This is a genomic window from Methylobacterium sp. C33D (genome assembly GCF_053345825.1).
Window position 1 is genome coordinate 219402 of record NZ_JBKFAV010000001.1, and the last position, 56400, is coordinate 275801.

At 71.4% G+C, this 56400-nt stretch carries 49 protein-coding genes (1 of these 49 cut by a window edge); 24 read left to right on the forward strand and 25 right to left on the reverse strand.

Features of this window, described 5'->3' with window-relative positions; genetic code table 11:
* Nucleotides 1-163 precede the first annotated feature (163 nt).
* The gene (locus ACLBXO_RS01125) at nt 164-367 is read left to right on the forward strand and encodes a DUF3311 domain-containing protein (protein WP_056528530.1); all 204 of its coding nucleotides are present in this window, start codon (nt 164-166) and stop codon (nt 365-367) included.
* Complete coding sequence (locus tag ACLBXO_RS01130) at nt 364-1824, forward strand: sodium:solute symporter family protein (protein ID WP_447684216.1); 1461 nt, start codon at nt 364-366, stop codon at nt 1822-1824. The genes ACLBXO_RS01125 and ACLBXO_RS01130 overlap by 4 nt, the downstream gene beginning before the upstream one ends.
* 6 nt (nt 1825-1830) lie before the next feature.
* Here ACLBXO_RS01130 and ACLBXO_RS01135 read toward each other — a convergent pair whose 3' ends face one another.
* From ACLBXO_RS01135 to ACLBXO_RS01150, 4 genes are read right to left on the reverse strand one after another with little or no spacing between them, the layout of a single operon-like run.
* Entirely contained in the window at nt 1831-2604 is a 774-nt protein-coding gene (locus tag ACLBXO_RS01135) for an ABC transporter permease (RefSeq protein WP_447684217.1), read from the reverse strand.
* Nucleotides 2601-3572 (reverse strand): ABC transporter permease, encoded by a 972-nt coding sequence (locus ACLBXO_RS01140; protein ID WP_447684218.1) that lies wholly within the window; start codon nt 3570-3572, stop codon nt 2601-2603. Before ACLBXO_RS01140 ends, ACLBXO_RS01135 begins: the two co-directional genes overlap by 4 nt.
* Complete coding sequence (locus ACLBXO_RS01145; RefSeq protein WP_447684219.1) at nt 3569-4627, reverse strand: ABC transporter ATP-binding protein; 1059 nt, start codon at nt 4625-4627, stop codon at nt 3569-3571. Before ACLBXO_RS01145 ends, ACLBXO_RS01140 begins: the two co-directional genes overlap by 4 nt.
* 4 nt (nt 4628-4631) lie before the next feature.
* Nucleotides 4632-5318: a Crp/Fnr family transcriptional regulator gene (locus ACLBXO_RS01150; RefSeq protein WP_331290648.1), complete on the reverse strand. Its 687-nt coding sequence runs from the start codon at nt 5316-5318 to the stop codon at nt 4632-4634.
* 244 nt (nt 5319-5562) lie between these two features.
* On the opposite strand from ACLBXO_RS01150, the gene ACLBXO_RS01155 reads away from it, so the two are divergent.
* Nucleotides 5563-6465, forward strand: a complete 903-nt coding sequence (locus ACLBXO_RS01155) for a UDP-3-O-acyl N-acetylglycosamine deacetylase (protein ID WP_447684220.1) — start codon at nt 5563-5565, stop codon at nt 6463-6465.
* 52 nt (nt 6466-6517) lie between these two features.
* Here ACLBXO_RS01155 and ACLBXO_RS01160 read toward each other — a convergent pair whose 3' ends face one another.
* Nucleotides 6518-7582, reverse strand: coding sequence for an HD-GYP domain-containing protein (locus ACLBXO_RS01160; RefSeq protein ID WP_331317890.1), 1065 nt, complete (start codon nt 7580-7582; stop codon nt 6518-6520).
* Between the two features lie 268 nt (nt 7583-7850).
* Here ACLBXO_RS01160 and ACLBXO_RS01165 point away from each other — a divergent pair, with 268 nt between their 5' ends.
* The gene (locus ACLBXO_RS01165) at nt 7851-9716 is read left to right on the forward strand and encodes an ABC-F family ATP-binding cassette domain-containing protein (protein ID WP_447684221.1); all 1866 of its coding nucleotides are present in this window, start codon (nt 7851-7853) and stop codon (nt 9714-9716) included.
* Nucleotides 9717-9733: 17 nt separating this feature from the next.
* On the opposite strand, the gene ACLBXO_RS01170 is transcribed toward ACLBXO_RS01165, so the two are convergent.
* A complete protein-coding gene (locus tag ACLBXO_RS01170) occupies nt 9734-11038 on the reverse strand; it encodes an aspartate aminotransferase family protein (RefSeq protein WP_331317887.1) in 1305 nt (434 codons plus the stop codon).
* 92 nt (nt 11039-11130) lie between these two features.
* On the opposite strand from ACLBXO_RS01170, the gene ACLBXO_RS01175 reads away from it, so the two are divergent.
* Nucleotides 11131-11985, forward strand: coding sequence for a LysR substrate-binding domain-containing protein (locus ACLBXO_RS01175; RefSeq protein ID WP_447684222.1), 855 nt, complete (start codon nt 11131-11133; stop codon nt 11983-11985).
* A gap of 65 nt (nt 11986-12050) precedes the next feature.
* On the opposite strand, the gene ACLBXO_RS01180 is transcribed toward ACLBXO_RS01175, so the two are convergent.
* The gene (locus ACLBXO_RS01180) at nt 12051-12716 is read right to left on the reverse strand and encodes a hypothetical protein (protein ID WP_447684223.1); all 666 of its coding nucleotides are present in this window, start codon (nt 12714-12716) and stop codon (nt 12051-12053) included.
* A 714-nt stretch (nt 12717-13430) separates the two neighbouring features.
* On the opposite strand from ACLBXO_RS01180, the gene ACLBXO_RS01185 reads away from it, so the two are divergent.
* Nucleotides 13431-14495, forward strand: coding sequence for a WcbI family polysaccharide biosynthesis putative acetyltransferase (locus ACLBXO_RS01185; protein ID WP_331317884.1), 1065 nt, complete (start codon nt 13431-13433; stop codon nt 14493-14495).
* An 80-nt stretch (nt 14496-14575) separates the two neighbouring features.
* A complete protein-coding gene (locus tag ACLBXO_RS01190) occupies nt 14576-15604 on the forward strand; it encodes an alpha/beta fold hydrolase (protein WP_447684224.1) in 1029 nt (342 codons plus the stop codon).
* Here ACLBXO_RS01190 and ACLBXO_RS01195 read toward each other — a convergent pair.
* A complete protein-coding gene (locus tag ACLBXO_RS01195) occupies nt 15573-16307 on the reverse strand; it encodes a dihydrofolate reductase family protein (RefSeq protein ID WP_447684225.1) in 735 nt (244 codons plus the stop codon). The two genes, ACLBXO_RS01190 and ACLBXO_RS01195, sit on opposite strands and share 32 nt — an antisense overlap.
* 175 nt (nt 16308-16482) lie before the next feature.
* Here ACLBXO_RS01195 and ACLBXO_RS01200 point away from each other — a divergent pair, with 175 nt between their 5' ends.
* Genes ACLBXO_RS01200 through ACLBXO_RS01215 form a run of 4 tightly spaced genes read left to right on the forward strand, consistent with a single transcriptional unit; the run spans nt 16483 to nt 20529 of the window.
* Nucleotides 16483-16920 carry a GlcG/HbpS family heme-binding protein gene (locus tag ACLBXO_RS01200; protein WP_331317881.1) on the forward strand — a complete coding sequence of 146 codons (438 nt, stop codon included), beginning with the start codon at nt 16483-16485 and terminating at the stop codon, nt 16918-16920.
* Between the two features lie 2 nt (nt 16921-16922).
* Nucleotides 16923-18509, forward strand: coding sequence for a peptide ABC transporter substrate-binding protein (locus tag ACLBXO_RS01205; protein ID WP_331317880.1), 1587 nt, complete (start codon nt 16923-16925; stop codon nt 18507-18509).
* The gene (locus ACLBXO_RS01210) at nt 18506-19429 is read left to right on the forward strand and encodes an ABC transporter permease (RefSeq protein ID WP_447684226.1); all 924 of its coding nucleotides are present in this window, start codon (nt 18506-18508) and stop codon (nt 19427-19429) included. Before ACLBXO_RS01205 ends, ACLBXO_RS01210 begins: the two co-directional genes overlap by 4 nt.
* On the forward strand, nt 19426-20529 hold the full coding sequence (locus tag ACLBXO_RS01215) for an ABC transporter permease (protein WP_447684227.1): 1104 nt from the start codon (nt 19426-19428) through the stop codon (nt 20527-20529). The genes ACLBXO_RS01210 and ACLBXO_RS01215 overlap by 4 nt, the downstream gene beginning before the upstream one ends.
* 26 nt (nt 20530-20555) lie before the next feature.
* On the opposite strand, the gene ACLBXO_RS01220 is transcribed toward ACLBXO_RS01215, so the two are convergent.
* The 6 genes from ACLBXO_RS01220 to ACLBXO_RS01245 form a co-directional block, all read right to left on the reverse strand.
* The gene (locus ACLBXO_RS01220) at nt 20556-21512 is read right to left on the reverse strand and encodes a D-2-hydroxyacid dehydrogenase family protein (RefSeq protein WP_331317878.1); all 957 of its coding nucleotides are present in this window, start codon (nt 21510-21512) and stop codon (nt 20556-20558) included.
* A gap of 69 nt (nt 21513-21581) precedes the next feature.
* Nucleotides 21582-23210, reverse strand: a complete 1629-nt coding sequence (locus ACLBXO_RS01225) for a dihydroxyacetone kinase subunit DhaK (protein ID WP_447684228.1) — start codon at nt 23208-23210, stop codon at nt 21582-21584.
* Nucleotides 23211-23409: 199 nt separating this feature from the next.
* Nucleotides 23410-24255, reverse strand: a complete 846-nt coding sequence (locus tag ACLBXO_RS01230) for a carbohydrate ABC transporter permease (RefSeq protein WP_234082978.1) — start codon at nt 24253-24255, stop codon at nt 23410-23412.
* Between the two features lie 89 nt (nt 24256-24344).
* Entirely contained in the window at nt 24345-25301 is a 957-nt protein-coding gene (locus ACLBXO_RS01235) for a carbohydrate ABC transporter permease (RefSeq protein WP_447684229.1), read from the reverse strand.
* A gap of 23 nt (nt 25302-25324) precedes the next feature.
* Nucleotides 25325-26635: an ABC transporter substrate-binding protein gene (locus ACLBXO_RS01240; RefSeq protein ID WP_447684230.1), complete on the reverse strand. Its 1311-nt coding sequence runs from the start codon at nt 26633-26635 to the stop codon at nt 25325-25327.
* 73 nt (nt 26636-26708) lie between these two features.
* The gene (locus tag ACLBXO_RS01245) at nt 26709-27770 is read right to left on the reverse strand and encodes an ABC transporter ATP-binding protein (RefSeq protein ID WP_447684231.1); all 1062 of its coding nucleotides are present in this window, start codon (nt 27768-27770) and stop codon (nt 26709-26711) included.
* Nucleotides 27771-28048: 278 nt separating this feature from the next.
* Between ACLBXO_RS01245 and ACLBXO_RS01250 the strand changes: the two genes are divergently transcribed.
* The 3 genes from ACLBXO_RS01250 to ACLBXO_RS01260 are packed head-to-tail and all read left to right on the forward strand — an operon-like array spanning nt 28049 to nt 30939.
* Entirely contained in the window at nt 28049-29242 is a 1194-nt protein-coding gene (locus tag ACLBXO_RS01250) for a fumarylacetoacetate hydrolase family protein (RefSeq protein ID WP_331317868.1), read from the forward strand.
* A 37-nt stretch (nt 29243-29279) separates the two neighbouring features.
* Nucleotides 29280-30647 carry an FAD-binding oxidoreductase gene (locus ACLBXO_RS01255; RefSeq protein WP_447684232.1) on the forward strand — a complete coding sequence of 456 codons (1368 nt, stop codon included), beginning with the start codon at nt 29280-29282 and terminating at the stop codon, nt 30645-30647.
* A 10-nt stretch (nt 30648-30657) separates the two neighbouring features.
* Nucleotides 30658-30939 carry a DUF167 family protein gene (locus ACLBXO_RS01260; RefSeq protein WP_447684233.1) on the forward strand — a complete coding sequence of 94 codons (282 nt, stop codon included), beginning with the start codon at nt 30658-30660 and terminating at the stop codon, nt 30937-30939.
* 175 nt (nt 30940-31114) lie between these two features.
* Here the strand turns inward: ACLBXO_RS01260 and ACLBXO_RS01265 are convergent, their stop codons facing one another.
* From ACLBXO_RS01265 to ACLBXO_RS01285, 5 genes are read right to left on the reverse strand one after another with little or no spacing between them, the layout of a single operon-like run.
* Entirely contained in the window at nt 31115-32044 is a 930-nt protein-coding gene (locus ACLBXO_RS01265; protein ID WP_447684234.1) for a 3-keto-5-aminohexanoate cleavage protein, read from the reverse strand.
* 2 nt (nt 32045-32046) lie between these two features.
* The gene (locus ACLBXO_RS01270; protein WP_447684235.1) at nt 32047-32970 is read right to left on the reverse strand and encodes a 3-hydroxyacyl-CoA dehydrogenase; all 924 of its coding nucleotides are present in this window, start codon (nt 32968-32970) and stop codon (nt 32047-32049) included.
* A complete protein-coding gene (locus ACLBXO_RS01275) occupies nt 32967-35525 on the reverse strand; it encodes a branched-chain amino acid ABC transporter ATP-binding protein/permease (protein ID WP_447684236.1) in 2559 nt (852 codons plus the stop codon). The genes ACLBXO_RS01270 and ACLBXO_RS01275 overlap by 4 nt, the downstream gene beginning before the upstream one ends.
* A 14-nt stretch (nt 35526-35539) precedes the next feature.
* Nucleotides 35540-36415: a branched-chain amino acid ABC transporter permease gene (locus ACLBXO_RS01280; RefSeq protein WP_012319853.1), complete on the reverse strand. Its 876-nt coding sequence runs from the start codon at nt 36413-36415 to the stop codon at nt 35540-35542.
* Between the two features lie 7 nt (nt 36416-36422).
* Nucleotides 36423-37682, reverse strand: a complete 1260-nt coding sequence (locus ACLBXO_RS01285) for an ABC transporter substrate-binding protein (protein ID WP_012319854.1) — start codon at nt 37680-37682, stop codon at nt 36423-36425.
* A 119-nt stretch (nt 37683-37801) separates the two neighbouring features.
* Here ACLBXO_RS01285 and ACLBXO_RS01290 point away from each other — a divergent pair, with 119 nt between their 5' ends.
* The 5 genes from ACLBXO_RS01290 (at nt 37802) to ACLBXO_RS01310 (ending at nt 45173) form a co-directional block, all read left to right on the forward strand.
* The gene (locus ACLBXO_RS01290) at nt 37802-38515 is read left to right on the forward strand and encodes a GntR family transcriptional regulator (protein WP_447684237.1); all 714 of its coding nucleotides are present in this window, start codon (nt 37802-37804) and stop codon (nt 38513-38515) included.
* A gap of 2 nt (nt 38516-38517) precedes the next feature.
* Complete coding sequence (locus ACLBXO_RS01295) at nt 38518-39285, forward strand: SDR family oxidoreductase (protein WP_331317862.1); 768 nt, start codon at nt 38518-38520, stop codon at nt 39283-39285.
* A gap of 156 nt (nt 39286-39441) precedes the next feature.
* Nucleotides 39442-41247, forward strand: a complete 1806-nt coding sequence (locus ACLBXO_RS01300) for an IlvD/Edd family dehydratase (RefSeq protein WP_447684238.1) — start codon at nt 39442-39444, stop codon at nt 41245-41247.
* Nucleotides 41248-41484: 237 nt separating this feature from the next.
* Complete coding sequence (locus tag ACLBXO_RS01305; protein ID WP_447684239.1) at nt 41485-44472, forward strand: FAD-binding and (Fe-S)-binding domain-containing protein; 2988 nt, start codon at nt 41485-41487, stop codon at nt 44470-44472.
* 20 nt (nt 44473-44492) lie between these two features.
* Complete coding sequence (locus tag ACLBXO_RS01310) at nt 44493-45173, forward strand: GntR family transcriptional regulator (RefSeq protein WP_447684240.1); 681 nt, start codon at nt 44493-44495, stop codon at nt 45171-45173.
* Between the two features lie 31 nt (nt 45174-45204).
* Here the strand turns inward: ACLBXO_RS01310 and ACLBXO_RS01315 are convergent, their stop codons facing one another.
* Both ACLBXO_RS01315 and ACLBXO_RS01320 read right to left on the reverse strand, forming a co-directional pair.
* Nucleotides 45205-46134: a class I SAM-dependent methyltransferase gene (locus tag ACLBXO_RS01315; protein WP_447684241.1), complete on the reverse strand. Its 930-nt coding sequence runs from the start codon at nt 46132-46134 to the stop codon at nt 45205-45207.
* Between the two features lie 175 nt (nt 46135-46309).
* Nucleotides 46310-46963, reverse strand: coding sequence for a GntR family transcriptional regulator (locus ACLBXO_RS01320; RefSeq protein ID WP_331317853.1), 654 nt, complete (start codon nt 46961-46963; stop codon nt 46310-46312).
* A gap of 193 nt (nt 46964-47156) precedes the next feature.
* Here ACLBXO_RS01320 and dctP point away from each other — a divergent pair, with 193 nt between their 5' ends.
* The 4 genes from dctP (at nt 47157) to ACLBXO_RS01340 (ending at nt 50846) form a co-directional block, all read left to right on the forward strand.
* Nucleotides 47157-48179: a TRAP transporter substrate-binding protein DctP gene (dctP, locus tag ACLBXO_RS01325; protein ID WP_331317851.1), complete on the forward strand. Its 1023-nt coding sequence runs from the start codon at nt 47157-47159 to the stop codon at nt 48177-48179.
* Nucleotides 48176-48868, forward strand: a complete 693-nt coding sequence (locus tag ACLBXO_RS01330) for a TRAP transporter small permease (RefSeq protein WP_331317849.1) — start codon at nt 48176-48178, stop codon at nt 48866-48868. The genes dctP and ACLBXO_RS01330 overlap by 4 nt, the downstream gene beginning before the upstream one ends.
* Nucleotides 48865-50217: a TRAP transporter large permease gene (locus ACLBXO_RS01335; protein ID WP_447684242.1), complete on the forward strand. Its 1353-nt coding sequence runs from the start codon at nt 48865-48867 to the stop codon at nt 50215-50217. Before ACLBXO_RS01330 ends, ACLBXO_RS01335 begins: the two co-directional genes overlap by 4 nt.
* 161 nt (nt 50218-50378) lie before the next feature.
* A complete protein-coding gene (locus tag ACLBXO_RS01340; protein WP_447684243.1) occupies nt 50379-50846 on the forward strand; it encodes a YbaK/EbsC family protein in 468 nt (155 codons plus the stop codon).
* 118 nt (nt 50847-50964) lie between these two features.
* Here the strand turns inward: ACLBXO_RS01340 and ACLBXO_RS01345 are convergent, their stop codons facing one another.
* The 4 genes from ACLBXO_RS01345 to ACLBXO_RS01360 all read right to left on the reverse strand — a co-directional run bounded on the left by ACLBXO_RS01345 (nt 50965) and on the right by ACLBXO_RS01360 (nt 55795).
* Complete coding sequence (locus tag ACLBXO_RS01345) at nt 50965-51777, reverse strand: enoyl-CoA hydratase/isomerase family protein (protein ID WP_331317843.1); 813 nt, start codon at nt 51775-51777, stop codon at nt 50965-50967.
* A gap of 24 nt (nt 51778-51801) precedes the next feature.
* Nucleotides 51802-53022 (reverse strand): CaiB/BaiF CoA transferase family protein, encoded by a 1221-nt coding sequence (locus ACLBXO_RS01350; protein WP_331317841.1) that lies wholly within the window; start codon nt 53020-53022, stop codon nt 51802-51804.
* A 6-nt stretch (nt 53023-53028) separates the two neighbouring features.
* Nucleotides 53029-54321, reverse strand: a complete 1293-nt coding sequence (locus ACLBXO_RS01355; RefSeq protein ID WP_331317839.1) for an MFS transporter — start codon at nt 54319-54321, stop codon at nt 53029-53031.
* 223 nt (nt 54322-54544) lie between these two features.
* The gene (locus ACLBXO_RS01360; protein WP_331317837.1) at nt 54545-55795 is read right to left on the reverse strand and encodes a nitrate/nitrite transporter; all 1251 of its coding nucleotides are present in this window, start codon (nt 55793-55795) and stop codon (nt 54545-54547) included.
* A 498-nt stretch (nt 55796-56293) separates the two neighbouring features.
* Here ACLBXO_RS01360 and ACLBXO_RS01365 point away from each other — a divergent pair, with 498 nt between their 5' ends.
* On the forward strand, nt 56294-56400 hold the beginning of the coding sequence (locus tag ACLBXO_RS01365) for a L,D-transpeptidase (protein WP_447684244.1). 847 nt of this gene lie beyond the right edge of the window; only the first 107 of its 954 coding nucleotides appear in the window; it begins with the start codon at nt 56294-56296; its stop codon lies beyond the right edge, outside the window.

A 56400-nucleotide genomic window follows, 5' to 3' on the forward strand; every position in this document is an offset into this window, starting at 1 on the left:
CGCGACGCCTCACGAGGATATGCGTGCCCGAAGCGCGGCCGCGTGCGCGAGCGCACAGCACGCAGACGTGATCGGGACGCGCGCTGTTGGGCGCTCGCGGCGTTGACAGCGCTCGGTGACTGATCCACCCCGCGATATCGGGGCCTTCTGAACGGTATCGCGCATGCGAAATCTGCGGTGGCTGGCCGCCCTGCCCTTCCTCGGGATCCTGGTCGGCCCGTTCTTCCTGAACCGGGTCGAGCCCTTCGTGTTCGGCTTGCCGCTGCTCCTGGCCTGGCTGGTGTTCTGCGTGATCGGAACCTCGGCCGTGATGGGGGTGATCTACCTGACCGACCCTCAGAACCGCGCGCCGGAGGATCCCCGATGAGCGTCGCGCTCGTCATCGTGGCCGCCGGCTTCGCGCTGGCGATCGGCCTCGGACTCTACGCGCGGGTCGGCCGCGAGATGGGGCTGGAGCAGTGGACCGTGGGCGGCCGCGGCTTCGGCACCGCCCTGGTCTTCCTGCTTATGGCCGGGGAGATCTACACGACCTTCACGTTCCTCGGCGGCTCCGGCATCGCCTACGGGAAGGGCGGCCCGGCCTACTACATCCTCTGCTACCTGACGCTCGCCTACGTCACCTCGTACTGGCTGCTGCCGCCGGTCTGGCGCTACGCGAAGCAGCACAACCTCTACACGCAGCCCGACTTCTTCGCGCGCAAGTACGGCAGCCGCGCGCTCGGCATGCTGGTGGCGCTCGTGGGGATCGTAGCCCTCGTTCCCTACCTCGTGCTGCAGTTCAAGGGCCTCGGGATCATCGTCTCCACGGCGTCCTACGGCGCGATCTCGTCGACCGCGGCGGTCTGGATCGGCGCGGCCGCGCTCACCGCCTACGTGGTGGTGTCGGGCGTGCACGGCTCCGCCTGGACGGCGGTGATCAAGGACACCAGCATCCTGTTCGTGGTGGTGTTCCTCGGGATCTACCTGCCGGTGCACTACTACGGCGGCTACGAGGGCCTGTTCGCGGCGATCGAGGCGGCCAAGCCCGGGTTCCTGGCCCTGCCCGACCGCGGCCAGAGCCCGGTGTGGTTCACCACCACGGTCCTGCTGACCGCGCTCGGCGGCTACATGTGGCCCCACACCTTCGCGTCGCTCTACACGGCGCGCGAGCCGGGCGCCTTCCGCCGCAACGCCGTGATCCTGCCGATCTACCAGCTGATCAACCTGTTCGTGTTCGTGATCGGCTTCACCGCCGTGATGCAGGTGCCGGGCCTGGCGGGGCCCGACGTCGACCTCTCGCTGTTCAAGCTCTCCCTCGCGACCTTCCCGCCGTGGGTGATCGGGCTGATCGGCGCCACGGGGGTGCTGACCGCCCTCGTTCCGGGCTCCATGATCCTGATCGCCGGCGCCACGCTGGTCGCGAACAACCTCGTCCGACCGCTGCGCCCCGGCATGGATGACGCCGCCACCGCGCGGCTCTGCAAGATCCTCGTGCCGGTGCTCGCGCTGGTCTGCGTCGGTTTCACTCTTTCGGGCGGCGACACGATCGTGCAGCTCCTGCTCATGGGCTACAACTTCGTGACGCAGCTCTTCCCCTGCTTCATCACCAGCCTGATGCGCCGCAATCCCCTCGACCGCCGCGCCGCGATCGCCGGCATCGTCGCGGGCGTGGCCACCGTGGCGGTGACGGTCCTGTCCGGGTTCAGCTTGGCGAAGCTGCCGGTCCTGGGACCGCTCCAGGACGTGAATGTCGGCATCGTGGCGCTGGTGGTGAACGTCATCGTGACGGTCGTCGCGGCCCAGGTGCTGAGGGGCGGCGCGACCGCCGCGCAGGCCGCGGAGTGACGCGGCTCAGCGCTGCCCGCGTCGACCGGTGAGCCAGGATGCCAGCAGCACCGCGACGCTCACCAGCACGACGAGGAGCGTCGAGGCCGCGTTGATCTCCGGATTCACGCCCAGCCGGACTTGGCTGTAGAGCCGCATCGGCAGGGTGGTCGAGCCCGGGCCGGAGACGAAGCTCGCGATCACCAAGTCGTCGAGCGACAGGGTGAAGGCGAGGAGCGCGCCGGCCGCCAGGGCGGGCGCCAGCAGCGGCAGCGTCACGGTCACGAGCACGCGGCCCGGCGCCGCGCCGAGATCGGCCGCGGCCTCCTCGAGAGACCGGTCGAGGCCGCGCAGGCGCGCGCCGACCACCACCGCCACGAAGCCGGTGCAGAAGGTCGTGTGGGCGATGACGATCGTCGCGAGGCCGCGGTCCAGCCCGATCCCGATGAACATGAGCAGGAGCGACAGGCCGATCATCACCTCCGGCATCACGATCGGCCCGAAGACGAGACCGGTGAACAGGGCGCGCCCGCGGAACCGGCCGTGCCGCTCCAGAGCGAGGGCCGCCAGCGTGCCGAGGATCGTGGCGAGCAGGCTCGCGAGGAAAGCGACCTTGAGGGAAACCCAGGCGGCCGACAGGAGCGGCGCGTCGGCGAGCAGGGCGCCGTACCAGCGGGTCGAGAACCCGCCCCAGACCGTCACCATCGGCGAGGCGTTGAACGAGTAGGCGATCAGCACCAGGATCGGCCCGTACAGGAAGCCCAGGCCGGCCGCCATGGCGGTGCGGGTCACCCAGCTCACGGCGCCTCACCCTCGCCCGCGCGCAGGCTGTCCCGGAACAGCACCACCGGTCCGATGACGATGAGGAGGATCAGCACGGCGACTGCCGAGGCCAGCGGCCAGTCGCGGTTCGAGAAGAACTCGCTCCAGAGCACCCGGCCGAGCATGAGCGTCTCCGACCCGCCGAGCAGGTCCGGGATGACGAACTCGCCGACCATCGGGATGAAGCAGAGTCCCGCGCCGGCCGCGATCCCCGGCAGGCTGAGCGGCACGGTCACGGTCCAGAACACCCGGCTCGGCGCGGCGCCGAGATCGGCCGCGGCCTCGCGCAGGGCCGGATCGAGGCGGTTCATCACCGCGTAGAGCGGCAGCACCATGAAGGGCAGGTAGGCGTAGACGAGGCCGACGATCACCGCCGCGTCAGTGTTGAGGATCATCAGCGGGGCGTCGATCAGGCCGAGGCGGCGCAGAGCGAGATTCAGCAGCCCTTCGGGCTTCAGGATCGCGATCCAGGCGTAGACCCGGATGAGGAAGCTCGTCCAGAACGGCACGATCACCAGCGCCACGAGCAGCGGCTGCCAGCGCGCCGGCGCCCGCGCCAGGGCGTAGGCGAGCGGCGTCCCGAGGCCGACGAGGATCAGGCTGGCGACGCCGGCGTAGGTCAGGGAGCCGAGGGCGGCGTCGCGGTAGAGCGGATCGGCGGCGAGCGTCAGGTAATTGTCGAAGTTCAGGGCCTCGAGGAAGGCCGACCAGCCGTCGATCCCGCCGCGCCAGTCGAGCAGCGGCAGGTAGGGCGGGATCGCCGTCGCCGGCTCCGACAGGCTGATCTTGAGGGTGATGGCGAAGGGCAGCAGGAAGAACGCCGCCAGCCACAGGAAGGGCGGCAGGCGCAGCAGCCGGCCGAACAGCCGCCCGCGCGCCCGGACACGCGTGGGACCGGCCCCCGCTGGCCCCGCCGCACGGTCGGACTCCGGCACGCCGGTCCTCATGCCGGCAGGATCACGGCGGCGTCGGCCGGGAAGCCGGCGCGGGTGTCCGCGCCCGGCGACGCCCCCGCCTCCGCGGGCTGCCCGCTCGCCCGGAGCGTCGCGCCGTCGGGCAGGCGCAGCGTCCGGCGCACCCGGTCACCCAGGAACACGCTGTCGGAGACGACCACCGGGAGTCCCTCCGCGCCCAGCACCACGTCCGCGGGCCGCACCGCGACCACGACTGCGGCGCCCTCCGCGAGCGCGGGCTCGGCGACGCCCCGCACGGTGCCGTACGCGGTCTCGACCGTGCGGACCGCGTCGGGGCCCGCGGGCCCGAGCCGGCCGGGGATGAGGTTCACGTCGCCGAGCAGGCCGGCTACGAAGCGGCTCGCCGGGCGCCGGTAGAGATCGGCCGGCGGCCCGACCTGGATCAGGCGGCCCGCCTCCATGACGCCGATCCGGTCGGCGAGCATCATCGCCTCCTCGGGATCGTGCGTGACGACGACGAAGGCGGTGCCGAGGCGGCGCTGGACCGCGCGCAGCTCGCCCTGCGTCTCCTCGCGCAGGCCGCGGTCGAGCGCCCCGAGCGGCTCGTCGAGCAGCAGCAGCTTCGGCTCCCGGGCGAGCGCACGGGCCAAGGCGACCCGCTGCCGCTGCCCGCCCGAGAGCGTCTCGGGGCGACGGTCGCCGAAACCGTCCAGGCGGACGAGCTTGAGCAGCTCCGACACGCGTTTCGCCAGGGCCGCGCGGCCCGAACCCTTCAGGCCGTAGCCGATATTGCCCGCCACGCTCATGTGCGGGAACAGGGCGTAGGATTGGAACATCATGTTGACCGGCCGCCGATGGGGCGGCAGCGCGGTGAGATCCTGCTCGCCCAGCAGGATCCGCCCCGCGGTCGGGCTCTCGAAACCCGCGATCATCCGCAGGAGGGTACTCTTGCCGCAGCCGGACGGGCCGAGCAGGCAGAAGAACTCCCCCGCTTCGAGGTCGAGGGACACGGCGTCCACGGCCCGATGCGGGCCGAAGCGCTTGCTCAGCTCCTCGAGCCGCAGGCGCGGCGCCGGCCGGTCGGTCAACGGATCAGGAATCCTCGCGCAGCGCCTCGGCCACGCGCGCTTCCAGGAGGTCGGGCCGGCGCAGGACCAGGGCGCCGCGGGTGCGGTCGACCAGTCCCTCGGCCGCCATCGCGGTGAATTCCCGGGTCACCTGCTCGCGGCGGCAGCCGATCCGCGCGGCGAGGACGTGGTGGTAGGGAGGGGGCGAGACCACCCGCTCGCCCGTCGTCCCGGTGCGGGGCACGGAGAGGCGCAGCAGCTCGGCGTAGAGCCGGTGCTTGAGGTCGAGCAGGGCGTGCTCCATGAGCCGCGTGTTCAGCTCGCGCACGCGCTTGGCCAGGAGCCGGAACAGCCGGTCGGCGATCGCCTCGGAGGCGAACACGATCTGCCGGAAGACCGGCGCCGGCACGACGCAGACCTCGCCGCGCGTCAGCGCCGTGACGTTGGCCGAGCGGCCGATCCCGTCGATGGCGGCGAGTTCGCCGAAGAACGCCCCGCCCCGCATCTCACCCAGGATGACTTCCTTGCCGGACTGGGTCCGGTTCAGGATGCGGACCTCGCCGGAGGCGATGAAGTACACGTCGGTCGAGATGTCGTCGAAGTCGACGAGGACCTCGTTCTCGTCGAAGCGGCGCCAGTGGCAGCGGGGCTCGTAGGGGCTGAGCTCGATGCCGGGATCCTTGAAGAAGGGTATTGTCCCCAACCGCGCCATCGATCGTGTTCCCTCAACTCCGGCCTCCGTCCCTGCCCTGACGGGGGCCGGCCAGCAGATCTGGGGACGGGAGCAGCCCGCACAGTGAAGCCGCGCCCCGCCGGGGCGGTGCTGGATCGATCGGGCAGCGCAATCGTGACGGTCGCGGGCGGGGCGGTCAAGCCGCGCGCCAATGAACAGGAGTTTATTAGCGTGGATCAGGTATGAGGGCTAAATTCCTGGCCCGCCGAGGCGGGCGGTACCGATGCATCAAGACGTTCCCTTCCCGCGCTCCCCAACCTCCACCGGACCCCGCCAGCAGGCGACGCTCGCGCACTCCTTCGAGCGGTCGGGCCGCAGCCTCCATTCCGGTCGTCACGCCACGGTCCGCGTCAGCCCGGCCCCGGCCGGCCACGGCGTCGTCTTCCGCCGCCACCTGCGGGACGGCCGGGCCGTCGACGTCCCCGCTCACTGGCACTACCGGGAATCGCAGCCGCTCTCCTCGGCGCTGCGGCGGGACGGCGTCCTGGTGCGCACGATCGAGCACCTCATGGCCTCGCTCAGCGCGCTGCGGATCGACAACGTGCTGGCCGAGATCGACGCCGACGAGCTGCCGATCTTCGACGGGAGCGCGACCCCCTGGTGCGAGGCGATCCGGGCCGCGGGTCGGCGCGAGCAGGGCTTGCCCTGCCGGGTGATCCGCCTGCTGCGCACCGTGGCGGTCGAGAACGGGCGGCGGCGCCTGCAGATCGAACCGGGTCCGGGCCTGCACATCACCGGCCACGTCGCGCTGGCGCATTTCGGGTCGATCGACTGGTCGGGCCCGATCACGCCGGACTCCTTCCAGCGGGAGATCGCGCCGGCGCGCAGCTTCGGGCGATACGTGCGGGCCATGGCGGGCCGCGCCTACGGCTACGTCATGCGGAACGACTTCCTGCAGGGCGTCTCGCCCCGGTCGGCCGCGCTGCTCGTGCGCGGGCGCGTGCTGGGCGGGATGCGGGTCGCCGGCGAGCCGGTCCGTCATCGCATCCTCGACCTTGTCGGAGACCTCGCGCTGGCGGGCCATCCGGTCGAGGGCCGGATCACGGCCTTCCACACGGGCCATGAGCTCAACCACGCCCTTGTCGCCGCGCTGATGCGGGACAGCACAGCCTGGCAACTCGTCTGACTTGCCGGCCGCCGACCGGGTGCGCTCGCAGGGAGGGCTCTCGGCCGGGCGCTCAGGCGGAAGCGCGGTGGGGTGTCTCGCAGGCGACCGCGACCGCGCCGAAGGCGCGGACCAGGTCCGCGTCCAGCTTCGTCATCATCGACTCGAGGATCGCGTAGGCCTCGCGCGGGGACTTCGGCGCCTTGTAGGGGCGCGCCTCGATCAGCGCGGCGAAGATATCGCAGATGGTGATCAGCCGGACGAGGTCCGGGATCTGCTCCCCGCGCAGGCCGTCCGGATAGCCCGAGCCGTCGAGATACTCGTGGTGCGAGCGCACCACCGACAGTGTCAGCGCGTCGTAGTCGCCCGTGAGGAGCATCTCGTGTCCGAGCGCCGGGTGGCGATCCATCTCCGCGCGCTCCGCCGGTGTCAGCGGCGCGGGCTTGTTCAGGATCGCCAGGGGGATCTTGGCTTTCCCGATGTCGTGGAGCAGCGCGCCTTTGACGAGGTACCGGGAATCGGCCTCGTTGAGCCCCAGGACGCGGGCGAACTCGGCCGCGATGCCGGCCACGCTGAGGCAGTGACGGTGCGTGACGTCGTCGAAGCTCGCCACGACCCTGAGCCAGTCGCGCACCTTGGCCTCGCGGATCGCTTGGTTGACCAAGTCGGCACCGTTCTCGACCATCGCGGCCGCAGGGACACGATCGGCGCGGAACAAGCTGACGAAGGCCGCGCGGGCATCGTTCACGTTCCGACGCCAGTCCCCGGTCCGCTGCGGAGCCTTGGCGGAGCTGGTCAGCGTCGCGACCGCGTTCAGCAACATCGCGCTGGCCGCGGCCGCCGGCATCGCGCGGGTCGCGCCGAGGGCGGTGGCCTGGATCTCGCCGCGACCGAGATTGCCGTGGATCAATGCCAGGAACGGGATGCCGGGGCCGCGCGCGGTGGACAAGGCTTGCCGCAGGCGGCGCACGGATTCGGAGGTCAGCGCACTGACATCGCTGATGATCAGCGCGGCCCCCCGCGGCGGCAGGGCGTCGCCGTAGAGGTCGTGCAGCACGACGGACGTGACGCCGCCGAGATTGCGCGCGAGCCGCTCGCCGCGCTCGACGTCGTCGGTCAGGATCAGGGTCTCGCCCAAGATTCCCCCCTGTGGCTCGCCCCGTGCCCGGGTGCTTCATCGGCTCGCGTGTTGACGCTTCAGGACCGACGAACGAGCTATCATCGCCTATATGCACAGCACTCGCCGCAGCTTTGACGGCATTCCGTTAAAATTCCGATTGCCGAAGCTGTTGATCACAGTTTCAAATAGAGGTTGAAATTGAGAGGGCGGCTTGCCGCCGAGACGGCGCGCCGTCCGCGCGGCGGGGGCGCTTGCCTCGCGGCGCCCGGACCGCCAGAACGCCGGCATGCTGCGCGTCAACGACCTCACCTATCGCATCGGCGACCGTCTGATCCTCGATTCCGCGAGCTTCACGATCCCGGAGGGCGCCCGCGTCGGGCTCGTCGGGCGCAACGGGGCCGGCAAGACCACCCTGTTCAAGGCCATTCTCGGCGACCTCCCGGTCGACGCAAAGGCGGTGGCGCTACCCAGAGGCATGCGGATCGGCGCCGTCGCCCAGGAGGCACCGGCCGGGCCGGAGACGCTGCACGCGGTCGTTCTGGCCGCCGACACGGAGCGCGCCCGCCTGATGGCGGAGGCCGAGCACGCGGACGGGCTGCGCCGGGCCGAGATCGAGACGCGGCTCGTGGATATCGGCGCCCACTCGGCGCCGGCCCGGGCCGCCGCGATCCTGCACGGGCTGGGCTTCGACGCGGCGGCCCAGGCACGGCCCTGCGCGGACTTCTCCGGCGGCTGGCGGATGCGCGTGGCGCTCGCCGCAGTCCTGTTCTCGGAGCCGGACCTGCTGCTCCTCGACGAGCCGACCAACTACCTCGACATCGAGGGCACGCTCTGGCTGTACGACTACCTGGAGCGCTACCCGCGCACCGCGATCATCATCAGCCACGACCGTGACCTGCTCGACACGAGCGTCGACCACATCCTGCACCTCGACCGCGGCAAGCTGACGATCTACCGCGGCGGCTACACCAGCTTCGCCAAGCAGCTCTCGGAGAAGCGCGTCCTCCAGGCCAAGGCGAAGGCCAAGCAGGATGCCGAGCGCGCGCACCTGCAGAGCTTCATCGACCGCTTCAAGGCCAAGGCCACCAAGGCGCGGCAGGCCCAGTCGCGGATGAAGCGGCTCGCCAAGATGGAGCCGATCGCGGCGCTGCTCGAGGACGACGTGCCGGTGATCCATCTGCCGAGCCCGGAGAAGCCGCTGTCGCCGCCGATCGTCGCCCTGGAGCGGGTGAAGGCCGGCTACGGGGACCGGATCGTCCTGACCGGCCTCGACCTCAGCCTCGCGCCGGACGACCGGGTCGCGCTGCTGGGCGCCAACGGCAACGGCAAGTCGACCTTCTGCAAGCTGATCGGCGGCCGGCTCGGCCCGGTCGCCGGCGAGGTGAAGCGCTCGTCCAAGATGGAGGTCGCCTACTTCGCCCAGCACCAGCTCGACGAGCTGCGCCCCGCCGAGAGCGCCTACGCGCATGTCCGGACCCTGATGCCGGACGTGCCGGAGGCGAAAGTGCGCAGCGCGACGGCGCGGCTCGGTTTCGGCGCCAACAAGGCCGACACGCCGGTCGAGAAGCTGTCGGGCGGCGAGAAGGCGCGGCTGCTCATGGGGCTCGCGGCCTTCCACGGCCCGCACCTCCTGATCCTCGACGAGCCGACCAACCACCTCGACATCGAGAGCCGGCAGGCTCTCGTGGAGGCGATCAACGACTACGAGGGCGCCGTCATCCTCGTCTCGCACGACCGATTCCTGGTCGAGGCCTGTGCCGACCGGCTCTGGCTGGTCGCGGACGGCACGGTGAAGACCTTCGACGGCGACATGGACGATTACCGGCGCTTCGTCCTGTCGGGGCCCGAGCGGGAGTCCGAGCGCGAGTCCGAGCCGTCCGGCGGCCAGAAGGCCGAGGCGCGCCGCGCCGGCGTCGAGCGCCGCGCGGCCCTCGCGCCCCTGCGCAAGCGGCTGGAGTCGATCGAGGCCCGGATGGCCAAGCTGACCGCGGCGATCCAGAAGATCGACGCGGCCCTGGAGGACGGGTCCGCGTTCCGGGAGAACGCCGCCAAGGCCGGCGAGATCGCCAGGATGCGGTCGGACGCCGCGACCGCGCTCGCCGCCGCCGAGGAGGAGTGGCTGTCGGTCAGCGCGGAGATCGAGGCGGCCTGACGGGGCCGCCCGTCGCCTCACACCGAGGCTTCGATCGCCCGTTCCAGGATGTCGACACCGAGGTCGATCTCCGCGTCGGTGGCGGTCAGCGGCGGGGCGATGCGGAACACGCCGCCCATGCCGGGCAGCTGCACGATGTTCATGCTCAGCCCGAGCGCGAGGCAGCGCCGCGTGATCGCGTCGCCGAGTTCCGGCGCGGGCACTTTCGTGTCCCGGTCGGCCACGATCTCCATGCCCTGCAGAAGGCCGCGCCCGCGCACGTCGCCGATGCAGGCGAAGCGCTGCTGCAGCGCCCGCAGCCGCGCCGCCAGCCGCGCGCCGGCCGTCTGGGCCCGGTCGACCAGGCCGTCGCGCCGGACGATCTCCAGCACCTTGAGTCCGACCGCGGCGGGAAGCGGGTCGGAGACGTGCGTCGTGTAGAACAGGAAGCCGCGCGCGTGGCAGAGATCCTCGATCTCCGGCGTGGTCAGGACCGCCGCGAGGGGCAGGCCGGCGCCCAGGGTCTTCGACAGGGTCAGGATGTCGGGCACCACGCCGTCGCGCTCGCAGGCGAACATCAGGCCGGTGCGGCCGATGCCGGTCTGGGCCTCGTCGAGGATCAGCAGCATGCCCCGCTCGGTGCACTTGCGCTTGAGCGCCGCGAGATAGCCGGGCGGGAGTTCGAGGATGCCCCCGGAGCTGAGGATCGGCTCGGCCAGGAAGGCCGCGAGGTTGCCGGTCGACTGCCGGTCCACCAGGGCGAAGGCGTAGTCGAGCTCGGTCTGCCAGTCGGCGGCCCCGTCGCGCGCGAAGGTCGGGCGGTAGGCGTTCGGTGCGGGGATCGCGAAGGACCCGACGGGGGCCGGGCCATAACCCTTGCGGCCGGCGCTGTAGGTCGCCGAGGCGGCGCCCGCCGTCATGCCGTGCCACGACTGCGCGAAGCTCACGATCTCCCAGCCGCCGGTGGCGAGCTTGGCCATGCGCAGGGCCGCCTCGTTGGCCTCGGCGCCGGTGGTCAGGAGAAGCGCCCGCTCCAGGCCGCCGGGGGCGAGGCCGGCCAGCGCCGTGGCGAGGTCGACGACCGGCCGGCTCAGCATGCCGCTGAACAGGTGATCCAGGCGGCCGACATGGTCCGAGACGACCGCGGCGATCTCGGGATGACCGTGTCCCAGGATCGCGCTCATCTGTCCGGAGGTGAAGTCGAGGATCTCCCGGCCGTCCGCGTCGTAGACGAAGCTGCCCTGCGCGCGCTCGATGATGACCGGCGCGAAGGCGCCGCCGTAGCGCACGAGGTGCCGGCGGGCGCGCGTCCAGAAATCGGGGTCGTCGTTCCGCGTCGTCATCGAGCCGGGTCCCGTGTCAGGCGCCACCATGCTAGGACCGCCGGCGACACCAGAGAAGCTTATAGTTCTCAAGCGAGGGTTCAGCGATCCTGATGGCCCGGAGCCTCGACATCGACCTCCTGCGCAGCTTCGCCACGGTGGCGGAGACGGGCGCGCTGAGCCGGGCCGCGGAGCGTGTCGGGCGCAGCCAGGCCGCCCTCAGCATGCAGATGAAGCGGCTGGAGGAGCTGGTCGCGCAGCCGCTGCTGCGGCGGACCGGCCGCGGTGCGGTGCTCACCGTCCAGGGCGAGCGCCTCCTCGTCCACGCGCGCCGGATCCTGGCCTCGCACGACGATGCGGTGGCGGAGCTGTGCGGCGGGCGCCTCGACGGCACCCTGCGGTTCGGCTGCCCGGACGATTACGCGCAGGCCTTCCTCCCCGCCCTGCTGCGCGGCTTCGCGCGCCTCCACCCCGACGCGGCGATCGAGGTGGTCTGCGCCGCGACGCCCCGTCTGGAGGATCGGCTCGCCCGCGGCGGGCTCGATCTGGCCCTCGTCTCCGTCGCGCTGGACGGCGGGCGGGAGATCCTCCGGCGCGAGGACCTCGTCTGGGTCGCGCCGCGCGGCGGCGGCGCGCCCTGGCCCGACCCGCTGCCGCTCGCGCTCGGCGACCCCGACACCCTGGACCACCGCGCGGCCCGGACCGCCCTCGACGCGGCCGGGCGCGCCTACAGGATCGCCTACGCGAGCGGCAGCCTGTCCGGCCTGCTCGCGGTGGCGCGCTCCGCCCAGGCGGTCGCGGTCCTGACCCGCGCCGCGGTCCCGCCCGACCTGCGCATCCTGACCCGCGGCAGCGGCCTGCCCGCGCTCGCGCGGATCGGCCTGACGATCCGCCTGGACGCGGCGCACGCCGCGCCGCTGACCCGCGCCTTCGCCGCCCACCTGCGCGCGGTGCTGCCGACGCTCTGATCGGGCCGTGGCGCGTGTCACCGTCCCGTCCGGGGCGGGCTGCCCGCAACCGGGCTCGCGCGGCCCTAGGCTTCCTCGGACGGCTTCCGCCAGACGACGACGATCTCGTCGTTGTCGACGTTGATCCAGTTGATGTGCGCGCTCGGATGGGCCTGTCGGATCGTCTCGAAATGCGCGCTGTTGCAGAGCAGGAAGACGTCGCTGCCCGTGTCGTCCATGTCGGCCTCGGCCTCGTGCAGGACGGAGCGCAGACTCGGACCCGGCCCTTGCACGGCCCGGTACTTCCGGCCTGCCAGCTCCGGGAAGGCGACGCTCCAGGCCGCCGTCACCCGCGGGGAATCGTAGTCCACGACCGTGTCGGTCCCGACGTGGCGGGTCGGGCTGTGGTCTAACCGGGCATCCTCGCTCCAGTTGCGATGGGCGGCGGCGATCGTCTTCGTCGTCTCCGGCGACACGACCGGCGTCGTCGCCGTGGCCGTCGCCATCGCCGCGGCGGCGGCTCGCGTGCCCCGCCGGTCGGTCGCGTCGAGCGCGGCCTCGATCACCCGGATCCGATTCTCGACCAGGGCGAAGACCGCCCCGGCCGCCTCCGGCGTGAGCGTGTAGATCGACCGCGGATCCGGCGCCGAGGCGGATTTCACCGCCTGTGTCGGCGCGAGCGCGGCCGCGTCGGCGGCGTGCGTCTTCGGCGAGGCCGCCGCGATCGCCGCCATGGGAGGGACGTAATCCATCGCACAGTCTCCAGCTTTCGACCCGATGCGGAACCCGACCCTCATCCCGCCCAGCATCTTCGCCCGTGCATCGATCGGTCTTCGACAGTGCTGCGGGGCGTGGGTCGTCGGCCGTCGCGGAGAAGCGGAACCGCGGGCGTCCCACCGACGCGCCGTTCGGTCCTTGCGGACCGAGTCAGGCCGTGCGGAGTGATCGATCCGGAGCCCGCCGCGCCTGTCCGGGCAGCCGGTTACGCGGAGTGGAGGCGAGGGAGGCGGACCACCTCGGTCATCGGGGGCCCGCCGGTCCTCATGACCGCGAACGCCCCATCCGCGAGCTTCATGCCTCGTTGAATCCGATGTGCATCCAACGACTTGACTCTGTCAACGGTGCGCAAGTTGAATCGCTGTATCGTTCCGATCTTTCCGCGCGGCCGTCACCGCGGAATGCGGACGTTGAGTCGTGACGATCTATGCGTTGCTTTACTGGATTCTGCGCGCGATCGGACTGTGTTTCGCGTCATCGCGGCCGTCGGATCGCGCGCCTCGAGCGCCGGTGTTTTACGAAAGCGATCGATGCCGGAGCCTCGGCTGCGCCGCGCGGCGCTCGCGACCCGCGAGGCGTTCGCTTCCTCGGACGCGGCCGTCGTGGCGGCTGAAACGGCGGTTCGGCTCTGCGGGATCCGCATGGGTGCGGTGTTTGCCCGCGGCCCGTGGACATGCGAGAGAGGCCGGATGTTGACCGTCGATAGCCTCTGGCGCGCGCGGCACCGGCTCGCGCAATTCGGGAAGAAGCGGACCGGCTCGCCGCGAATCCTCGTGATCGGCGTCTGCCAAGCCGGATCCATCGCCAAGACGATGCGCTACCTGCTCCCGCACGCGCAGGTAGATTTCGTCTCGGCGTTCACCGCGTCCCGCCGGTTCCCGCGGCTCGCCGACCTGATGGCGCACGCGGACGGGTACGATCACGTCTTCACCAGCATCTACCTGCCCAAATTCAAGGGCGGCGGCACGATCGACACGCTGCGGACCCATCCGAAGGTCCGGCTGATCCCCACCATCGTGTTCAGCGCCTACCATCCCGACCTCGTCCATGTCGGCGTTCAGGATCACGTCACGCTCAACGGCCTGATCTCGGGACCGATGGGGCACTCGCACTCGGCGATCACGCTGTTCGCCTACCTGTCGGGCTTCTCCCAGGCGCAGGCGCTGCGGCTGTTCTCCGAGCCGGTCTTCGAGCGCCTCGGATACTTCAACCTCTGGGACGAGTCGGTCGCGTACCTGCGCGGGCTCGGCGTCCAGGCCGGGTACGATCTCGACACGCACCTCACGCGCTGGGCGCGTCGGGGCTGCTTCATGCACTCGATCAACCACACCAAGCTCTACGTCGTGGCCGACCTCGCCCGCGGCCTGCTGACCCGGGCCGGTGTGCCCTTCGAGGAATGCGACCTCGACGCGTTCCTCCCGGACGATCTCGGCGGTCAGGGCAGCTGGCCGGTCTATCCGGAGATCGCCCAGCACTACGGCGTGCCCGGCAGCGCCCTGTTCTTCAAGGCGGAGACGCGACGGTCCGGCCCGGCGCGCACGATGAGCCGGCCGGAATTCGTCGCCGCCTCCTACGCGAATTACGACCGGCGCGAGCGGAAGCTCCTGATCTCGCAGCGCGTCCAGGGCTGGCTCAACGATCCGCCGACGGTAGATTTCCTGCGCGAGGCCGCGGGCCGCGGCGACGCGCCGGTGCGGCCCGCGAGTCGGGCCCCGGCGGTGAATGCCGGCAGCCTCGCCGGCCACGCCTCGTAGCGTCCGTCCGGGCACTTCCCAGCCGTCCCGGCGTTGTCGCGCACGGCCCGCCGCCGCGGGATGGACGTCGAGGTGTCCCGATGAGTTCCGTGTCCCGCCATCGCGCCGGTCGCACCGCGACCGCGGCGGCCCTCACGCTCGTCGGCTCGGCCTCGGCCCTGGTCGGTTGGAGCGCGCTCGCGGTGGACCGGCGCATGGCCCTGCCGCCGGCTCTGCCGGGCCGGCACGAGCGGATCCGGTCCCGGCGCGCCGGCGCGCTCTCGCTCTACGGGGCCGCCGAGGCCGAGGGCGTACCGCTCCTGCTGATCCACTCGATCAACGCGGCGGCCAACGCCTACGAGGTCCGGCCGCTGTACCTGCGCTACCGCGGGTCCCGGCCGGTCTACGCCCTGGACCTGCCGGGCTTCGGTTTCTCGGAGCGCTCGCGCCGCGCCTACACGCCGCGCCTGATGGTGGAGGCGATCCACGCGGCCGTCGACGAGATCCGCAGCCGGCACGGCGGCTGGCCGATCGACGCCCTGGCGCTGTCGCTCTCGTGCTCGTTCCTGGCGCGGGCGAGCCTGGAGCGGTCCGACGCGTATCGCAGCCTCGCGCTGATCAGCCCGACCGGGTTCGACGCCCGCCTCTCCGGGGAAGGCCCGCCGGACGGCCACCGCGGCCGCGACTGGCTGCGCCGGGTCCTCGATCGCCCCCCTCTGGGGCGGCCGCTCTTCGACGCCCTGGTGACCCGGCCGAGCATGCGGTTCTTCCTCGAGAAGACCTTCGGCACGTCCGAGATCGACGAGGGCCTCCTCGCCTACGATCACGCCTCGGCCCACCAGCCCGGCGCCGAGCACGCCCCGTTCTGCTTCATCGCGGGCCACCTGTTCCCGACCGACGCGACGCGCCTCTACGAGCGCCTGCGCCTCCCGGTCTGGATGGTGCACGGCGTGCGCGGCGACTTCGTCGACTACCGGCTGGTGCCGCGGGTCGCCGGCCGGCCCAACTGGCGCGTCGAGACCCTGCCGACCGGCGCGTTCCCGCATTTCGAGCAGCCGGAGGCGGTCGCCGCCGGCTACGACGCGTTCCTGACCGGCATCATTCGCCTGCCGGCGGCTCGACCGGCGTGATCCGGTAGCGCAGCCACACGACGCCGTCCGGCAGGCGCTCGCAGGCCGTCAGGTCGAGCTTGCGCCGGCTGCCCATCGTGTCCGCCTCCTCGCCTGCGAAGTCGAACACGGCCGGCGTTCCGCTCAGGCCGTCGACCGCGGGGGCGAGGAGCAGGCTCAGCTCGTCGATGAGGCCGGCCTTCAGCATCGAGCCGTTGATGCGGCCGCCGCCCTCGACGAGCAGCCGCTCGATCCCGAAGAGGGCCCGCAGCTTCGCGGCCGCCAGGGCGAAGTCGACCGCCCGGTCCCCCGCGAACAGGTAGGACTGGCCGCGGGCCCGGAGCGCGCGCAGGTGCTCATCGGGTACGGACTCGGTGAGCACCACCACGACGTGGTCGCCCTCGATCGCGTCGCGCGCGCCCCAGTCCAGGCGTCCGCGCGCGTCGAGGGCCACGGCGTAGCCGGACGCGTCGCGGCGGGCGACGTGGTCCTCCCGCGGGATCGGCACGCCGTCGTCGGCGACCGGCTCGGGCAGCGGGTCGGCGCTGTCGGCGTAGCCCTGCATGGTGACGCGGCCGCACATCCAGGCATCGCCCTTCAGTTCGCCGTGGACGCGCTCGTAATGGCTGTCGGCGTCCAGCGTCGTCCAGCGGCGTACCTTGATCCGGCCGTCGACCGACGCGGTCATGTGACAGATCACGTAGGGGCGTTCGGCCGATGCCATGGACGATCCTCGCTCGGCGCGCCGGCATTTCCCGCGCGGGCCAACGCGGAACTAGGCGGCGCGCCGGCCGGGCCCAGCGGAGCGAACGCCGCAGCGACCGGCGTCGGTGGACCCGGCCGGCCCCGGTCCTTAAGGATGAGGACGCCGCACGGAGCGGCGTCCGTGTTGGAATCCGATGATCGACCTGACCCTCGAGGCCGCCCGCACCGTCGTCGACACTGCCCTGCGCGAGGCGCGGGCGCGCGGCCTCAAGCCCCTGGCCGTCGTCGTCTACGACGCCCGCGGCGCCCTCAAGGCGGTCGCGGTCGAGGACGGCACGTCCCTGCGCCGCGCCGAGATCGCCAGCGGGAAGGCCAACGGCGCCCTGGCGCTCGGCCTCGGCTCCCGGGCGATCCACGCGCGGGCGGAGCAGCAGCCCTACTTCGTCGCCGCCGTCACCCACGTCGCCGGGCCCGACGCCCTCGTGCCGGTGCCGGGCGGCGTGCTGATCCGGTCCGGCGAGGGACGTCTCCTCGGCGCGGTCGGCATCTCCGGCGACACCTCCGACAACGACGAGATCTGCGCGGTGGCCGGGATCGAGGCGGCCGGCCTGAAGCCGGATACCGGCGCCTGACCGTGCGCCCGCGCCGGCGCGACTGGCTGGCCGGCGCGATCGCCCTCGCGGCCGTGCGGCCCGCGCGCGCGGCCGACGCGCTCTACCGCCGCGGCAACGACGCCGATCCCGAGACCCTGGACCCGCACCGCTCGTCCACGGTCGCGGAGGCGCATATCCTGCGCGACCTCTGCGACGGGCTGCTCACCTACGACAACCGGGGCGCGATCATCCCGGGCGCGGCGCGCGCCTGGTCGGTCTCCGAGGACGGGATGAGCCTGCACTTCGACCTGCGCCCCGACGGCCGCTGGTCGAACGGCGAGCCGGTCACCGCGGACGACTTCGTCTACGCGTTCCGCCGGATGCTCGACCCGGCCACGGCGGCGAAATACGCCGAGATCCTGTTCCCGATCCGCGCCGCCGCCGCCGTGAACCGCGGCGAGACGCCGGCCGAGACTCTCGGCGTCGCCGCGGAGGCGCCGCTCCGGCTGGCGATCGGCCTGGAGCAGCCGACGCCCTACATCCTGGAACTCCTGACCCACCAGACCGCCCTGCCGGTCCACCGCGCCTCGGTCGAGCGCTACGGCGACAGCTTCACCCGGCCGGGAAACCTCGTGACCAACGGACCGTACCGGCTCGCCGACCGCGTGCCGGGCGGCGCCATCACGCTGGAGGCCAACCCGCACCATCCGGACGCGGCGAGCCTCGCGATCCGGCGCGTCGCCTTCCTGCCGACACCCGACATCGCCGCGTCGGTGCGCCGCTACGCTGCCGGCGAGATCGACTCGCTGTCCGACCTGCCCGTCGACCAGATCGCCGACCTGCGCCGCCGGTTCGGGTCGCAGGTGGTGCTCGGCCCCTCGCTGGGGCTCGCGGCGCTGGTGGTGAACACCCGCAAGGCGCCGTTCTCGGACCGCCGCGTCCGCCGGGCCCTGTCGCTCGTGATCGACCGCGAGTACCTCGCCGACGGCCTCAACGGCGGCACCATGAGCCCGGCCTACTCCCTGTGCCCGCCCGGCCTCGACAATTACCGGACGCCGCCCGAGACCGAGGGCCGCCTCGGCCTGCCGATCGACCACGAGGCGGAGGCGCGCCGGCTGCTCGCGGAGGCGGGGTTCGGCCCGGACCGGCCGCTCACCGTGGAGTACCGGTTCAACATCAGCGACAACAACCGCACCGTCGCGGTGGCGATCGGCGAGATGTGGCGCGACCTCGGGATCGTGACGCGCTACGTCTACACGGACGCGAAGACGCATTTCGCCTACCTGCGCGACGGCGGCGACTTCGATGTCGCCCGCTACAGCTGGATCGCCGACTATTCCGATCCGCAGAACTTCCTGTTCCTGCTCCAGAGCGGGAATGACGGGATGAACGCCGGCCACTGGTCGGACGCGGCCTACGACGCGCTGATGGCGCGGGCCGCCACCGAGCGCGACCTCACCCGCCGGGCCGGCCTGCTCTACGACGCGGAGGCGATCGCCCTGCGCGAGCTGCCCTGGATCCCGCTGATGCACTACCGCTCGAAGGCGCTGATCGCGCCGCGGCTGCACGGCTACCACCCGAACCTGCGCAACGCCGCGCCGACCCGCTTCATGAGGCTCGACGCGTGATCCGCTTCATCCTGCGCCGCCTCCTCCAGGCGGTGCCGACGCTGCTCGCCGTGGTGACCGTCAGCTTCTTCCTGATGCGGCTCGCCCCGGGCGGGCCGTTCGACCTGGAGCGGCCGCTGGCGCCCGCCGCCATGGAGAATCTCCGGCGGGTCTACGGCCTCGACCGGCCGCTGATCGCGCAGTTCGGCAGCTACCTCGCGGCGCTGGCGCGGGGCGACCTCGGTCCGTCCTTCTCGTTCCGCGACCAGAGCGTCCTCGGCCTGATCGCGCGGGGCCTGCCGGTCTCCGCGACGCTGGGCGCCCTCGCCCTCGCGCTCGCCACCGCGCTCGGCGTCGGGCTCGGGATCGCGGCGGCGCTCCGGCGCGGCGGGCTCGTCGACCGGCTCCTCGGCGTCGGGGCCGCCCTGACCCTCTCGCTGCCGAGCTTCGTCGTCGCCCCCCTGCTGCAGATCGCCTTCGGCCTGACCCTGCGCTGGCTGCCGCTCGGCGGCTGGAACGACGGTGCCCCGAGCCACCTGGTCCTGCCGGTGGTGACCCTGGCCCTGCCGCAGGTCGGTGCCCTGGCCCGGCTGACCCGGACCTCGCTCGCCGAGGCCCTGCGGACGCAGCCGGTCCGCACCATGCGCAGCCTCGGCCTGCCGCCGGCCCGCGTCACCCGGCACGCCCTGCGCGGGGCGCTGCTGCCGGTGGTGGCCTATCTCGGACCGCTGGCGGCGGCGCTGCTCACCGGCTCGGTGGTGGTGGAGACGATCTTCGGGCTGCCGGGGATCGGCCGCTACTTCGTCGAGGGCGCGCTCAACCGCGACTACACGCTGGTGATGGGCACCGTCCTGCTCGTCGCCGGGCTGGTGATCCTGCTCAACCTCGCCGCCGACCTCGCCTGCGCGTGGCTCGACCCGCGCCTCCGGGTGGCGGCGTGATTGCGGCCGCCGCGGCGCCGGGCCCGGCCCGGCGCGCCGTCCTCCGGTTCGCGCGGGAGCGGACCGCCGTGGCGGCGCTGGCCGTGCTGGTCCTGATCGCCCTCGCCTGCCTGATCGGCCCGGGCCTCACCGGCCACGACCCCGAGCGCGCCTATCCGGACCTGCGCCAGCTCCCGGCCGGCCTCACCGCGCAGCCCAACGCCGACCGTCTCCGGCCGGCGCTCGAGCGCCTGGCCTTCCGCATGCGCGCCCGGCTCGACGCGGTCGAGCGCGAGGGCGACACCCTGCGGCTCACCCTCGGCTGCGACGCGGGCGTCGACCGGCGCAGCCTCGTCTACCTGCCCCGCTCGGCCCTGTTCGGGACGCCGCGCGTGGTCGACGAGCGGGACGGCGGCCGCGGCCTCGTCGTGGCGGTGCCGGTCCGGCGCCTGCACTTCCCCCTCGGCACCGACATCCAGGGCCGCGACCTGCTGACCCGCTGCCTCGTCGCCGGCCGGATCTCGCTGGCGATCGGGCTCGCGGCCAGCCTCGTCGCCCTGCTCATCGGCGTCGCCTACGGGGCGACGGCGGGCTTCGTCGGGGGCGCCGTCGACGCCGTGATGATGCGCGGCGTCGACGTGCTCTACGCCCTCCCCTTCGTGTTCTTCGTGATCCTGCTGCTGGTGTTCTTCCGCCCCAGCCTGCTGCTCATGCTGGTGGCGATCGCCGCGGTGGAGTGGCTCGACATGGCCCGGGTGGTGCGCGCCGTGACGCTGTCGCTGCGCGAGCGCGATTTCGTCCGCGCCGCGCGGGCGCTCGGCCTCGGAACCCCCCGCATCATCCTCCGGCACATCGTACCGAACACCCTCGGCCCTGTGGCCGTGACCGCGACGCTGCTGGTGCCGCAGGTGATCCTGCTGGAGAGCTTCCTGTCGTTCCTCGGGCTCGGCGTGCAGGAGCCGCAGACCAGCTGGGGCGTCCTGATCGCCGAGGGCGCCCGCTCCATCGAGGCGGCGCCGCACCTGCTCGCGGCCCCGGCCGCGCTCCTGATCGCGACCCTGGTGGCGCTCAACCTGATCGGCGACGGCCTCGCGGACGCGCTGGATCCCCGCGGGGAGTGAGTCCGGGGCCGGCGGGGTCCGCGACGTCAGCCCAGTTGCCGGATCGGGGCGCCGGCGAGCCAGGCCTCGATGTCCTCCACCGCCTGGGTGAAGAAGGTCCGGTAGTTGTTGCGCGACACGTAGCCGAGATGCGGCAGCGCCAGCACGTTCGGCAGGCGCCGGAACGGGCTGTCGGCCGGCAGCGGCTCGGTCTCGAACACGTCGAGGCCCGCGCCGGCGATCCAGCCCTCCGCCAGCGCCTGGACCAGCGCGGCCTGGTCGACGATCGGTGCGCGCGAGGTGTTCACGAGGAACGCGTCGCGGCGCATGCGGCGCAGCTCGGCCGCGCCCAGGAGGCCGCGCGTCCGGTCGCCGAGCACGAGGTGGATCGTGACGACGTCGCTGGCCTCCAGCAGCGCCTCCTTCGAGGCCGCCCGCTCCACACCGGCTGCGGCGGCGCGGGCGTCGTCGAGGTTCGGGCTCCAGGCGATCACGCGCATGCCGAAGGCGCGCCCGATCTCGGCCACCCGCGTCCCGATCTTTCCGAGGCCCAGAACGCCGAGCGTCGATCCCGCGAGGTCGGTCCCGATCGTGCTCTGCCAGGGGCCGCCCGCGCGCAGGGTCAGGCTCTCCGGCGCCACGTGACGGGCCAGTCCCAGGATCAGCGCCCAGGTCAGCTCCGTCGGCGGTGTCGGGCTCGACTCCGTCCCGCAGACGACGACGCCGCGCGCCCGGGCCGCCGCGAGGTCGATGGCGAGGTTGCGCATTCCGCTGGTGACGAGCAGCTCGAGCCTGGGCAGCCGCTCCAGCAGCGCCGCCGGGAACGGCGTCCGCTCCCGCATGATCACGAGGATCTCGGCCTGCGCGATCCGCGCCACGAGGTCGTCGGGCTTCGGGATGTGCTGAGCGATCGCCGAGACGGCGACGCGGTCGGACAGGCGCGCCCAGTCCGCGAGCGCGAGGGCCGCCTGCTGGTAATCGTCGAGGATCAGGCAGGTGCGCATGGGGATGGGGTAGGCCTCGGTGAGCGGAGCGTCAACGGACGCCGGACGGCGACGCGCGGCGCCCGGCTCCTACGCCCCGGCCAGGGCCGCGAACGCCGCCGCGACGCCGGCGGCGCCGGGATCCTGGACGCCGGCGAGGTCCCCGGCGGCCAGGTAGCTGGAGCGGCCCGCGCCGGCGCGATCCATGCCGGCCGTGGCCTCGGCGCCGGCGCGGGCGGCCGCCGCCGCGGCCGCGAGGTCGCTGCCCTTCAGGGCCTCGACAGCGGGGATCAGGGCGTCGAGCAGCGTGCGGTCGCCGGCCTGGGCGCCGCCGTAGCCCTGGACGCGCGCCACGCCCTGCCCGAGCGCCTCGGGCCACGCGGCGCCGCCGGTGAGGGCCGAGGCCGTCGCGGCGAAGAAGATCGAGCCGAGCACGCCGCTCGACCCGCCCACCGCGCGCCCGATCCGCTCGGCGAGCGCCCGGCACAGGGCCGCGGGTTCCGCCTGTGGCAGCCGGTCGAGGTCGGCCTGGACGGCGCGCGCCGCGCCCGCGAAGGTCGTGCCGGCGTCGCCGTCGCCGACCTTGGCATCGAGGCCGTTCAGGGCATCCTCGGCCCCGATCAGCGCCTCCGCGACGGCCCGGATCCGCGCGGCGGTGACGGCGTCGTGCGAGGGCGTGAAGGCCTCGCCCGCGAGCCCCTCGGGCACCGGCCGAAAGATCTGCGGCGCGATCCGCACGGCCGCGGGCCAGGCCGGGACCGGGACGGGCTCCGACAGGGCGCGCTCCAGCGCGTCGTCGAGCGGCAGGACCGACAGCGAGGCACCGTGCATGTCGAGCGCCGTCATCAGCGGCGCCGGCCCGAGCAGCAGGTGGACGCGCCGCCCCAGATCGGTCGCGAGCACGGCGCGGGTGAGGACCTGCATCTCCAGCGCGGAGGCGGAGCCGAGATTGTTCACGAGCAGTGCCAGCCGGTCGGCACCGGACACGGCCCGCGCGAGACGCTCGGCCATCATGCGGGCGAGCTCGCTGACCTTCGGCAGCGCGATGCGCTCCGCGCCGGGCTCGCCGTGGATGCCGAGGCCGAGCTCGGCCTGTCCCTCCGCCAGACGCTCGCTGCGCGGCGAGCCGGGGATCGTGCAGGTCGAGACCGCGATGCCGAGCGACTTCGCCGCCCCGGCGGCGCGTCGGGCGAGCGCCGCCACGGTCTCGAGCGGTTCCCCGGCCTCCGCGGCGTGGCCCGCCACCTTGTGGACGAACAGCGTCCCGGCGACGCCGCGGGGCTGCTTGGCATCCGGCAGCGCGATGTCGTCCGCGACGATAACGGTCTCGACCCTGTGGCCGAGCGCCCGGGCGCGCTCGGCGGCGAGGCCGAAATTCAGCCGGTCGCCCGCGTAGTTCTTGATGACGAGCAGGCATCCCGCCGGCCCCGTGACCGCGAGGATCCCGGCCAGCACCGCGTCGACGCTCGGCGAGGCGAAGACGTCGCCGCAGACGGCCGCGCTCAGCAGGCCAGGCCCCACGAAGCCCGCATGGGCCGGCTCGTGGCCGGAGCCGCCGCCGGAGATGACCGCGACCGTCCCGGGATCCGGAGCGGCGCGGAGGACGACGCGGATGCCCGGGTCGCCGTCGAGCCGTGCCAAGCGTCCGCCGCTCGCGGCGACGAGGCCGTCGACGGCGTCGTTGACCAGGGTGGAGCGGGCGTCGATGAAGTGGGCCATGGCGTGACCTTCGATGGGGCCGGTCCGCGATTCTGCGCCGGCGGATCCGCGCGCATTGTCCGCCTCGTCGAGCCCTGCTGGCAACGGTCTGCGTCCCCGCGAGCACAGCGCCCCGATCCGGCCAGCGACACGCCGACCGGGGCCCCGCCGCCCCGGCTCGCTTCGCCGCGCGCGCGACGCCGGAGGCCCGGCCCGTCCCCTATTCCTTCACGGCGCCGGTGAGCGCGGAGACGTAGTACTCGACGAAGAACGAGTAGAGGATCACCAGCGGCAGCGAGCCGAGCAGCGCGCCGGCCATCAGCGATCCCCACTTATAGACGTCGCCGTCCACGAACTCGCTCACCACGGCGATGGGCACCGTCTTGTTCTGCGTCGAGGACAGGAAGGTCAGCGCGTAGATGAACTCGTTCCAGCACAGGGTCAGCGAGAAGATCCCCGCCGAGATCAGCCCCGGGAAGGCGAGCGGCAGGATGATCTTGGTGAGGATCTGCCACCGGCTGGCGCCGTCCATCAGCGCGCATTCCTCCAGCTCGTAGGGAATGGTCTTGAAGTAGCCCATCAGGAGCCACGTCGAGAACGGGATCAGGATCGTCGGGTAGGCGAGGATCAGGGCGATCGGCGAGTCGAACAGGCCGTAGGCCTGGATGATCGTGGCGAGCGGGATGAACAGGATCGAGGGCGGCACGAGGTAGGCGAGGAAGATCGCCGCCCCGACCCAGCCGGCGCCCCGGTAGCGCACCCGGACGCAGGCGTAGGCGGCGAGCACGCTCGCGAACAGCGACAGCACGGTCGCCGCCACCGACACGTACATCGTGTTCCAGAGCCAGCGCGGATACTGCGTCTCGAAGAGGAGCTTGTTGATGTGCTTGAGCGTCGGGTCCACGACCCAGAACGGGTTGAACCGCTCCATGTCGATCAGCTGCTCGTCCGGTTTGATGGCCGTCAGCGCCATCCAGTAGAACGGGAACAGCAGCACGGCGAGGATGAGGAGGAGCGGCAGGTAGGTCGTCACGAGCCGCCGGGGCAACCGTTCGAGATAGGCCATGCCCTCCGAATTGTCGGTGAGCCCGGCGGGCCGCGCCTCCAAGACGGAGTTGAGATGCGGATCGGCGTGGGCGGGCGGTGCGGGCGCGCTCATCGGTCGTTCCCCCCGGATTGCCAGGCCCTGCGCTGCAGGCCGAACCACGAGATGCCGATGGCCGCGAGCAGGAACGGCACCATGGCGGTGGCGATGGCCGCGCCCTCGCCGAGCGTCCCCGACAGGATGCCGCGCTGGTACGACAGGGTCGCCATCAGGTGGGTGGCGTTCACCGGGCCGCCGCGCGTCATCGCCCAGATCAGCTGGAAGTCGGTGAAGGTGAACAGCACCGAGAAGGTCATCACGACCGCGATGATCGGGGTCAGGAGCGGCAGGGTGATCCGCGAGAAGATCTGCCAGTTGGAGGCGCCGTCCAGCGTCGCGGCCTCGTAGAGCGAGGGCGAGACCGTCTGGAGGCCGGCGAGCAGCGTGATCGCGATGAACGGCACGCCCCGCCAGATGTTGGCGAAGATCACGCAGGCGCGCGCCATGGCCGGCTCGCCGAGGAAGTCGATGTTGCCGTCGATCACCCCGAGATGCCGCAGAGACCAGGAGATGATCGAGAACTGGCTGTCGAAGATCCACCAGAACGCGATGGCCGACAGAACCGTCGGCACCACGAACGGGATCAGCACGATCGACCGGATGATCGACTTGAACGGCATGTTCTTGTTGAGCAGCAGCGCGAGGTAGAGGCCGACGCCGAACTTCACCACGGACGCCACCGCCGTGTAGAGGCAGGTGTTGAACACCGAGAGCCAGAAGACGTCGTCGTCCCAGAGCCACTCGTAGTTCTCCAGGCCGACGAAGACGCCCTCGCGGCCGATCCGCGCGTTGGTGAAGGACAGCCAGATGCCCTTCAGGAGCGGGTAGGCCAGGAACAGGCCGAGGATCAGCGCGGTCGGCAGCATGAACCAGAAACCCGCCCAGCCGCGGCTCGCGCGCACGCGCTGCCAGGCCGAGCGGGTCGGGATTGCGGCCGGGGCGGGCTGCGTCAGGGCCGTGTGCGCCATGGTCTCGCCTCCGGCGGGTGCGGTCAGGTGTTCCGGAAGATGCGCGTGGCGGCGCGCTCGGCGTTCTTGATCGCGCCCTTCACGTCCTCGCGGCCCGTGCAGTGGCTGGCGAACATGTCGACGATCACGAAGTCGGCCAGCACGGCGGCGATCCGCTCGCTCACCGGCGCGAGGCCGCCCGCCGCCAGGGAGCGCCGCCCGGCCTCGGCGAAGACCGCGTTCTTCGGGTCGCTCGTCCAGATCGGGTTCTTCGGGTAGTTCGACAGCGGCTCGCAGAGGTAGCCCTGCGCCGCCTCCAGCCAGGGATTGTAGTTCGCCGCCTCCATCATGAAGGCGATGAAGGCCTTACAGGCGTTCGGCGCCTTGGAGTACTTGAAGGCCAGGATCGGGAAGGCGAGCTGGAACTCGGTGGGCTTGCCGACGGGGCCGATCGGCCAGACCGCGTGGTCCATGTCCTCGGCGAGCTTCGGGTTGTCCTTCTTGGCCGCCGCGTAGATCGAGATGCCGTTGTTGGTCAGGTACAGGTCGCCGGCCAGGAACGCCTTGTTGTTCGACGAATCGTTCCACGACACCGTGCCGGGCACGAAGGTCTCGTACAGGGACTTGACGTATTCGAGCGCCTTGGCGGTCTCGGGCGAGTTGATGACGATCTTCTCGTTGGCGTCGACGAGGTTGCCGCCGTGCGACCACAGCGCCCAGTGGCACCACGTGTTGCCGTCGCCGGTCGCGTGGCCGAGGGCGAAGCCGGCGGGCGTGTTGTTCTTCTTCAGGCCGCGGCAGAGTTCGAGGAAGCCCGCCGTGTCGGTCGGGAACTTGTCGAACCCGGCCTTCTTCATCGCCGAGATGCGGTAGTTCGGGTAGCCGCCGTTGAACGCCACGGGGATCGCGATCCACTTGCCCTTGACCTTGCCGTAGGCCTCCGCGGACGGGAACCAGGGGCCGTACTTCTTGCCGAGGGATTCCGCCACGTCCTCGAGCGGCAGGCACTTGTCGGGGAAGAGCGCCGGGAACGAGAACAGGCCCCAGACCATGTCGGGCCCCTGGCCCGTATTGGCGGCGACCGACGCCTTGGGCTGGATGTCGTCGAAGGACTCGTTGCTCACCGTCACCTTCACGCCCGTCGCCTTCGTGAAGGCGTCGACCAGCTTCATGAAGGCCTCGTCCTCGGCCGGCACGAAGCGCTTCCAGCGCAGGAGCGAGAGGCTCGCCCCCGGCTCGGGCTTCCACTCCGCGCTCTGCGCCCAGGCCTTGGCGAAGCCGAGGAGGTCGCTGCCGGCGGCGAGGCCGGTCGCTGCGGCGCCCGCGAGGAGGGACCGGCGATCGAGAACGGACATCGTTTCTTCTCCCTCGGTGATCGTGATCCTGGAGGCGCCGCGCGCCTCGAATCCGCGCCGGATCCGACGCGGGTCAGTTCGGCAGGCGACGGCCGGTCTCGGCGTCGAAGAAGTGCACGCGGTTCGGCCGCAGGGAGACGGTCTCGCCCGGCCGCTCCCGCACGCGCTCGCGCAGCACGCAGGTGAGGTCCTGGCCCCCCGCCCGCACCGCCAGCATGGTCTCGGAGCCGGTCGGCTCCACGACGACGACCTCCGCGGCGATCCCCTCGGGCGCGAGGTCGAAATGCTCGGGGCGGATGCCCAGGATGAGTGAGCGCCCCTCGACGCCGGACGGCGCGTCGGCGAGCGGGATCGACAGGCCGGTCTCGGTTGTGAAGGTCAGGCGCCCGTTCGCCCGCACCTGGCCGGGCATGAAGTTCATCGCCGGCGAGCCGATGAAGCCCGCGACGAACAGGTTGTCGGGCCGGTCGTAGAGTTCGAGGGGCGGCCCGATCTGCTCGACGACCCCGTCGTGCATCACCACGATCCGGTCGGCCATCGTCATGGCCTCGATCTGGTCGTGGGTGACGTAGATGGTCGTCGTCTTCAGGCGCTGGTGCAGTTCCTTGATCTCGGTACGCATCGCCACGCGCAGCTTGGCGTCGAGGTTGGAGAGCGGCTCGTCGAACAGGAAGACCTGCGGGTCGCGCACGATCGCCCGGCCCATGGCGACGCGCTGGCGCTGGCCGCCCGAGAGCTGGCGCGGGTAGCGGTCCAGCAGGGGCGCCAGTCCGAGGATCTGCGCGGCCTTGTTGACCCGGAGGTCGATCTCGGAGGCCGGCGCCTTCCGGATCCGCATCGAGAACGCCATGTTCTCGCGGACCGTGAGATGCGGGTAGAGGGCGTAGTTCTGGAACACCATGGCGATGTCCCGCTCCTTGGGCGGCACATCGTTCACCACGCGCTCGCCGATGCGGATCTCGCCGCCGGAGATGTTCTCGAGCCCGGCGATCATCCGCAGGAGCGTCGATTTCCCGCAGCCCGACGGGCCGACCAGGATCACGAATTCACCGTCCCGGATATCCACCGACACGCCGTGCAGGACATTCGTCGATCCGAAAGCCTTGCGAACCTCGCGGATTCCCACCGAGGCCATGCTTCCTCCCGATCAAGGCCACTCTGTCGGCGGCTCTAGGGCGGCAGTACAAATGAGGGTTCGCGGGAAAGCAAGCCGACCTCCCGGCAAAGCTGCAGATAATCTTGGATCTGTCAGGCGAGCCCGCCCGGCGCCGGTGACGAGCGCGGTCCGGTGAAACATCCGGCGGGATGACGGGCGGCGCGGAATGCTATGGGATCGCGCGCCGGCCGCGGTCCCGGAACCGGGCCCGCCGCGCGCGGACAACGCAGGGTCACACATCCAGGGGACATGAGCACATGTCGTTATCGGGCCTGACCGCGCGGGAGATCCTGCCCGCCGACGGATGCCGGGGCGCCCTCGCGGGCCGGGTGTGGCGGCCGGACGTGACCGGTCCGAGCGTCGTGGCGATCCGCGCAGACGGGGACGGCGCGCCCCGACTCGTCGACGTCACCGCCGCCTTCCCGACGGTCAGCGACCTGTGCGAGGCCCGAGACCCCGCCGCCGCCCTGCGCGGCGCCCAGGGCGAGGACCTCGGCAGCCTCGACGCGGTGCTGGCCAACACGCCGCCCGACGCGCGCGATGCCACCAAGCCCTGGCTCCTGGCACCGGTCGACCTCCAGGCCCTGAAGGCGGCGGGCGTGACCTTCGCCACGTCCATGCTGGAGCGGGTCATCGAGGAGCGCGCCCGCGGCGATCTCGCCGCCGCGGCGGCGATCCGCGCCGAGGTCGAGCGCCTGGTCGGCCGCGACCTGCGCCGGCTCAAGCCCGGCTCGCCCGAGGCGATGGCCCTCAAGGAGGTGCTGGTCGCGCAGGGCGCCTGGAGCCAGTACCTGGAGGTCGGCATCGGCCCGGACGCCGAGATCTTCACGAAGGCGCAGCCGCTCTCGGCCGTGGGCTGCGGCGCGGATGCGGGCCTGCACCCGGAGTCGCACTGGAACAACCCCGAGCCCGAGGTGGCGCTCGCGGTCACCTCCGACCAGCGCATCGTCGGGGCGACGCTCGCCAACGACGTGAACCTGCGCGACTTCGAGGGCCGGTCGGCGCTGCTCCTCGGTAAGGCCAAGGACAACAACGCCTCCTGCGCCCTGGGGCCGTTCCTGCGCCTGTTCGACGACACGTTCGGCCTCGACGACGTCCGGCGCACCACCGTGACCCTCGAGGTCACCGGCGCGGACGGTTTCCGGCTTCAGGGCACCTCGCCGCTCTCCGAGATCAGCCGCGACCCCGAGGAACTGGCGGAAGCGCTGATGGGGCGGACGCACGACTACCCCGACGGCGCCCTCCTCCTCCTCGGCACGATGTTCGCGCCGATCCAGGACCGGCACGGGCCGGGCCTCGGCTTCACCCACGCCGACGGCGACCGCGTCGTGGTGGCGAGCCCGGAACTCGGCAGCCTCGTCAACCGCATGCGCCCGTGCGACGCCTGCGAGCCCTGGACCTTCGGCGCCCGCGCGCTCATGCGGAACCTCGCCGCGCGCGGGATCCTGTGACAGTGCGGCGACCGGACCGAGCCCCGTGAGGATGCCGATGACCGACACCGCCTTCCTCGACCGCCTCGCCGCGATCGTCGGACCGTCCGGTCTCGTCACCGGCGCGGAACTGCGCGGGCGGTCGGCCAACTGGACGCGCCCGACCGAGCCCTGCGCCGCCCTGGCGCTGGTCCGGCCGCGCAGCACGGAGGAGACCGGCGCCGTCATGGCCGCCTGCCGCGCGGCGGGCGTCGCGGTGGTCCCGCGGGGCGGCGCCACCGGCCTCGTCGACGGCACGCTCTGCCAGCCGGACGAGATCACCCTGTCGACCGAGCGCATGACCGGCATCGAGCCGGTGGACCCGCTCGGCATGACGGTGGTGGTCGGCACCGGCGCGACGCTCGAGAGCGTGCAGGACGCCGCGTCAGCGGCGGGCCTCTTCTTCCCCCTCGATCTCGGGGCCCGCGGCTCGGCGACGATCGGCGGCGCGATCTCCACCAACGCCGGCGGCCTGCGGGTGCTGCGCTACGGCATGATGCGCGAGATGGTGCTGGGGCTGGAGGCGGTGCTCGCCGACGGCACGGTCGTGTCGTCGATGCGACCGCTCATCAAGAACAACACCGGGCTCGACCTCAAGCAGCTCTTCCTCGGCACCGAGGGCACGATGGGCATCGTCACGCGGGCCGTCATCCGCCTCCGGCCGGAGCCCGCCGGCTACGCGACCGCGCTGATCGCGTGCCCCGGAGTCGACGATGGCGCCCGGGTGCTGCGGGCGGCGCAGAGCGCCTTCCAGGGACGTGTCTCCTCGTTCGAGGGCCTCTGGCCGGACTTCTACCGGCTGATGACGGCGCCGGGCCGCGCGACCCCGCCGCTGGGACCGGACTACCCGTTCTACGCCATCATCGAGGTCGAGTGCGTGCCCGAGGAATCCGACCGGTTCCTGGGCCTGCTGGAAGGGCTGATGGGCGAGGGCACGATCCTCGACGCCGCCGTCGCCTCGTCGGAGGAGCAGCGTCGGGGCATGTGGCGGATCCGCGACCGCGTGGAGCACCTGAACGCCGACGGGATCGACCGGGCCTTCGACGTGAGCGTGCCGCTCGCGCGGATGGACGGCTACGTCCGCGGCGCGCTCGACCGGCTCGCGACGATCCCGGGCTGCCGTGCGGTCGTCTACGGGCATATCGGCGACAACAACCTCCACTGGAACACCACCCGCCTCGACGCCGCCGGCAACGCGGCGATCGACGCCGCGATCTACGAGCCGCTGGCGGAGCTGAACGGCTCCGTCTCGGCGGAGCACGGGATCGGGCTCGAGAAACGGGCCAAGCTGAAGCTGTCGCGCTCGCCCGAGGAGATCGCCGTCATGCGGCTCGTGAAGCGGGCGCTCGATCCGGACAACCGGCTGAACCCGGGCAAGATCTTCTGAGGGCCTCGCCGTGGCGATCCGGCTGGCGGTGCGCCTCACGCCGCGCGGAGGCCGCGACGCCGCGGAGGGCTGGGCCCGGGACGAGAACGGACAGCCCTACCTGAAGGCCCGCGTCGCCGCCCCGCCGGTCGACGGCGCGGCCAACGGGGCGCTGGTCGCGCTGGTCGCCAAGGCGCTGAAGGTCAGCCGCGGCTCGGTCCGCATCGTGACCGGCGATCAGAGCCGACTGAAGATCCTGGAGATCGACGGCGCCAAGCAGGCGGATCTGGACCGGGTATTCGGGGCGCCGTGAGGGCTTCTCGACGTCTTTGCGAGCGCAGCGAAGCGATCCAGAGGCGCCCAGGCCTCAGATGGCGCGCTACACTGGATTGCTTCGCTGCGCTCGCGAGGACGGGAAGGCGCGAACGTCAGCCTGTCCTGGACGATGCGTCCCACCTTCCGCGACGCATCGTCCATCGACTGATCGGTCAGAACGCGACCTTGTCGCCCCCCTTCAGCGCCAGGATCTCCCGGGCCTCGTCGGGCGAGGCGACCGCGAGGCCCAGCCCCTCGATGATCGCGCGGACGCGGCGGACCTGCGCGGCGTTGGTCTCGGCGAGCTTGCCCGGGCCGTCCCAGAGGCTGTCCTCGAGGCCGACGCGGACGTTGCCGCCCATCGCGGCCGCCATGGCGGCGATGTTCATCTGGTTGCGGCCCGCGCCGAGCACCGACCAGCGGTACTGGTCGCCGAACAGCCGGTCGGCGGTGCGCTTCATGTGCATCACGTCGTCCGGATGCGCGCCGATGCCGCCCTGAAGGCCGAAGACCGTCTGGATGAACAGCGGCGCCTGCACGAGCCCGCGGTCGAAGAAGTATTTGAGATTGTAGAGATGCGCGGTGTCGTAGCACTCGAACTCGAACTTCGTCCCGTTCGATCCGCAGGTCGTCAGGATGTGCTCGATCTGGCCGAACGTGTTGCGGAAGATGATGTCCTTGTTGCCGAGATAGTCCCGCTCCCACTGGTGCTTCAGGTCCTTGAATCGGTCGAGCATGCCGAACAGGCCGAAATTCATCGAGCCGAGATTCAACGAGGCGACTTCCGGCTGGAAGGTTGCGGCAGGGCGCACCCGCTCCTCGATCGACATGGTCGGCGCGCCGCCGGTGGTGATGTTCACCACGCAGTTCGAGCGCTGCTTGATCACCGGCAGGAACTTGGCGAACGCCTCGGGTGTCTGGTCGGGCTGGCCGTTCTCCGGATTGCGGGCGTGCAGGTGCACGATGGCCGCGCCCGCCTCGGCGGCGCCGATCGCGGCGTCGGCGATCTCCTCGGGCGTCACCGGCAGGTGCGGCGACATGCTGGGCGTGTGGATCGCGCCGGTCACCGCGCAGGTGATGATGACTTTCCGCTGTGAGGCCATGCTCAGTCCTTCCGTGAAGCCTTGTGGGCGCGGAGCGCCGCCAGCCGCGCGTCGCGGCGGTTCATGCGTGCGGGCAGATCGGTCGGCGGCCGCCACTTGGCCAGGATCGCCTCGGTCGCCGGCGCCTCGTAGACCGAGGGTGGCGCCGGGTCGGCGGCAAGAGTCTTGTAGAAGCCGGTGTAGCGCGCGCAGTAATCGGCGATGCCGCCCGGCGCGTTGAGCTCGATCGTCTCGAACGGACCCATGAAGCTCCAGCGCAAGCCGAGGCCGTCCGCGACCGTCTTGTCGAGGTCCTGCGGGGTCACGTAGCCCTCCGAGGCGAGGCGGAACGCCTCCGCTAGCAGGGCGCCCTGGAGCCGGTTGAGGATGAAGCCCTCGATCTCCTTCAGCACGGTGATCGGGACCTGCCCGATCTGCTCGTAGACCTGCCGGGCCCGTGCCAGAGCCTCGGGCGCCGTCCACGGGGCGCCGGAGATCTCGACGAGCGGGATCAGGTGCGGCGGGTTCACCGGATGGCCGACGAGGCACCGGGCCCGATCCGGCAGATCCTCGGTGAACAGGGAGCAGCGGATCGCCGAGGAGGACGAGGCGATGACGGCCTCACGCGGCGCCGCGGCGTCGAGGTCCGCGAACAGGCTCCGCTTCACCTCCAGCCGCTCCGGTCCGTTCTCCTGCACGAAGGCGACGCCGTCGAGGGCGGAACCGAGGGTGCCGGCCGCGCGGATGCGCTCCGCGGCACCGGCGGGGTCGGCGCAGAGATCGTTCGCCGCGAGCGTCCGCAGTCCCTCGGCGCAGGCCGGGATCGCGGCCTCGGCCACGCCCGCCGCGGGGTCGAACAGGCGCACGTCCCAGCCGGCACGGGCGAAGATCATCGCCCAGGCCCGGCCGATCAGGCCGGCGCCGACGATCGCGACGCTCTCGGTCATAGCCACAGCACCTTCCGCCTCAAATCCTGATCCTCGCGCAGGAGACGCGACTCGCCCGTCCACTGCACGCTGCCGCGCTCCAGGGCGACGGTGCGGTCGGACAGCGCCAGGGCGAGGTCGAGATGGTGGTCCACCAGGATGATCGCGATCTCCCGGCGCAGCCGGTCGAAGGCCTCGAACAGCTCCTCCGTCACGGCCGGCGACAGGCCCTCGAAGGGCTCGTCGAGGAGGAGGAGCCGCGTGTCGCCCGAGAGGGCGCGGGCCACCGCCACCATCTGCTGCTCGCCCCCGGACAGACGGGCCGCGTCGACGGTCCAGCGCTCCTTCAGACGCGGGAAGAACTCGAGGACCTTCTCCTCGTCCCAGTGGATACCGGCGCCGGTGAGCCGCCGCAGGCGGCCGAGGCCCAGATTCTCCGCGACGGTCATGCCGGCGAACAGCGCCCGCCCCTGCGGCACGTAGCCGATCCCGAGCCGGGCGATCCGGTCGGGCGACAGGCCGGCGATGTCCTGGCCGGCGAGCACGATCCGGCCGGCGGCCGGCGGCGCGGTGCCGATCAGCGTCTTGAGCAGCGTCGACTTGCCGGCGCCGTTCCGGCCGAGCAAGGCCAAGACCTCGCCCCGGCGCACCGCGAGGTTCACGCCGTTGAGGATGTGCGACTTGCCGTAGAAGGTGTCGACGCCGTCCATGGCGAGCAGCGTCTCGGCCTCGGCCGCGCTGGCGCGCGGCTTCGCGGCGATCGCCGCCGTGCCCGATCCGAGGTAGACCGCCTGCACCCGCGCGTCGTCGCGGGCATCCGCGACCGAGCCGTCGACCAGCACGGCGCCGTCGGCCATGACGGTGACGCGGTCGGCGAGGCGGAAGACGCGGTCGATGTCGTGCTCGACGAGGAGCACCGGGATGTCGGCCGACAGCGCCTTGATCAAGTCGCCGACCCGCTCGCGCTCGGCGGCCGCGAGGCCCGCGAGCGGCTCGTCGAGGAGCAGCACGCGCGGCCGCGTGGCCAGGGCGAGACCCATGTCGAGCAGTCGCTGACCGCCGTAGGACAGGCTGCCGGCCTCGGCCCGTTCGATGCCGGACAGGCCGGTCCAGCGCAGAAGCTCGGCGGTGTCGTCGGCGATCTCGCGGACGGCCAGCGCGTCCCGCCACGGACTGAAATGCGCGGCGTGCCGGGCCTGCACCGCGAGGCGGACGTTCTCCTCCACGGAGAGGCCCGGGAACAGGTTGGTGATCTGGAACGAGCGGCCGATCCCGGCCCGGGTGATGGCGTGCGGCTCCAGCCCGGCGATCTCGCGCCCGTCGAGGCGGATGCTGCCGCCGCTCGGCCGGAACATCCCGGACAGCAGGTTGAAGGCGGTGGTCTTGCCGGCGCCGTTCGGTCCGATCAGGGCGTGGAGCGTCCGGTCGGCGACCGCGAAGGACACGCCGCGCACAGCCTTCACGGGCCCGAAACTTTTCCGGATCTCGCCGGCGACCAGCACCGGGCCGTCGCCGCGCCCCTCCGCGATGAAGCGGGCCGGGACGCGGCCCGAGGCGCCGGCGCGGCGGGCCGACATGGCCGCGCCCTCGGTCGGGACGCGCCGGAACGGCTTGAGCAGCCGCGCCGCGATGCCGACGAGCCCGTCCGGCGAGAACACGATGAAGGCGACGAACAGCAGGCCGAAATACAGGAGCCAGTCGGCGGTGTAGATCGACAGGAACTCGCGGAACAGGATGTAGAACAGCGCGCCGAGCGCCGGCCCGAGGAACGAGCGCATCCCGCCGATCACCACCATGGCGAGCAGCTCGCCCGAGAAGGCGATGGAGATCGGGTCGGCCGACGTGAAGCGGTGGCTGTAGGCCGAGAGCGCGCCGGCGAGACCGGTGATCGTCGCCGAGATCACGAAGGCGGCGAGCTTGTAGCGGTTGGTGGCGTAGCCGAGGAAACCGGCGCGCTGCTCGTTCTCGCGGATCGCCACCAGCACGGTGCCCATCGGCGAGCGACGGAAGCGCCACAGGGCGATCAGAACCGCGAAGGCGATGCCGGACACGGCGGCGTAGTAGGCGCCCGGCTCCTGCAGCGAAGCCCAGCGGTGCAGGTTGCCGATGCCGTTCTCGCCGCCGGTCAGGTCTGTCCAGCGGAACGCGATGGCGTAGAGCATCGCCGTGAAGGCGAGGGTCAGGAGCGAGAAGTAGACGCCCCGCCGCCGCAGGATCAGGCCGCCGGCCATGAGCGCGGCGACGCCGGTGATCGCCAGGGCGCCGAGGAGCGGCAGCGCCATGTCGCCGGGGAACAGCCGCGTCTGGAGGATCGCCACCGCGTAGGCGCCGATCCCGAACCACGCCCCGTGGCCGAAGGAGGTGAGCCCGGTCCAGCCGACCAGGATGTTGAGGCCGAGCACCGCAAGGGCGAAGATCACCGCGTCGGTGGCGGTGATCAGCGTCAGGCCGATCGCGTCCAGGGCGAAGGGCAGGACGATCAGGGCGGCGAGCGCCGCCCAGAGCTGGCGGCTCTCGCGCAGGATCAGGCCGCGCTGCGGCAGGGCGAGCGGCAGCGGCTCGGCGGTTCCGGACATGGGACGCTCTCCGCTCACTCGAACCGGGCGATGTGCTCGCCGAACAGGCCGCGCGGGCGCAGCAGCAGGACGAGCACCATGAGGGCGTAGACGGCGGCCTCGGTGGCCGGCGGGTAGGCGTAGGCGGTGAGGCCCCGGACCACGCCCACGATCAGCGCGGCGAGCACCACGCCCCAGAACGAGCCGAGACCGCCGATCACCACCACCACGAAGGCGAAGGTCAGGATCTCGGCGCCCATGGCGGGCTGCACGCCCGTGACCGGCGCCATCATGGTCCCGGCGAGCGCCGCGAGCCCCACCGCGATCGTCACCACCGCCGTCATGTAGGGCCGGAGCGAGATGCCCAGCGCCGCGACCATGTCGGGGTTCTGCACGCCGGCCCGGACCACGCGCCCGAAGCTGGTCCGCGTGAGCAGCAGCCACAGGCCGGCGACGCAGGCGAGGGCCACCACGAGGATCGAGAGCCGGTAGCGCGAGTAGATCAGGTCGCCGATGAAGACCTGCCCGCGCAGCCACGGCGGGATCCCGAACGGCACCGGCGCCGCCCCGAAGGCCATGCGCAGCGCCTGCTCGGCCACCATGGCGAGCCCGAAGGTGAGGAGGAGGCCGAGCGTCGGGTCGCCGCGGTAGAAGCGCCGCAGCAGGAACCGCTCGATCAGCAGGCCGAGCACCGCCACCGCCAGCGGCGAGGCGACGAGGGCGCCGCCGAAGCCGATGGTCGGCGTCAGCAGCACGGTCATGTAGGCGCCGATCGCGTAGAAGGCGCCGTGGGCGAGGTTCACGATCCCGCCCAGGCTGAAGATCAGCGACAGGCCCAGCGCGATCAGCAGGTACTGCACGCCGATCAGCAGGCCGTTGAGCACCTGCTCCAGGATGAAGACGAGCTGCATGGCCGCCTCACGCCGGGAAGGTGCAGGCGTTCTCGTCGCGGGTGGTGGCGAGCACTTCCAGGCTCTCGCCGGGGCCGGGCAGCGGGCCGGTCGAGGTGAAGATGTCGAAAGGGTTCTTGACCTGATCCGCCGGCAGGGCGGTGATCGCGAACATCTCCTGCATCAGCTCGTGGTCCCAGGGGCGGAAATAGCCCTCGCGGACCTTCGCGATGTCGAACTTGGCGCCCGATTCGAGGTGCTCCACGACCTTGATCGACTCGGTCGATTTCAGCTCGTTCATGGATTGCGCGACGATCTTCATCGCGGTGTAGTCGCCCCAGCCCTGGTTCTCCGGCGGCTTCTTGTACTTGGCCTTGAAGGCGGCGACGAACTTCTTGGCCGAGGGCGAGTCGATCTGGTGATGCCAGATCACCGGCCACGTACCGAGGAAGTTGCCCGGCCCGGCGCCCCAGGCGAGCGCCGTGTCGAAGCCGAATCCGGCGACCGGGAACGGCAGGCCGAACTCGCTGTACTGCTTGAGGAAGTTGGTGATCTGCGCGCCCGCGAGGTTGCAGATCACGAGGTCCGGCTTGGCCTGACGGAGCTTCAGCAGGAACGGCGAGAAGTCGGTCAGCTCGGTGGGGATCAGGTCCTCGCCCACGAGGGTGGCGTCGTTGGCCGCGAAGTACTTCTTCGCCTGCTTCAGGAGATCGTGGCCGAAGGCGTAGTCGGCCGTGAGCGCGTAGACCTTGCGGCCCTTGATCAGGCCCCGGTCGAGCAGCGCCCGCCCGCAGGCGCGCACCATCATGGTGTTCTGCGACTCGACGTGGAACATGAAGCGCTTGCAGTCGGAGCCGCGCAGCGCGTCCGAGTTGGCGCCGGTGTTGATGAACAGGATCTTCTCCCGCTGGGCGACCTGGCTGATCGCCAGCGCGGAGGCCGAGTTGATCTCGCCGACGAGGCAGGCCACGCGGTCGCGCTGGACCATGCGCTCGGCCTTGGCCGAGGCGGTCTGCGGATTGACGCTGTCCTCCGAGAGCAGCTCGACCTTCCGGCCCGCGATGCCGCCGGCGGCGTTGATCTCCTCCACCGCGAGCTGGGCCGCCTGCACGGCGAACTCCCCGAGCGGGCCGAGGAAGCCCGTGCGCGGCGTCAGATGGCCGATCCGGATCACCTCCGACTGTCCCTGTGAGAGCGCCGGGCTCGCGAGGGCCGGCGCGAGGAGCGCCGCGCCGCCGGCGCGTAGAAGGCTGCGGCGAGAAAGGGAATCCCCGTACCGGTCCGTCATCGTTCCGCTCCCGTGCGTGTCCTCCAGCCGGGTTGTTGCGGCGGGCTCTGACGGCCCTCACCCGAACTGTGATCACAGATCACTAGCGCGATAGTGCCGGATCCGTCTAGTGTCGGCACATGAATTCCACCCTGGCCCTCGCCGAACTGCCCCAGCTCGCGCGGCGGACCCTGTCCGATACCGTCTACGAGGCCCTGTCGGACCTCCTCGCCTCGGGGCGGCTGGCGCCGGGCGACCGGCTGTCCCTGCGCCAGAGCGCGGCGGCCCTCGGCGTCTCGGTCATGCCGGTGCGCGAGGCGGTGAGCCGGCTCGCGGCGGACGGCGTGCTGGAAGTGGCGCCGAATCGTGTAATCCGCGTGCCGGTGATGGGCGCGGCCGCGTTCCGGGCCCTGGTCGAGACCCGCATCGCGGTCGAGGGCATCGCCGTAGCGCGGGCGGCCGAGCGGCGGACCGGGTCCGAGCTGGCGGCGATCCGGAGCGCCGAGGCGGCCTTCCGGGCCGAGGCCGAGGCGCCGGAGCCCGACAGGGCGCGCGCCGTCCAGCTCAACCGCGACCTGCATTTCGCCATCTACGGCGCCTGCGGGCTGGGACCCCTGCAGGAGATCATCGCCCGGCTCTGGCTGAAGGCCGGCCCGGTGATCAACCTGGATCTGCGCGCCCACCCGGAGCGCCTGCTCCAGGGCTTCGCCCTCCGGCGGCACGCCGAGGCGGTGGCGGCCATCGAGGTCCGGGACGGCGCGGCGGCCGCGGCCGCGATCGCCGCCGACATCCGGGAAGCGGCGGAGTTCATCTTGACCCGCGGCGGGTTGCGGGACGTTCACGGAGAGGATTGATCATGGATCTGGGGATTGCCGGCCTGCGCGTCCTGGTGACCGCGGGCGCTGCCGGGATCGGTCGCGAGATCGTCGACGCCTTCGTGGACGAAGGCGCGCGCGTCTTCGCCTGCGACGTCGACGCGGAGGCCCTGGCGGCGCTGCCGGAGACGATCGGGCGCAGCCGCACCGACGTCGCCGACCGCGACGCGGTCGCCGCGATGATGGACCAGGCGGTCGAGTTCCTCGGCGGCCTCGACGTGCTCGTCAACAATGCCGGGATCGCCGGCCCGACCGGCCGTGTCGAGGAGATCGCCCCCGAGGAGTGGGACCGCTGCGTCACGGTCTGCCTGACCAGCCAATTCAACTGCGCGCGCCTGGCGGTGCCGCACCTTCGCCAGAGCGCCAACGCCTCGATCGTCAATCTGTCCTCGGCCGCCGGCAAGTTCGGCTTCGCTCTGCGCAGCCCCTACGCGGCCGCCAAGTGGGGGGTGATCGGCTTCACAAAGTCCCTGGCGATCGAGCTCGGCGGCGCTGGTATCCGGGTGAACGCGATCCTGCCGGGTCTCGTCGCCGGGGATCGCCAGCGCCGGGTGCTCGAATCGAAGGCCCAGCAGCAGGGGACAAGCTTCGCCGACATGGAGGCGCGGGCGTTCTCGTTCGTGTCGGTGAAGGAGTACGTCACGGCGCGCCAGCTCGCCGACCAGATCCTGCTGCTCTGCTCGCCGCGCGGCCGGACGATCTCGGGGCAGGCGATCTCCATCGACGGTGACACCCGGATGCTGTCCTGAAATCGTTCCAGCGCCGAAGATGCTGCGGGCGATCAATCCTCAGAGTATTGCAAGAGCGAGCCGAGGGCGCCGCGACCGGAGTCGCGATGCCCGCGGCGGCAGCGGAAGACGGGAGCCGGACCGCCAGCGCCGGCCTCAGGATGCGAGGAAGCGACCATGAGCGACAAACGCCGGATCACGCCCGCCGACCTGCGCTCGAAGGCCTGGTTCGACAACCCGCACAACCCGGGCATGACCGCCCTCTACCTCGAGCGCTACCTCAATTACGGGCTGACGCCGGAGGAGCTGCGCTCGGGCAAGCCGCTGATCGGCATCGCCCAGACGGGATCCGACCTGTCGCCCTGTAATCGCCACCACATCGAGCTCGCCAAGCGGGTGCGCGAGGGGATCACGGCGGCCGGCGGCGTCGCCTTCGAGTTTCCCTGCCACCCGATCCAGGAGACGGGGAAGCGGCCGACCGCGTCGCTCGACCGGAACCTCGCCTACCTGTCCCTGGTCGAGGTGCTGTACGGCTACCCGCTGGACGGCGTCGTGCTGCTCACCGGTTGCGACAAGACCATGCCGGCCTGTCTGATGGCGGCGGCGACGGTCAACATCCCGGCGATCTCGCTGAATGTCGGGCCGATGCTCAACGGCTACTTCCACAAGGAGCTGACCGGCTCGGGCACGATCGTGTGGAAGGCGCGCGAGCGGCACGCGGCAGGCGACATCGACTTCCAGCAGTTCATGGACATCGTCGGGTCGTCGGCGCCGTCGACGGGCCATTGCAACACGATGGGCACGGCCTCGACGATGAACGCCCTCGCCGAGGCACTCGGTTTCGCCCTTCCCGGCTCGGCGGCGATCCCGGCGCCCTACCGCGAGCGTGGCCAAGCCGCCTACGCCACCGGGCAGCGGATCGTCGAGATGGTCTGGGAAGACCTGAAGCCCTCCGACATCCTCACCCGCGAGGCCTTCGAGAACGCCATCGTGGCCAACGCCGCGATCGGCGGCTCGACCAACGCGCCGATCCACATCAACGCCATCGCCAAGCATATCGGCGTGCCTTTGAGCTGCGACGACTGGGAACGGGTCGGGTTCGAGATCCCGCTGCTCGTGGACATGCAGCCTGCCGGCCGCTGGCTCGGCGAGGAGTATTTCCGCGCGGGCGGCCTGCCGGCGGTCTTCGCCGAGCTGATCGAGGCCGGGAAGGTCCACGAGGACGCGCTGACCTGCAACGGCCGGACCGTCGGCGAGAACTACCGCGGGCGGCACAGCTGGAACCGCGACGTGATCCGCGCCTACGGCGAGCCGCTGATGGAGCGCGCGGGCTTCCTGAACCTCAAGGGGAGCCTGTTCGACTCGGCGATCATGAAGACCTGCGTCATCTCCGAGGAGTTCGCCGCCCGCTACCTGCGCAATCCGAATGACCCGATGGCCTTCGAGGGGCGCGTGATCGTGTTCGACGGGCCGGAGGACTACCACACCCGGATCGACGATCCGGCCCTCGACATCGACGAGAACACCATCCTGATCATGCGCGGGGCCGGTCCGATCGGCTATCCCGGCGCCGCCGAGGTGGTGAACATGCAGCCGCCCGGCGCCCTGATCCGGCGCGGCGTCACCTCCCTGCCCTGCATCGGCGACGGCCGGCAATCCGGCACCTCCGGCACGCCCGCCATCCTGAACGCCTCACCCGAGGCGGCCGCGGGGGGCGGGCTGGCGCTGTTGCAGAGCGGCGACCGAATCCGCGTCGACCTCAACCGCCGGAGCGCCGACATCCTGCTCCCGGCCGAGGAACTCGACCGCCGGCGGGCGGATCTGGCGGCGCGCGGCGGCTATCCCTATCCGGCGACCCAGACGCCCTGGCAGGAGATCTACCGCGATCAGGTCGATCAGCTCGACCAGGGCATGGTGCTGAAGGGCGCGGTGAAGTTCCAGAAGGTCGCGCAGACCTCCGGCGTGCCGCGGGACAACCACTGAGGCCCTCACCGGATCTCGCGCGGTTGGCCGGATGCGGCGCCGGCGCGCGGCGCGTCCTCGCCGGGTCGAGACGCGCCGCGCGCCGGGCGAGGATCGCCGCGGGCCTTCGGGGCATGCCGCTGCACAGGGCGCCGTCAGCCGGGTCGACAGCGCGACGCCGCGGCCGGTTTGCTCTGCCGTGAATTTTGAATACATTTCTCCGCGGGTGGGCGCGTCCCATCTCGGGAGGGATCGATCGTGACGGAAGCGAGGGCGGATGCCCCGGCGCCGCGTGCAGCGGCGCGCCTCGAGGCCGGTTTGCCGCGCCGGCTGGCGGAGCAACTCCAGGGTGAGGCGCGCTTCGACGCGTTCACGCGCGGGCGCTACAGCACCGACGCCTCGATCTACCAGATCATGCCCGCCGGCGTGGTGCTGCCGCGCTCCGCCGCCGACATCGCCGCGACCCTGCGCGTCGCCGCCGAGCACGGCGCCCCGGTGATCCTGAGGGGCGGCGGCACCTCGCAGAACGGCCAGCCGATCGGGTCCGGCCTCGTGGTCGACTGCTCGCGGTACTTCAACGGCGTCCTGGCCTACGACGCGGAGGCCGGCACGATCACGGTCGAGCCGGGCATGGTGCTGGAGCGCCTGAACACCCGGGTGAAGGCCGACGGCTGGTTCTTCCCGGTCGAGCCCTCGACGGCGACCCGCTGCACCATCGGCGGCATGGCGGGCAACAATTCCTGCGGGGCCCGCTCCCTGCGCTACGGCAAGATGAGCGACAACGTCCTCGCGATCGAGGCGCTGCTCCACGACGGCGAGGCCTTCGGCTTCGGCGTGACCGGCAACGCCCATTCCGGCGTGACCGGGTCGGATCGGGCCGCCGCGCTGGCCGGGCGGGTGCGCGGCCTCGCCGAGGATCACCGCGCCGAGATCGAGGCCCGCTACCCGAAGGTTCAACGTCGCGTCGGCGGCTACAACCTCGATGCGCTGATCGAGGCGCAACCGAACCTCGCGCACCTGCTCGTCGGGTCCGAGGGCACGCTGGCCGCGACCACCGCGGTGACGCTGAAGCTCTCGCGCCTGCCCACGCACCGGGTGATGGGCGTGTGCCACTTCCCGTCGTTCCGGGCCGCCATGGAGACGACGCGGCACATCGTCGGGCTGGACCCGGTGGCGGTCGAACTCGTCGACAACAACGTCCTCGTGCTCGGCGCGGACATCCCGCTGTTCCGCACGACGCTCGCCGACATCACCAAGGGCAAGCCGAACTGCCTGCTGCTCACCGAGTTCGCCGGGGACGACCTCGCGTCGCTCCGGCGCGACCTGAAGCGCCTCGACGCCTGCATGGCCGATCACGGCTTCCCGGACGCCGTCGTGGAGGTGGTCGAGCCCGCCCGGCAGAGATCGGTCTGGGAGGTCCGCGAGGCCTGCCTCAACATCATGATGTCGATGAAGGGCGACGCCAAACCGGTCTCCTTCATCGAGGATTGCGCCGTCCCGCTGGATCACCTCGCCGACTACACGGACGCGGTGACGGAGGTGTTCACCAAGCACGGCACACGCGGCACGTGGTACGCCCACGCCTCGGTCGGGTGCCTGCATGTCCGCCCGATCCTCGACATGAAGGAGGCCGGCGATGTCCGGCGGATGCGGGCGATCGCGGAGGAGACGTCCGAGCTGGTGCGCCGCTACAAGGGCTCGTATTCCGGCGAGCACGGCGACGGGATCTCCCGCTCGGAATTCGTGGAGCCGCTCTTCGGCGCGACCCTCACCCGCGCCTTCGAGACGGTGAAGGACGCGTTCGACCCGGATAACCGGCTCAACCCCGGCAAGATCGTGCGGGCGCCACGCTTCGACGACCGCGGCCTGTTCCGGTTCAAGCCGGACTACGCGGTCTCGGCGCCGACGACGACTGCCCTCGACTGGTCGGACTGGGGCGGCTTCGGCTCCGCGGTGGAGATGTGCAACAACAACGGCACCTGCCGGAAGCTCGCCGGCGGCGCCATGTGCCCCTCCTACCGGGTGACGAAGGAGGAGCAGCACCTGACCCGCGGCCGGGCCAATTCCCTGCGGCTCGCCATCTCGGGCCAGCTCGGCGAGGACGCCTTCACCAGCCCGGAGATGAAGCGCACCCTCGATCTCTGCGTCTCCTGCAAGGCCTGCCGCCGCGAGTGCCCGACCGGCGTCGACATGGCCAAGATGAAGATCGAGTTCCTGCACCATTACCACGCACGCCACGGGCTGCCCCTGCGGGAGCGCCTCATCGCGACGATGCCGCTCTATGCCGGGGCCGCAGCGCGGCTGGCGCCGCTGCTCAATCTGCGGGACCGATATCCGGCCCTCGCCGCCCTCTCGGAGCGGTTCGCCGGGCTCTCGGCCAAGCGCTCGCTGCCGCGCTGGCGGCGGCCGTGGGGCGAGGAGGGCGAGCCTGCCCACGCGCAGGACGTCGTGGGCGACTTCCGCGACGTGATCCTGTTCGGCGACACCTTCAACCGGGCGTTCGAGCGGGAGAATCTCGAGGCGGCCGAGCGCGTCCTGCGGGCTGCCGGCTACCGGCTGCACCGGGTCTACCCGTCCCGCGGGCGGCGCCCCCTCTGCTGCGGCCGGACTTGGCTCTCCGCCGGCCAGACCGACCGGGCCCGTCAGGAGGCGCGCCGCACCCTCGACGCGCTGCTGCCGTTCCTCCGTGCGGGGGCGCGGGTCGTCGGCCTGGAGCCGTCCTGCCTGCTCACCTTCCGGGACGAGTTCGCGGCGCTTCTGCCCGGCGACGAGGCCGCGCTGCTGGCCAAGCAGTCCTTCCTGTTCGAGGAACTGCTGGCGGCCGACCTGACGGCCGGCCGCATCGCGCTGCCGTTCGCCGACCAGCGTGGCCGGGTCGCGCACCTGCACGGCCACTGCCATCAGAAATCCTTCGGCATCATGGGCTCGGTCGAGACCATGCTTCGGGCGGTGCCGGGACTCGACCTGCGGATCATCGAGTCGAGCTGCTGCGGGATGGCGGGCGCCTTCGGCTACCGGCCGGAATCGATCGAGACGTCCTTCGCCATGGCGGAGCTGTCGCTGTTCCCGGCGCTGCGCGCCGCCGGGCCCGACGATCTCGTCGTGGCCGACGGGACGAGTTGCCGCCACCAGATCCACGACGGACTGGGCCTCCGGGCGGAACATGTGGCTCGCGTGCTGGATCGAGCCCTCGTACCTCGACACTCCATTGCCGGGCACCTACACATACACGACAGGTCGCACTGATCTGTGTGTGTCGGGGGACCATGAATAAAATCGAGCCCGGGATCGGCATCAGCCGCCGCTACCTCCACGACGAGGTCGCCGAGCGCATGCGCGAGCTGATCCGGTCCGGCGAGATGGAGCCGAAGGCGCGGATCAACGAGAGCGAGCTGACCGAGCGCTTCGGGATCTCGCGGACGCCGCTGCGCGAGGCGATCAAGATCCTGGCGACGGAAGGTCTGCTGGAGCTGCTCCCGAACCGCGGGGCCCGCGTCGCCAGCATCTCGGATGCCGAACTCGAGGAGATGATGGAGGTGATCGCCGGCCTCGAAGCCACGGCCGGGGATCTGGCCTGCCGAACGATCACCGACGCCGACATCGAAGCCCTGGTGGTCGATCACGCGGCGATGGTCGAGGCCTGGCAGGCGGGGGACGAGGCCGGCTATTTCAGCCACAATCGCCGGATCCACGAGGGGATCATGGCGGCGAGCCGCAACACGATCCTCGCCAACATCTACGAGAGCCTGTCCGGCCGGATCCAGCGCTCGCGCTACTCCGCCCATCAGACGCCCGAACAATGGGCGCGGGCCGTCTCCGAGCACGAGCGGATGATCGAACTGCTGCGTGCCCGCGACGGCGCCGCGCTGGCCGTGCTCATGCGCGAGCACATCCGCGGGAAGAAATCGGTGATCGCCGCCAATTACGGGGCGGCCGAGACCGCCTGAACGTCTCGGTCGTTGGAGACCGCACCCGCGATCAGCCGGGCATCCCGGTCATCTCGAACCAGAACGACGCGCCCGGCGTGCGGGAATCGTTCGCGTAGAGGAACGGGATGTCGGGGCCGGCGCCGCGGGCGGCGAAGACCGTCCTGACCCGGGCGCTCATCTCGGGATCCTGACAGATATACATCACCGGCGCGGTCACCCGGAACGGCGGCGCGCCGCACAGGAGCATCGCCGCCAGCAGATATTGCTCGTTGTACAGCCTGCAGTTCCATGCCGAGGGGTAGTCGTCCGGGATGAAGATGTCGTGGATCTGCACGATGACACCCGGCGCGAGGCGCGGCATCACCTCGAAGAAGAACACCGTCACGTCCGAATTGGCGAAGGAGCGGTGCGACCCGTCGAAGAACAGGATGTCGCCGGCTTTCAGCTCCTCGAAGACCTTCAGGTCGCACGATTCGAGCGGGCTGCGCACGGTCCAGTCGCACAGGGCGTCGATCTCGCGCCGCGGCATCGGATCGATCGAGGTGATCCGCGTCGGCAACTTCAGCGTGTCGATCGTGTGCCGGGCGAAGCAGGTCGAGCAGCCGGACCCGATCTCGTAGAACCGCTCGGGGCGCTTCCAGGCCAGCATCGTCATCAGCGCGGCGCCGTCGAGGGCGGTGAACCACGTGTTGTTCCAGTGGGGCGACGCCCCGCTGGCCGACGGGGCGTCGTGCGGGACGCTGTGCAGCAGGTCGGCCCAAACCTCGAGCTCCGTCAGGAACCGGTCGTAGGCCGCCCGGGACCGGCCGAGCACTGCCTTGAGCTGGCCGTGCGGCGCCCGGCCCGGCGTCCAGCGCGCGGACGGAACGACGGGGTAGTAATCGTGGACCGTGTGGCTCCAGCGGAACGCCTCCCGGCTCGCCCGGAAGATGTCCACGCCCGCCCGGCGGCCCGCGCTCCTGACGACGTCCTTCAGCATGCTCTGTCCCCGGTTGCGGGCGAACAATGCCGGTTATGCAACTTACGGTCGAGTCGCGCGGAACACCTACGCAGTCCGACCTGCCCGTAGGGTTAGGGCACCATGAACGGATCGTCCCGGGCCAGGCCCGGATCCGGCCGGACCGTCGGTATCGGCACCGTCGCGGCGCCTGCCTTCAGGCGGCGCTCTGCGCCCGCAAGCCCGCCACCAGATCGGTGAACCGGTCACCCTGGACGATCACGTGGCTACGCAGCGCGTCCGCGGCGCCGGCCTCGTCGCCCGCGATGATCGCGGCGACGATCGCCTCGTGCTCGGCCAGCGATTGCGGCAGGCGCTGGCGCACGCGCAGCTGCAGCCGGCGATAGGGGGCCAGGCGGCGATGGAGCGACAGCGCCTGCTCCGCCAGGAAGGCGTTCCGGCTCGCCCGGTAGACCACCGTGTGGAACACGTAGTTCTCGGCGTAGTAGGCCTCGGTGTCCTCGGTCGCCAGGGCGGCGCGGCAGCCCTCCAGCGCGGCGCGGAGCGCGGCGGCGTCCTCCGGCACGAGGCGACGCGCCGCGAGGCGGCCGCACGCCGCCTCGATCTCCGCCATGGTCTCGAACATGGCGAGCAGCAGGTGCGGCTCGGGCGCGCTGACGATCGCCCCGCGCCGGGGCTTCGTCTGCACCAGCCCGGTGACCGCGAGCTGCAGCAGCGCCTCGCGGATCGGCGTGCGCGAGACCCCGAAGCGGGCCGCGAGCTGATTCTCGTCGAGCCGCGATCCCAGCGCGAGCTCGCCGGAGACGATCTCATCCTCGATCCGCTGCCGCAGCCGCTGCGCGTGGCTCATGCTGCCGTTCCCTCCCCCGATGAACGGGTCGCACGCCGCTCCGCCCTTGAGGCCGGCGGATGTTCGGCGCGCGCGAACATTATGCTGGAGCATTGACAAAATATACAAGCCGGTTTTCCATGCATACAACGAGGCGCCGCATTATTGCAGCGCACAAAACAACGCCGCGTTGTTTGCGGTGCGGGAGAGCTCCATGACGCCTACTCGTCGCTCGCTGATCGCGGCCACGCTCGCGGCACCGGCCATCCTGCGGTTCGGCCTCAACAGCGCCCAGGCGGCCACGACGCTGAAGCTGTCCCACCAGTTTCCCGGCGGCACCATCGACGAGGGCGATTTCCGCGACCGCATGTGCCGGAAGTTCGCCAAGATGGTCGGCGAGCGTTCGAAGGGCGCCCTGGACGTCCAGGTCTACCCGGGCTCCTCGCTGATGAAGACGAACGCCCAGTTCGGCGCCATGCGCAAGGGCGCGCTCGACATGTCGCTCTACCCGAGCCCCTACGCGGGCGGCGAGATCCCGGAGCTCAATATCGGCCTGATGCCCGCGCTGGTGACGTCCTACGCCCAGGCCGTGGCGTGGAAGGCGGCCCCGGTCGGGCGCAAGCTCACCGAGATCCTGGACGCGAAGGGGATCATCCTGGTCTCCTGGGTCTGGCAGGCCGGCGGCGTCGCGAGCCGGGAGCGCGCCCTCGTGTCGCCGGCCGACGCCAAGGGCATGAAGGTCCGCGGCGGTTCGCGCGAGATGGACATGATGATGAAGGAGGCCGGCGCGGCCACCCTCTCGATCCCGTCGAACGAGTCCTACGCGGCGATGCAGACCGGCGCCTGCGACGCGGTGATCACCTCCTCCACCAGCCTGATCTCCTTCCGCCTGGAGGAGCTGTCTAAGGCCCTGACCTCGGGGCGCGAGCGCTCCTACTGGTTCATGCTCGAGCCGATCATGATGTCGAAGATCGTGTTCTCGGGCCTGCCGAAGGAGCAGCAGGACCTGATCATGGCGGTCGGCACGGAGCTCGAGGCCTTCGGCCAGTCCGGCGCGAAGGAGGATGACACCCGGGTCGAGGAGATCTTCGCCAAGGCCGGCGCCAAGGTCGTCCAGGTCGACGAGAAGTCCCTCGGCCAGTGGCGGGATCTCGCCCGCAGCACCGCCTGGAAGGATTACGCCGCCAAGAACGCGAACTGCGCGGAACTGCTGAAGCTCGCGGAGCAGGTCGCGTGAGCCACGGCTTCGACGCGGCCACGGCCGCACCGGAGGCGCGCGGGGCCGAGGAACCGCGCCTTCCGGGCCTCCTCGGCGCCTTCGACCGGGGCATGCGCCTCCTCAACAGGGTGATCCTGGCCGTGGGCGGCCTCTGCCTGGTAGCGGCCTGCCTCGTCCTCACTCACAGCGTCGTCGTCCGCTACCTCCTGAAGGAGCCGACGGAGTGGCAGGACGAGATGGCGGTGTTCCTGATCATCGGGGCCACCTTCCTGTCGGCGGCCGGCGTGCAGGCCAAGCGCGGGCACGTGGCGATCGAGGCCCTGACCGGCCTCCTCCCGCCCGCTGCGAACCGGGTCCGGCTCCTGCTGGCCGACGTCGTCAGCCTCGCCTTCTGCCTGTTCTTCGCGTGGAAGAGCTGGTCGCTCGATCACGAAGCCTGGGTCGACGGTCAGGTCTCGCAGTCGACTTGGGGGCCTTCCCTCTGGATCCCCTACACCCTCATGTCGGTCGGCATGAGCCTGCTGTGCCTGCAGTTCGTCCTGCAGATCGCCGAGGCCCTCGCCTACGGGCCGCGGGCCGCCGGCTGGGCGCAGCCCAAGATCGGGCTCGGGGCCGACGTCAATCGCGACATGCACGGGGCGGCCGCAGTCGCGCCGCGAGGACCGGATCCGCTGGGTCAGACCGTTTCCGCGAAGGTTGAACGATGAACACGGCCGCGATCGGCTTCCTGTACGCGGGCGCGACCCTCGGGGCGATGCTCTCGGGCATCCCCATCGCCTTCGCGCTGGGCTTCGTGGCGCTCGCCTTCATGGTGGCGTTCATGCCCGGCGCCTCCCTCGATACGGTGGCGCAGAACGTCTACGAGGAGATGGCCTCGATCACCCTGCTGTCGATCCCGCTCTTCATCCTGAAGGGCGCGGCCATCGGACGGTCCAAGGCCGGCCAGGACCTCTACACGGCCATGCATGCCTGGATGCACCGCATCCCGGGCGGCCTGGGCATCGCCAACGTCTTCGCCTGCGCGCTGTTCGCCGCCATGGCGGGCTCCAGCCCGGCCACCTGCTCGGCGATCGGCTCGGCCGGCATCCCGGAGATGCGCAAGCGCGGCTACTCGCCGGGCTTCGCGGCCGGCATCATCGCGGCGGGCGGCACGCTCGGCATCCTCCTGCCGCCCTCGATCACCATGATCCTGTACGCGGTGGCGGCCGAGCAGTCGCTCGGGCGGCTGTTCCTCGCGGGCATCGGGCCGGGGCTGCTCCTGGTCAGCCTGTTCGCCGCGTGGTCGATGGTGCGCTTCCGCTCGGAATACGCCGCCGCGAAGGAGGCCCTGGAGCGCGGCGGGCCGGCCTCGCCGATCCTGGCGGACGAGCAGTACAGCATGGCGCAGCGCTTCTCGACGCTGCCGCGTGTCCTGCCCTTCGTGGTCCTGCTTACCGGCGTGATGGTGGCGCTCTACGGCGGCTACGCGACGCCGTCCGAGACCGCGGGCCTCGGCGGGCTGATGGCCCTGGCGCTGATCGCCGCGATCTACGGGGTCTGGCGCTTCCGCGACGTCACGCCGATCCTGACGGCGACGCTGCGGGAATCGACCATGCTGATGCTGATCATCGGCATGTCGCTGCTCTACGCCTACGTGATGAGCTACCTGCACATCTCGCAATCGGCCGCCGCCGCGATCGTCGCGATGCAGCTCTCGCCGTGGGTGCTTCTGGTGACCATCCTGGCGCTGGTGATCGCGCTGGGATTCTTCCTGCCGCCGGTCTCGATCATCCTGATGACGGCGCCGATCATCCTGCCGCCGCTCAAGGCCGCCGGGTTCGACCTCGTCTGGTTCGGCGTCGTGATGACCATCACCATGGAGATGGGCCTGATCCACCCGCCGGTGGGCCTCAACATCTTCGTCATCAAGAACATCGCCCCGGACATCCCGCTCTCGGACATCATCTGGGGCACCCTGCCCTTCGTGATCCTGATGGCGGTGGCGATCCTGATCCTGTGCCTCGTGCCGGGCATCGCGATGTGGCTGCCGGACCAGCTGCTCACGACGACGCGGTAGGTCGGTTCACCCGGCACACCGGCGCGGCGGGCCCCTCTCCAGCCGGAGAGAGGCCCGCCCGCGTGCCGCGCAGCGCCGGCCCGCGCCGGCGCGCTGGCCGGCGCGCCCGGAGCCGCCTATGGCGGAGCGCGCCGCCCCGATCCCGAATCTCGGACCGAACCATGAGCCTCGCCTCCGTGCGCGCCTTCTTCGCCGAGAAGGCGCCCGACATCGCGGTGATCGTGCTGGAGACCAGCACCGCGACCGTGGCCGAGGCGGCGGAGGGCCACGGCGTCGTCCCGGCCCAGATCGCCAAGACGCTCTCCATCCGGGTCGGCGATCGGGTCGCCCTGGTGGTGACGCGCGGCGACGCGCGGCTCGACAATCGGAAGGCCAAGGCCGCCTTCGGCGGCAAGGTGCGGATGCTCGACCTCGGCGAGGTGGAGGCGCTCACCGGCCATCCGGTGGGCGGCGTCTGCCCCTTCGGGCTGTCGACACCGCTGCCCGTCTACTGTGACGTGTCGCTGCGGGCGTTCGACGAGGTGGTGCCGGCGGCCGGCAGCACCCACAGCTCGGTGCGGATCGCGCCGGCGCGGATGGCCGAGCTGACCGGCGCCGCCTGGGTCGATGTCTGCGCGCTGCCGGGCTGAGCGGCGCGGTGAGCGCCGTTCCCGCTCCGCACGAGGCGCGGGAGAGGGGCAAGGCGCCACTGCCGCGACACCGAAGACGCCTTCCCTTCGGACCGTCGCAACACCCTCCGGTGCGGTTCTAGCGCCCGGTCCAGTTGGGCGGGCGCTTGCCGAGAAAGGCTTCCATGCCCTCGCGGAAGTCCTGGCTCATGTAGCACATGAGGATCAGGTCATCGCCGGGATGCGGCGCGCCCTCGGCGCCGGCCTCCTCCTCGGCGAGGCGCCGCAGCCCCTCCTTGGTCGCCTGCATGGTCAGCGGCGCGTGGTTGGCGAGCAGCTGCGCCAGGGTGTCGACCCGCTCGGTGAGCGCGGCGCGATCGTCCACCATCTCGCCGATCAGCCCGATGGCGAGCGCCTCCTCGGCCCCGACGAGCCGGGCGGTGAAGATGATGTCCTTGACCCGCGCCGGGCCGATCAGGCCGGAGAGCCGCTTGAGGTTGCCCTGGCTCAGGCAGTTGCCGAGGGTGCGGGCGATCGGGAAGCCGAAGCGCGCGTCGCGCGTGGCGATGCGCAGGTCGCAGGCCGCCGCGATGGCCGCGCCGCCGCCCGTGCAGGCCCCGGCGATCGCCGCGATGGTCGGCACGCGCAGCCGCTCCAGCGAGCCTAGCACCCGGTCCATGAAGCGCTCGTAGCCCAGCGCGTCCTCGGCCGTGCTGAAGTCGCGGAACTGGGCGATGTCGGTCCCGGCCGCGAAGGCCTTGTCGCCCGCGCCGGTGATGATCAGCGCCTTGACCGCCGGGTTCCCGGCGATCGCCTCGCAGCAGGTGATCAGCCCCTGATACATCGCGAAGGTGAGCGCGTTGCGCGCCTGCGGACGGTTGAGGACGATGCGGGCGATGCCGGCCTCGTCGGTGGTGAACAGCAGCTCGTCGGTCGCGGGCTTGGCGGTCATGCGCGGCGTCTCCGGGTGGCGGCGTCAGGCCGCGGTCTCGCGGACCACGCCCCGCGCGATCAGCGCGTCGATCTCGGCGGGCGCGTAGCCGGCCTCTGCCAGGATCGCCCGGGAATGCTCGCCGAGCAACGGGGCCGGGCCGTGGACGCGCCCCGGCGTCTCGGAGAACTTCACCGGCAGGCCGAGGGTCTTCATGCGCCCGACCCGCGGGTGATCGACCTCCACCACCATCTCGCGGGCGAGCGCCTGCGGGTCGCGGTGCATCGCGTTCACGTCGAGGACCGGCCCGGCCGGGACGCCGCCGGCCTCGAGCCGGGCGAGCCACGCGGCCGAGCTGTGGGCCCGGAAGACCGGCGCGAGGGTCGCGGCGAGTTCGTGACGGTTGGCCATCCGGTCGCGGTTCAGCGCGAAGCGCGGGTCCTCGGCGAGGTCATCGGCGCCGATGGCCTTGAGCAGGCGCAGCCAGTTGGTCTGGTTGGCCGCGCCGATCGTGATCCAGCCGTCGGCGGTCTCGAAGGCCTCGTAGGGGGCGTTGAGCGGGTGGGCCGAGCCCATCGGGCCGGGCGCGATCCCGGTCGCCATGGCGATGGCCGACTGCCAGTAGGTGTGGGTGATGCCGGCCTCGAACAGCGACGTATCGACCGCTTGGCCCCGGCCGGTCCGGAGCCGGTTCGCGTAGGCCGCGAGGACGCCCATGGCGGCCAGGATGCCGGCGGTGATGTCGGTCACCGGCGGCCCGCACTTCATGGGCGGACGCCCGGGCCCCTCCCCGGTGACCGACATGAGGCCGCTCATGCCCTGCGCCACGAGGTCGAACCCGGCCCGGTCCGCGTAGGGACCGGTGCGGCCGAAGCCGGAGAGCGAGCAGTAGACCAGTTCGGGGAACTCGACCTTCAGGGTCTCGTAGCCGATCCCGAGGCGCTCCATGGTGCCGCCGCGGTAGTTCTCGATCAGCGCGTCCGCGCCCGTGAGCAGGCGGCGCAGGACCGCGACCCCGTCCGGATCCTTGAGGTCGAGGCTGATGCCGCGCTTGCCGCGGTTCATCATCATGTAGGCGGCGCTCTCGCCCTCGAGGGCGGGCGGGACGGTGCGACGGGTGTCGTCGCCCTCCATCTTCTCGACCTTGATCACCTCCGCGCCCATGTCGGCGAGCATCAGCCCGCAGACCGGCCCGGCCATGATGTGGGCGAGCTCGATCACCCGCATCCCGGCGAGCGGACCGGAGCGCTTCATGGTCTCCGCCATCGCGCGCTACTCCCCGGCCGGCACGGCGGCCGCGGGGCCGACCGACGGCGTGGCGGGATCCACGAACTCCCGCTCGGGGTGCATGGTGAAGGCCAGCACGGCGCCGAGCAGGCACAGGCCGATCGAGCCGACGAAGGGCAGCGTCCAGCTCCCGGTCATGTCGACGATGACGCCGAAGACGATCGGCGACACGATCGCCGCCACGGCCGAGCCGGTGTTCATCAGCCCGCTGGCGGTGCCGGCGTATTTCGGTGCGATGTCCATCGGCACGGACCAGATCGGTCCGATCACCAGCTCGGCGAAGAAGAAGCCGGAGGACAGGAGCAGCGCCACGAGGGTCAGGTCCCGCGTCATGAACACGCCGGCGAGGCTGGCGGCGGCGCCGAGGAAGCCGATCACGATCACCGACAGCCGGGCGAGCTTCACGTTGCCGGTGCGGTGCAGGATCGAGTCGCTGAGCAGGCCGCCGACCGTGTCGCCGACGACGCCGGCGAAGAACACGCCCGAGGCGAACAGGGCCGAGTTCTTCAGGTCGAGGCTGTAGTTCTCCTTGAAAAAGCTCGGGAGCCAGCCGAGGAACAGCCACAGGGTCCAGCCGTAGCAGAAATACGTGATCGAGACCGGCAGCATGCGGCGGGTCAGGGCGCCCCACGGCACGCTCTGCTTCGCGCCGACCTTCCGGGGCGGCGGCAGCGTCTCGAGCTCCGCCGCGGTGATCGCCGGATGCTCGGACGGGTCGTCGCGGAAGTACAGCCACCAGATCGCGACCCAGACGAAGCTCACCGCGCCGAGGATCACGAAGCTGGTCCGCCAGCCGAAATGGTAGATCAGGAAGGCGACGATCGGCGGCGCCACCGCGTTGCCGAGCCGCGCGAAGGCGTGGGTGATGCCCTGCGCGAAGCCGCGCCGGCCGGGCGCCGTCCAGTTCTGCATCGCGCGGGTGGCGGTCGGGAAGGTCGCGCCCTCACCGAAGCCGAGCAGGACGCGCGCTAGGAACAGGCTGACGAGCCCGCCGACCATGCCGGTCAGGATGGTCGCCGCGGCCCAGATCACCCCGCAGGCGAGCAGCGTGCGCCGGGCGCCGAACTTGTCGCCGACCGATCCGCCGATGACCTGGAAGATGGCGTAGGGGTAGGCGAAGGCCGACAGGATCAGACCGAAATCGGTCTTCGACATGCCGAAATCGCGCATGATCTCCGCGCCGGCCGTGGCGATGTTCACCCGGTCCAGGTAGGTGATGAAGTACATCACGCACAGCAGGCCGAGCACGCCGTTCGTGGCGCTGAAGCGCTTCGACATCGACCGTTCCTCCCATGGGGCGCCGCCGCTCGCGGGCGCCGGGCGCCTCGGCATCGCGGCCGGGCGCTCTCTCGTAATGCATTATTCAAACGCGTCACGAGGCGGAAGGCAACCGCCGACCTGCATCCGGCACGCGAATTTGTCTTTTGCAGTGCAACCGAAAACGGGGGCCGCCAGGGCCCCCGCTCGCGTCCGCCGTCGCGGGATGGCGGCCCGGCGCCGGTCAGGCCGTCGCGGGCCGGAGCTGTCCCGGCTCGGCCTCGGTCGCGGTACCGAGCGCCTTGCCGCGCGGCCCGACCCAGGTCCCGACCCACTTGCGCTGCCACAGGGCGAGGCAGCCGAGAACGATCGCCGTGAAGACGGCGTAGCCGACGAAGCCCAGCGAGAACGAGCCGGTATACTGCTTGGACAGGCCCATGACGTTCGGCAGGATCGCGCCGCCCAGCGCCCCGATCTCGCCGATCATCGAGCCGGCCACGGCCGTGTTGGTCGGCCAGCGCAGCGGCACCAGCTGGAACAGCGCGCCGTTGCCGGCGCCGAGCGCGGCGAAGCACAGCATGAACAGGAGCGTCGTCAGCGCCAGGGACGGCGTCGCGGTCAGCGACAGCAGGGTCGCGATCGCCGCGAGCAGCACCACCGACAGGACCGCGATGCCGCCCATCCGGTCGGCGAAGTAGCCGCCGACGATCCGGATACCCGATCCCATGAAGGCCGCCAGCATGGTCAGGCGCCCGGCCTCGACCTTCGTCACCGCGAACTGCTCGTAGAAGAAGGTCGGCAGGAAGTTCGACAGTCCAATGAAGCCGCCGAAGGTGATGACGTAGATCAGCGAGAACGCCCAGCCGTCCTTCGTGAACAGGCAGGAGACGTGCTCCTTGAAGGACTGGTGCTCGCAATCCGGCGGCTCCTTGGCGAGCACGATCATGATCGCCAGGGGCAGCAGCATGACGATGCCCGCGAAGGCGTAGGTGGTCTGCCAGCCGTAGGCCTGGGCCAGCGGCGGGGCGAACAGCACGGCCAGCACGGTGCCGGAATTGCCGGCGCCCGCGATGCCCATCGCCAGACCCTTGTGCTCCGGCGGGAACCAGCCCGAGCCGAGGGACAGGGCGACGCCGAAGGAGGCGCCGGCGATGCCGAGCAGGACGCCCATGGCGAGCACGTCGTTGTAGGAGGAGACGAACAGGTAGCCGTAGGCCATCGCCAGCATGATCACGCTCATCTCGGTGATCGCGGCGTTCTTGCGGCCGATATACTGGGCCAGGACGCCGAGCGGGAAGCGCATCAGCGCTCCGGCGAGGATCGGCAGCGAGATCATGAAGCCGGTCTGGGCCGGCGAGAGCTTGAAGGTCTCGGTGATGAACGGGCCCATGGCTCCGTTCAAAACCCAGATGGCGAAGCAGAAATCGAAGTAGAGGAATGCCGCGAACAGCGTCGGGGGGTGACCCGACTTCATCACCGTTTTGAAGCTGGCCATAGCTGGTGCTCGTCGTAAGTGGGCGAACCGTCACGCGGTCGCTCATGCCGGGGATCCGGACTCACACCGTCCGCTGTTTGGAGCGCCGTTGCTCCGCGGCCGCAGCAGGCGCGGCTGCGTGGGCAATGCAGCAAGCGTGCCATATCGCACCCGGCACCCGATGCCGGGATCGCTCGCCACCGGTCATGCCGCGGCCAGGCCGCGCGCCACCGAGTCGCTGCCGCTCGGCGAGGCAGGTCTGCCGACGAAACGGGCGGAGTCCGAAACCCTCACGGTTCGGTGAGCAGCGCGGTCGAGTTCGTTGCTGCACGAGGGCAACACAGGCGCGGAGAAACGACCCCGAAGACCCTGTAAGTTGCCCGTCATCGAGGTCGGCAACTTGGCGGTAAAGCGCGACCTTTGCTAAGCCCCGGGATGAGCTGTGCCGCGACTTCGTGCCGGCCCGCTCGCTTGCGCGTCGCGGCAAGCCCCGGCGACGCCTCCCGAGGAATTCGAACCATGTCCGCCCCGCTCCGTCGCCTTCTCCTGGCCGGCTTCACGGTCCTCGCCCTCGCCTCAACCGCGCATGCCCAGGGCCGCGGCCCGGTGGGCGAGTCCGGGATCGA

Excerpts from the sequence above, each read along its gene's own strand:
- ACLBXO_RS01150 (WP_331290648.1), bottom strand. The coding sequence starts at position 5,318 with ATGGCGCGGTTGGGGACAATACCCTTCTTCAAGGATCCCGGCATCGAG.
- ACLBXO_RS01295 (WP_331317862.1), top strand. The coding sequence starts at position 38,518 with ATGGATCTGGGGATTGCCGGCCTGCGCGTCCTGGTGACCGCGGGCGCT.
- ACLBXO_RS01300 (WP_447684238.1), top strand. The coding sequence starts at position 39,442 with ATGAGCGACAAACGCCGGATCACGCCCGCCGACCTGCGCTCGAAGGCC.
- ACLBXO_RS01200 (WP_331317881.1), top strand. The coding sequence starts at position 16,483 with ATGATCGACCTGACCCTCGAGGCCGCCCGCACCGTCGTCGACACTGCC.
- ACLBXO_RS01310 (WP_447684240.1), top strand. The coding sequence starts at position 44,493 with ATGAATAAAATCGAGCCCGGGATCGGCATCAGCCGCCGCTACCTCCAC.
- ACLBXO_RS01170 (WP_331317887.1), bottom strand. The coding sequence starts at position 11,038 with ATGACGACGCGGAACGACGACCCCGATTTCTGGACGCGCGCCCGCCGG.
- ACLBXO_RS01270 (WP_447684235.1), bottom strand. The coding sequence starts at position 32,970 with ATGACCGAGAGCGTCGCGATCGTCGGCGCCGGCCTGATCGGCCGGGCC.
- ACLBXO_RS01240 (WP_447684230.1), bottom strand. The coding sequence starts at position 26,635 with ATGTCCGTTCTCGATCGCCGGTCCCTCCTCGCGGGCGCCGCAGCGACC.
- ACLBXO_RS01130 (WP_447684216.1), top strand. The coding sequence starts at position 364 with ATGAGCGTCGCGCTCGTCATCGTGGCCGCCGGCTTCGCGCTGGCGATC.
- ACLBXO_RS01235 (WP_447684229.1), bottom strand. The coding sequence starts at position 25,301 with ATGGCGCACACGGCCCTGACGCAGCCCGCCCCGGCCGCAATCCCGACC.
- ACLBXO_RS01280 (WP_012319853.1), bottom strand. The coding sequence starts at position 36,415 with ATGCAGCTCGTCTTCATCCTGGAGCAGGTGCTCAACGGCCTGCTGATC.
- ACLBXO_RS01140 (WP_447684218.1), bottom strand. The coding sequence starts at position 3,572 with ATGAGGACCGGCGTGCCGGAGTCCGACCGTGCGGCGGGGCCAGCGGGG.
- ACLBXO_RS01290 (WP_447684237.1), top strand. The coding sequence starts at position 37,802 with ATGAATTCCACCCTGGCCCTCGCCGAACTGCCCCAGCTCGCGCGGCGG.
- ACLBXO_RS01265 (WP_447684234.1), bottom strand. The coding sequence starts at position 32,044 with ATGGCCTCACAGCGGAAAGTCATCATCACCTGCGCGGTGACCGGCGCG.
- ACLBXO_RS01345 (WP_331317843.1), bottom strand. The coding sequence starts at position 51,777 with ATGACCGCCAAGCCCGCGACCGACGAGCTGCTGTTCACCACCGACGAG.
- ACLBXO_RS01285 (WP_012319854.1), bottom strand. The coding sequence starts at position 37,682 with ATGACGGACCGGTACGGGGATTCCCTTTCTCGCCGCAGCCTTCTACGC.
- ACLBXO_RS01320 (WP_331317853.1), bottom strand. The coding sequence starts at position 46,963 with ATGAGCCACGCGCAGCGGCTGCGGCAGCGGATCGAGGATGAGATCGTC.
- ACLBXO_RS01355 (WP_331317839.1), bottom strand. The coding sequence starts at position 54,321 with ATGTCGAAGCGCTTCAGCGCCACGAACGGCGTGCTCGGCCTGCTGTGC.
- ACLBXO_RS01175 (WP_447684222.1), top strand. The coding sequence starts at position 11,131 with ATGGCCCGGAGCCTCGACATCGACCTCCTGCGCAGCTTCGCCACGGTG.
- ACLBXO_RS01230 (WP_234082978.1), bottom strand. The coding sequence starts at position 24,255 with ATGGCCTATCTCGAACGGTTGCCCCGGCGGCTCGTGACGACCTACCTG.
- ACLBXO_RS01350 (WP_331317841.1), bottom strand. The coding sequence starts at position 53,022 with ATGGCGGAGACCATGAAGCGCTCCGGTCCGCTCGCCGGGATGCGGGTG.
- ACLBXO_RS01250 (WP_331317868.1), top strand. The coding sequence starts at position 28,049 with ATGTCGTTATCGGGCCTGACCGCGCGGGAGATCCTGCCCGCCGACGGA.
- dctP (WP_331317851.1), top strand. The coding sequence starts at position 47,157 with ATGACGCCTACTCGTCGCTCGCTGATCGCGGCCACGCTCGCGGCACCG.
- ACLBXO_RS01190 (WP_447684224.1), top strand. The coding sequence starts at position 14,576 with ATGAGTTCCGTGTCCCGCCATCGCGCCGGTCGCACCGCGACCGCGGCG.
- ACLBXO_RS01245 (WP_447684231.1), bottom strand. The coding sequence starts at position 27,770 with ATGGCCTCGGTGGGAATCCGCGAGGTTCGCAAGGCTTTCGGATCGACG.
- ACLBXO_RS01155 (WP_447684220.1), top strand. The coding sequence starts at position 5,563 with ATGCATCAAGACGTTCCCTTCCCGCGCTCCCCAACCTCCACCGGACCC.
- ACLBXO_RS01275 (WP_447684236.1), bottom strand. The coding sequence starts at position 35,525 with ATGTCCGGAACCGCCGAGCCGCTGCCGCTCGCCCTGCCGCAGCGCGGC.
- ACLBXO_RS01165 (WP_447684221.1), top strand. The coding sequence starts at position 7,851 with ATGCTGCGCGTCAACGACCTCACCTATCGCATCGGCGACCGTCTGATC.
- ACLBXO_RS01335 (WP_447684242.1), top strand. The coding sequence starts at position 48,865 with ATGAACACGGCCGCGATCGGCTTCCTGTACGCGGGCGCGACCCTCGGG.
- ACLBXO_RS01255 (WP_447684232.1), top strand. The coding sequence starts at position 29,280 with ATGACCGACACCGCCTTCCTCGACCGCCTCGCCGCGATCGTCGGACCG.
- ACLBXO_RS01360 (WP_331317837.1), bottom strand. The coding sequence starts at position 55,795 with ATGGCCAGCTTCAAAACGGTGATGAAGTCGGGTCACCCCCCGACGCTG.
- ACLBXO_RS01315 (WP_447684241.1), bottom strand. The coding sequence starts at position 46,134 with ATGCTGAAGGACGTCGTCAGGAGCGCGGGCCGCCGGGCGGGCGTGGAC.
- ACLBXO_RS01195 (WP_447684225.1), bottom strand. The coding sequence starts at position 16,307 with ATGGCATCGGCCGAACGCCCCTACGTGATCTGTCACATGACCGCGTCG.
- ACLBXO_RS01185 (WP_331317884.1), top strand. The coding sequence starts at position 13,431 with ATGTTGACCGTCGATAGCCTCTGGCGCGCGCGGCACCGGCTCGCGCAA.
- ACLBXO_RS01225 (WP_447684228.1), bottom strand. The coding sequence starts at position 23,210 with ATGGCCCACTTCATCGACGCCCGCTCCACCCTGGTCAACGACGCCGTC.
- ACLBXO_RS01125 (WP_056528530.1), top strand. The coding sequence starts at position 164 with ATGCGAAATCTGCGGTGGCTGGCCGCCCTGCCCTTCCTCGGGATCCTG.
- ACLBXO_RS01340 (WP_447684243.1), top strand. The coding sequence starts at position 50,379 with ATGAGCCTCGCCTCCGTGCGCGCCTTCTTCGCCGAGAAGGCGCCCGAC.
- ACLBXO_RS01180 (WP_447684223.1), bottom strand. The coding sequence starts at position 12,716 with ATGGATTACGTCCCTCCCATGGCGGCGATCGCGGCGGCCTCGCCGAAG.
- ACLBXO_RS01220 (WP_331317878.1), bottom strand. The coding sequence starts at position 21,512 with ATGCGCACCTGCCTGATCCTCGACGATTACCAGCAGGCGGCCCTCGCG.